51 protein-coding genes and 2 pseudogenes (2 of these 53 cut by a window edge) are annotated in these 56,217 nt (G+C 70.5%); 20 read left to right on the top strand and 33 right to left on the bottom strand.

From position 1 onward, the window contains the following. A protein-coding gene (locus tag V2J85_RS06955; RefSeq protein WP_330820932.1) for a hypothetical protein crosses the window boundary here: on the bottom strand, positions 1–1,306 show its 5' portion. It extends 2,084 nt beyond the left edge of the window; the window shows 1,306 of its 3,390 coding nt (coding positions 1–1,306); the start codon lies at positions 1,304–1,306; its stop codon lies off the left edge, out of view. A gap of 247 nt (positions 1,307–1,553) precedes the next feature. Between V2J85_RS06955 and V2J85_RS06950 the strand changes: the two genes are divergently transcribed. Beyond that, entirely contained in the window at positions 1,554–2,036 is a 483-nt protein-coding gene (locus V2J85_RS06950) for a hypothetical protein (protein ID WP_261957752.1), read from the top strand. Positions 2,037–2,136: 100 nt separating this feature from the next. Here the strand turns inward: V2J85_RS06950 and V2J85_RS06945 are convergent, their stop codons facing one another. Then, positions 2,137–2,589 carry a peptidoglycan-binding domain-containing protein gene (locus V2J85_RS06945; RefSeq protein ID WP_261957753.1) on the bottom strand — a complete coding sequence of 151 codons (453 nt, stop codon included), beginning with the start codon at positions 2,587–2,589 and terminating at the stop codon, positions 2,137–2,139. A gap of 167 nt (positions 2,590–2,756) precedes the next feature. Here V2J85_RS06945 and V2J85_RS06940 point away from each other — a divergent pair, with 167 nt between their 5' ends. After that, positions 2,757–3,743, top strand: coding sequence for an ArsR/SmtB family transcription factor (locus tag V2J85_RS06940; protein WP_330820930.1), 987 nt, complete (start codon positions 2,757–2,759; stop codon positions 3,741–3,743). Between the two features lie 44 nt (positions 3,744–3,787). Here V2J85_RS06940 and V2J85_RS06935 read toward each other — a convergent pair. The 4 genes and pseudogenes from V2J85_RS06935 to V2J85_RS06920 form a co-directional block, all read right to left on the bottom strand. After that, positions 3,788–3,931: pseudogene (locus V2J85_RS06935) on the bottom strand (IS630 family transposase); the annotation flags it as partial. Positions 3,932–3,977: 46 nt separating this feature from the next. Further along, positions 3,978–4,460: a hypothetical protein gene (locus V2J85_RS06930; RefSeq protein ID WP_261957755.1), complete on the bottom strand. Its 483-nt coding sequence runs from the start codon at positions 4,458–4,460 to the stop codon at positions 3,978–3,980. 114 nt (positions 4,461–4,574) lie between these two features. Then, complete coding sequence (locus V2J85_RS06925) at positions 4,575–5,084, bottom strand: hypothetical protein (protein WP_330820929.1); 510 nt, start codon at positions 5,082–5,084, stop codon at positions 4,575–4,577. Further along, positions 5,081–5,518, bottom strand: a complete 438-nt coding sequence (locus tag V2J85_RS06920; RefSeq protein ID WP_261958416.1) for an Lrp/AsnC family transcriptional regulator — start codon at positions 5,516–5,518, stop codon at positions 5,081–5,083. Before V2J85_RS06920 ends, V2J85_RS06925 begins: the two co-directional genes overlap by 4 nt. A gap of 100 nt (positions 5,519–5,618) precedes the next feature. On the opposite strand from V2J85_RS06920, the gene V2J85_RS06915 reads away from it, so the two are divergent. After that, on the top strand, positions 5,619–6,536 hold the full coding sequence (locus V2J85_RS06915) for an SMP-30/gluconolactonase/LRE family protein (RefSeq protein ID WP_261957757.1): 918 nt from the start codon (positions 5,619–5,621) through the stop codon (positions 6,534–6,536). Between the two features lie 5 nt (positions 6,537–6,541). Here V2J85_RS06915 and V2J85_RS06910 read toward each other — a convergent pair whose 3' ends face one another. Next, complete coding sequence (locus V2J85_RS06910) at positions 6,542–7,237, bottom strand: response regulator transcription factor (RefSeq protein WP_330820928.1); 696 nt, start codon at positions 7,235–7,237, stop codon at positions 6,542–6,544. After that, positions 7,234–8,493, bottom strand: coding sequence for a sensor histidine kinase (locus V2J85_RS06905; RefSeq protein ID WP_330820927.1), 1,260 nt, complete (start codon positions 8,491–8,493; stop codon positions 7,234–7,236). Before V2J85_RS06905 ends, V2J85_RS06910 begins: the two co-directional genes overlap by 4 nt. A gap of 292 nt (positions 8,494–8,785) precedes the next feature. On the opposite strand from V2J85_RS06905, the gene V2J85_RS06900 reads away from it, so the two are divergent. Beyond that, positions 8,786–9,412 (top strand): hypothetical protein, encoded by a 627-nt coding sequence (locus V2J85_RS06900; protein WP_330820926.1) that lies wholly within the window; start codon positions 8,786–8,788, stop codon positions 9,410–9,412. A gap of 60 nt (positions 9,413–9,472) precedes the next feature. Here V2J85_RS06900 and V2J85_RS06895 read toward each other — a convergent pair whose 3' ends face one another. From V2J85_RS06895 to katG, 8 genes are all read right to left on the bottom strand, one after another. Further along, positions 9,473–10,381, bottom strand: a complete 909-nt coding sequence (locus V2J85_RS06895) for a TauD/TfdA dioxygenase family protein (protein WP_330820925.1) — start codon at positions 10,379–10,381, stop codon at positions 9,473–9,475. Positions 10,382–10,442: 61 nt separating this feature from the next. Further along, positions 10,443–11,810 carry an LLM class flavin-dependent oxidoreductase gene (locus V2J85_RS06890; protein WP_330820924.1) on the bottom strand — a complete coding sequence of 456 codons (1,368 nt, stop codon included), beginning with the start codon at positions 11,808–11,810 and terminating at the stop codon, positions 10,443–10,445. 41 nt (positions 11,811–11,851) lie between these two features. Then, a complete protein-coding gene (locus V2J85_RS06885; protein WP_330820923.1) occupies positions 11,852–12,886 on the bottom strand; it encodes an ABC transporter permease in 1,035 nt (344 codons plus the stop codon). Beyond that, positions 12,883–13,749 (bottom strand): ABC transporter ATP-binding protein, encoded by an 867-nt coding sequence (locus tag V2J85_RS06880; RefSeq protein WP_261957763.1) that lies wholly within the window; start codon positions 13,747–13,749, stop codon positions 12,883–12,885. The genes V2J85_RS06885 and V2J85_RS06880 overlap by 4 nt, the downstream gene beginning before the upstream one ends. A gap of 3 nt (positions 13,750–13,752) precedes the next feature. Continuing rightward, entirely contained in the window at positions 13,753–14,826 is a 1,074-nt protein-coding gene (locus V2J85_RS06875; protein WP_330820922.1) for an ABC transporter substrate-binding protein, read from the bottom strand. A 303-nt stretch (positions 14,827–15,129) separates the two neighbouring features. Then, positions 15,130–15,213, bottom strand: a complete 84-nt coding sequence (locus V2J85_RS41235; protein ID WP_362139425.1) for a putative leader peptide — start codon at positions 15,211–15,213, stop codon at positions 15,130–15,132. A gap of 719 nt (positions 15,214–15,932) precedes the next feature. After that, the gene (locus tag V2J85_RS06870; protein ID WP_261957765.1) at positions 15,933–17,051 is read right to left on the bottom strand and encodes a trypsin-like serine peptidase; all 1,119 of its coding nucleotides are present in this window, start codon (positions 17,049–17,051) and stop codon (positions 15,933–15,935) included. Positions 17,052–17,361: 310 nt separating this feature from the next. Then, positions 17,362–19,578, bottom strand: coding sequence for a catalase/peroxidase HPI (gene katG / locus V2J85_RS06865; RefSeq protein ID WP_330820921.1), 2,217 nt, complete (start codon positions 19,576–19,578; stop codon positions 17,362–17,364). Between the two features lie 667 nt (positions 19,579–20,245). Between katG and V2J85_RS06860 the strand changes: the two genes are divergently transcribed. The 8 genes from V2J85_RS06860 to V2J85_RS06825 all read left to right on the top strand — a co-directional run bounded on the left by V2J85_RS06860 (position 20,246) and on the right by V2J85_RS06825 (position 26,564). Then, positions 20,246–20,662 (top strand): Fur family transcriptional regulator, encoded by a 417-nt coding sequence (locus tag V2J85_RS06860; protein WP_261957767.1) that lies wholly within the window; start codon positions 20,246–20,248, stop codon positions 20,660–20,662. A gap of 224 nt (positions 20,663–20,886) precedes the next feature. Continuing rightward, a complete protein-coding gene (locus V2J85_RS06855) occupies positions 20,887–21,234 on the top strand; it encodes a DUF1330 domain-containing protein (protein WP_261957768.1) in 348 nt (115 codons plus the stop codon). Positions 21,235–21,422: 188 nt separating this feature from the next. After that, the gene (locus V2J85_RS06850; protein WP_261957769.1) at positions 21,423–22,001 is read left to right on the top strand and encodes a carboxymuconolactone decarboxylase family protein; all 579 of its coding nucleotides are present in this window, start codon (positions 21,423–21,425) and stop codon (positions 21,999–22,001) included. Next, on the top strand, positions 21,998–22,849 hold the full coding sequence (locus V2J85_RS06845) for an RNA polymerase sigma-70 factor (protein WP_261957770.1): 852 nt from the start codon (positions 21,998–22,000) through the stop codon (positions 22,847–22,849). Before V2J85_RS06850 ends, V2J85_RS06845 begins: the two co-directional genes overlap by 4 nt. A gap of 119 nt (positions 22,850–22,968) precedes the next feature. Next, positions 22,969–23,856, top strand: a complete 888-nt coding sequence (locus V2J85_RS06840; RefSeq protein WP_330820920.1) for a GNAT family N-acetyltransferase — start codon at positions 22,969–22,971, stop codon at positions 23,854–23,856. A 43-nt stretch (positions 23,857–23,899) separates the two neighbouring features. Next, positions 23,900–24,682, top strand: coding sequence for an aminotransferase class IV family protein (locus V2J85_RS06835; protein ID WP_261957772.1), 783 nt, complete (start codon positions 23,900–23,902; stop codon positions 24,680–24,682). A gap of 103 nt (positions 24,683–24,785) precedes the next feature. Beyond that, a complete protein-coding gene (locus V2J85_RS06830) occupies positions 24,786–25,337 on the top strand; it encodes a nitrobindin family protein (RefSeq protein ID WP_261957773.1) in 552 nt (183 codons plus the stop codon). Positions 25,338–25,418: 81 nt separating this feature from the next. Continuing rightward, positions 25,419–26,564 carry a hypothetical protein gene (locus V2J85_RS06825; protein WP_330820919.1) on the top strand — a complete coding sequence of 382 codons (1,146 nt, stop codon included), beginning with the start codon at positions 25,419–25,421 and terminating at the stop codon, positions 26,562–26,564. A 51-nt stretch (positions 26,565–26,615) separates the two neighbouring features. Here V2J85_RS06825 and V2J85_RS06820 read toward each other — a convergent pair whose 3' ends face one another. The 3 genes from V2J85_RS06820 to argG form a co-directional block, all read right to left on the bottom strand. After that, positions 26,616–27,047, bottom strand: a complete 432-nt coding sequence (locus V2J85_RS06820; protein ID WP_261957775.1) for a GNAT family N-acetyltransferase — start codon at positions 27,045–27,047, stop codon at positions 26,616–26,618. 55 nt (positions 27,048–27,102) lie between these two features. Beyond that, positions 27,103–27,732 (bottom strand): dihydrofolate reductase family protein, encoded by a 630-nt coding sequence (locus tag V2J85_RS06815; protein WP_261957776.1) that lies wholly within the window; start codon positions 27,730–27,732, stop codon positions 27,103–27,105. Between the two features lie 205 nt (positions 27,733–27,937). Beyond that, a complete protein-coding gene (gene argG, locus V2J85_RS06810) occupies positions 27,938–29,383 on the bottom strand; it encodes an argininosuccinate synthase (protein ID WP_261957777.1) in 1,446 nt (481 codons plus the stop codon). A 324-nt stretch (positions 29,384–29,707) separates the two neighbouring features. Between argG and V2J85_RS06805 the strand changes: the two are divergent. Beyond that, positions 29,708–29,977, top strand: a pseudogene (locus V2J85_RS06805) (DUF899 family protein); the annotation flags it as partial. 72 nt (positions 29,978–30,049) lie between these two features. Here V2J85_RS06805 and V2J85_RS06800 read toward each other — a convergent pair. Genes V2J85_RS06800 through V2J85_RS06790 form a run of 3 tightly spaced genes read right to left on the bottom strand, consistent with a single transcriptional unit; the run spans position 30,050 to position 33,476 of the window. Next, positions 30,050–30,925 (bottom strand): geranyl diphosphate 2-C-methyltransferase, encoded by an 876-nt coding sequence (locus tag V2J85_RS06800; protein ID WP_261957778.1) that lies wholly within the window; start codon positions 30,923–30,925, stop codon positions 30,050–30,052. A gap of 31 nt (positions 30,926–30,956) precedes the next feature. Then, complete coding sequence (locus V2J85_RS06795; protein WP_330820917.1) at positions 30,957–32,015, bottom strand: family 2 encapsulin nanocompartment cargo protein terpene cyclase; 1,059 nt, start codon at positions 32,013–32,015, stop codon at positions 30,957–30,959. Between the two features lie 18 nt (positions 32,016–32,033). Beyond that, positions 32,034–33,476 carry a family 2B encapsulin nanocompartment shell protein gene (locus V2J85_RS06790; RefSeq protein ID WP_261957780.1) on the bottom strand — a complete coding sequence of 481 codons (1,443 nt, stop codon included), beginning with the start codon at positions 33,474–33,476 and terminating at the stop codon, positions 32,034–32,036. Between the two features lie 353 nt (positions 33,477–33,829). On the opposite strand from V2J85_RS06790, the gene V2J85_RS06785 reads away from it, so the two are divergent. Then, entirely contained in the window at positions 33,830–33,982 is a 153-nt protein-coding gene (locus V2J85_RS06785; RefSeq protein ID WP_261957781.1) for a hypothetical protein, read from the top strand. A 78-nt stretch (positions 33,983–34,060) separates the two neighbouring features. Here V2J85_RS06785 and V2J85_RS06780 read toward each other — a convergent pair whose 3' ends face one another. From V2J85_RS06780 to V2J85_RS06770, 3 genes are all read right to left on the bottom strand, one after another. Next, on the bottom strand, positions 34,061–35,257 hold the full coding sequence (locus V2J85_RS06780) for a hypothetical protein (protein ID WP_330820916.1): 1,197 nt from the start codon (positions 35,255–35,257) through the stop codon (positions 34,061–34,063). Between the two features lie 195 nt (positions 35,258–35,452). Next, on the bottom strand, positions 35,453–35,878 hold the full coding sequence (locus V2J85_RS06775; RefSeq protein WP_261957783.1) for a pyridoxamine 5'-phosphate oxidase family protein: 426 nt from the start codon (positions 35,876–35,878) through the stop codon (positions 35,453–35,455). 105 nt (positions 35,879–35,983) lie between these two features. Then, on the bottom strand, positions 35,984–37,222 hold the full coding sequence (locus V2J85_RS06770; RefSeq protein WP_419836748.1) for an MFS transporter: 1,239 nt from the start codon (positions 37,220–37,222) through the stop codon (positions 35,984–35,986). Positions 37,223–37,360: 138 nt separating this feature from the next. Between V2J85_RS06770 and V2J85_RS06765 the strand changes: the two genes are divergently transcribed. The 3 genes from V2J85_RS06765 to V2J85_RS06755 all read left to right on the top strand — a co-directional run bounded on the left by V2J85_RS06765 (position 37,361) and on the right by V2J85_RS06755 (position 42,403). After that, entirely contained in the window at positions 37,361–37,777 is a 417-nt protein-coding gene (locus V2J85_RS06765) for an acyl-CoA thioesterase (RefSeq protein ID WP_261957784.1), read from the top strand. Positions 37,778–37,992: 215 nt separating this feature from the next. After that, a complete protein-coding gene (locus tag V2J85_RS06760) occupies positions 37,993–41,601 on the top strand; it encodes a hypothetical protein (RefSeq protein WP_330820914.1) in 3,609 nt (1,202 codons plus the stop codon). Between the two features lie 490 nt (positions 41,602–42,091). After that, positions 42,092–42,403, top strand: coding sequence for a hypothetical protein (locus V2J85_RS06755; RefSeq protein WP_261957786.1), 312 nt, complete (start codon positions 42,092–42,094; stop codon positions 42,401–42,403). Positions 42,404–42,539: 136 nt separating this feature from the next. Here the strand turns inward: V2J85_RS06755 and V2J85_RS06750 are convergent, their stop codons facing one another. The 4 genes from V2J85_RS06750 to V2J85_RS06735 form a co-directional block, all read right to left on the bottom strand. Continuing rightward, positions 42,540–43,013, bottom strand: a complete 474-nt coding sequence (locus tag V2J85_RS06750; protein WP_261957787.1) for a carboxymuconolactone decarboxylase family protein — start codon at positions 43,011–43,013, stop codon at positions 42,540–42,542. Between the two features lie 118 nt (positions 43,014–43,131). Beyond that, positions 43,132–45,228, bottom strand: a complete 2,097-nt coding sequence (locus V2J85_RS06745) for a protein kinase domain-containing protein (RefSeq protein ID WP_261957788.1) — start codon at positions 45,226–45,228, stop codon at positions 43,132–43,134. 36 nt (positions 45,229–45,264) lie between these two features. Next, positions 45,265–47,445 (bottom strand): protein kinase domain-containing protein, encoded by a 2,181-nt coding sequence (locus V2J85_RS06740; protein ID WP_330820913.1) that lies wholly within the window; start codon positions 47,443–47,445, stop codon positions 45,265–45,267. Between the two features lie 4 nt (positions 47,446–47,449). Beyond that, positions 47,450–48,322, bottom strand: a complete 873-nt coding sequence (locus V2J85_RS06735; protein WP_261957790.1) for a protein kinase family protein — start codon at positions 48,320–48,322, stop codon at positions 47,450–47,452. A gap of 190 nt (positions 48,323–48,512) precedes the next feature. On the opposite strand from V2J85_RS06735, the gene V2J85_RS06730 reads away from it, so the two are divergent. Then, positions 48,513–49,358: an SDR family oxidoreductase gene (locus V2J85_RS06730; protein ID WP_330820912.1), complete on the top strand. Its 846-nt coding sequence runs from the start codon at positions 48,513–48,515 to the stop codon at positions 49,356–49,358. Positions 49,359–49,590: 232 nt separating this feature from the next. On the opposite strand, the gene V2J85_RS06725 is transcribed toward V2J85_RS06730, so the two are convergent. Both V2J85_RS06725 and V2J85_RS06720 read right to left on the bottom strand, forming a co-directional pair. Then, on the bottom strand, positions 49,591–50,025 hold the full coding sequence (locus tag V2J85_RS06725) for a DUF4267 domain-containing protein (RefSeq protein ID WP_261957792.1): 435 nt from the start codon (positions 50,023–50,025) through the stop codon (positions 49,591–49,593). 709 nt (positions 50,026–50,734) lie between these two features. After that, the gene (locus tag V2J85_RS06720; protein WP_261957793.1) at positions 50,735–51,085 is read right to left on the bottom strand and encodes an antibiotic biosynthesis monooxygenase family protein; all 351 of its coding nucleotides are present in this window, start codon (positions 51,083–51,085) and stop codon (positions 50,735–50,737) included. A gap of 147 nt (positions 51,086–51,232) precedes the next feature. Here V2J85_RS06720 and V2J85_RS06715 point away from each other — a divergent pair, with 147 nt between their 5' ends. Beyond that, entirely contained in the window at positions 51,233–51,814 is a 582-nt protein-coding gene (locus tag V2J85_RS06715) for a TetR/AcrR family transcriptional regulator (protein ID WP_261957794.1), read from the top strand. A gap of 329 nt (positions 51,815–52,143) precedes the next feature. Here the strand turns inward: V2J85_RS06715 and V2J85_RS06710 are convergent, their stop codons facing one another. Then, a complete protein-coding gene (locus V2J85_RS06710; RefSeq protein WP_261957795.1) occupies positions 52,144–52,545 on the bottom strand; it encodes a transposase in 402 nt (133 codons plus the stop codon). A 606-nt stretch (positions 52,546–53,151) separates the two neighbouring features. Between V2J85_RS06710 and V2J85_RS06705 the strand changes: the two genes are divergently transcribed. After that, positions 53,152–55,986, top strand: coding sequence for a M48 family metalloprotease (locus V2J85_RS06705; RefSeq protein WP_261957796.1), 2,835 nt, complete (start codon positions 53,152–53,154; stop codon positions 55,984–55,986). A gap of 94 nt (positions 55,987–56,080) precedes the next feature. On the opposite strand, the gene V2J85_RS06700 is transcribed toward V2J85_RS06705, so the two are convergent. Further along, positions 56,081–56,217: the end of a D-alanine--D-alanine ligase family protein gene (locus tag V2J85_RS06700; RefSeq protein WP_330820911.1), read on the bottom strand. It continues 925 nt past the right edge of the window; 137 of the gene's 1,062 nt are visible here — the last part of the coding sequence; its start codon lies beyond the right edge, outside the window; the stop codon is at positions 56,081–56,083.

Below are 56,217 nucleotides of genomic sequence, written 5' to 3'. Positions count from 1 at the left end.
GGGCGGGTACGGCCTCCAGCGCCTCCAGCGCCGCGGCGCGCACCGGATCCCGTTCATTGCGCAGGCGCCGCATCGCGGTCAGCAACTCGGTGAGCGCCTGGCGGCCCCCGTCCCGGGCGACGCATTCCACCAGGAGCGGCCAGGCGGCGGCCCGGTCCTCCGCACTGGACCGGCGGAGCCCGGCGAGCAGTGCGGGCCGCGCCTCGTCGAGCGGGCCGTGGGCGAGGGTGTCCAGGTTCTCCCACCAGTTGGTGCTGCCCGTGAACTCGGCTGCCGCCCGCCGCACCTCCGCCCAGCGCCGTTCGCGGGGCAGCAGATCGAGGACGGCCAGGGCAGGATCCCCGGGTGTGCCGCCGGCGGTGACGGCGTCGAGGAAGGCGGGGCGCCGTCCGGGGGCCATGGCCTTGACCAAGGCGGTGAAGTGCCCGCTGCGGCCCAGCCAGAGGCGGCCGAGTACGGGCAGCGACGCCGGCGCGGCCCGCACCAGCCTGCGCAGCACTCCCGGCGGCGGTACCGGCTCATGGCGCTGCGGATGCCGGTCGGGGGAGGTCAGCCAGCGGACCACCCGCTCGGCGTCGGCGTCGACCAGTGGGCCGAGGCCGGTGTGCAGTGCGCGCGGCAGGCTCTCGGGCCCGTACCGTTCCAGCAGCGTCAGCACCCGCTCGGGGCGGAGCGGCGCGAGCACGGCGACCGCCGCGGCGTGCAGACGCCACCAGTCCTCCCGCTGCCCTTCGCCGGCCCGTTCGGCCAGGGCGGCTTCGGCATGGTCCAGCACCGGGTCGGGATGCCGGCGCGCGAGTCCCGTCCAGCCGCCGACGGCGTGCGCGAGCTCGGGGAGGTGTCGCGCGACGAACGGGGTGGAACAGGCCGGCAGCAGCCGCGCGGCCTCGGCGTCGCCCCAGTCCGCGCGCAGCCGCACCGCCAGCCGTTCGGCGAGCGCGGTGCGTCCGCCGGCGGCGAGCAGGCGTGCCAGCCGGTGCCGCAGCACGGCCGGCGCCCCGTCGTACGCGGCCTCCACCGCCTCGTCCGGTACGGGCAGCAGACGGGCGGCGCGCAGGGCGTAACCGGCGACGACCGGGTCGGGATCGGCGAGCCGCCCGGCGAGGAAGTCGGCATCCTCCCCGGCGAGGGCGGCCAGCGCGGCGAGCCGCCGCTCGTACGGCCCCCGCGTGTCCAATTCGGCGAGCAGCGGGGCGAGTCGGCCCTCCTCCGCCAGCCGATGGGCCGTCCTCGCGGTGCGGGAGAGGCGGGCGGGGAACGGCAGCGGTTCGAGTGCGGAGAGCAACTGCTCCGCGGTGGTCGGCATGCGCGCATTGTGCCGGGAATGATTCGCGCGTGCGATCGAATATCCGGGTGCGCGCCCGTATCCGGGACAGGGCAGCCGCATCCCGGCCCGGGGCCCGTATCCGGGACAGGGTGGGCCGCCTCCCGGCCCGAGGCCCGTATCCGGGACAGGGCGGGCCGCATCCCGGACGACCGCCCTGCGCACCGGCCCCGCCCTGCGTAGCGTTCGTGCCGAGGAGAACCGACCGAACCGGGCCAGGTGGCGAGCGATGAACGACCGGGACAGCCAGGCGGACGGCCTGCGCGTACGCACGGGTGCCGAACACCCCGACGCCGTGGAGGCGGGGAGGACCGGTGCACGGGCAGCCGAGTTGCGCGTGGCGCTCGACGGCATCCGGAGCATCCGCCGGCTGACCAACTCCGGTCCCGAGCCAGAGGCGCGTCCGGCCGAGTGGGAGCGGCGCCGGCTGCTGCGCACGGTGAGTCTGCTCCTGGAGGCCGACGGGATCGCGCCGTCAGCCGTCGGCGAGGACGGCGAACCGGTGCGGACCGGCTACCGTGCGGGGGAAGGGGAGCGGGTGGGGCTGGTGGTGGTGCGGTGGGTCGGGCCGCGCGGCAGTGGTGCCCGCTACCAGGAGCGGGAGAGCCTCCTGCGGTGCCGGGCGGTACTGTGCGACTGGGGCTTCGAGGCCCTGGAAGTCCGCGGCCCGGGCGGCCGCCGCCACCTGGAGGTCGAGGCCGGCCCCGGGTGAGGCCGGACGCCGACCCGGGCGGGACCTCCCTGGGGAGACCCGCCCGGGCGGCACGGCTCAAGGGATCCGGACACCCGGCAGCGAGCGTCGGACCGGGACCTCAGAGGGAGTTGGCATACCGCGCGAACGCGGCCCGGGTCCCCGCTCCGACGACTCCGTCGATCCCACCGGCGTAGCCCCAGTTGCTCTTGAGCCAGCGCTGCAGGGCCTTGATCGTCTCGCGTCCCACCTTCCCGTCGATCGGGCCGGTGTAATGCCAGTACTTCTTGAGGAAGCGCTGCATCGCCTTCCAGCTGTCGGTGCCCAACTTCCCGTCGATCGCGCCGCTGTACCCCCAGTATTGCTTCAGCACGACCTGCAGCTTCTTGGCCTGGCCGGTGCTCAGGCCGAGGTTCACCACCGCGAGCGGGACGACTGCCGAGGCGCTCACCGCCGGCTGCGGAGCCGGCGCGGATGCCGCGAAGCCGACGTTCGCGCCGGCCAGGCTCCCGGCGCCGATCCCGACCACGGCAAGAGCGCTGACGAGTGTCCTCACCACCACATTCGGTCGCATGTGTTCCCCCTTCTCGACACCCCCGGGCCGCACGGCGCAGCCGCGGGGGTCTGTTGGTTGGCGGGTATGAGGCTCCCCGTTCCGCCGAACTGCCGCGATGCTTTCAGCGACGGCTGAATCGTTCGAGCGACGGCCGACGCGTTCACAGGCATCCACGGGGGGCTGTCGTGTTGCGAGTCCACTGCACGGTCGACGATCTGCTCAGGGTGACGGTCGCCGACCGGCCGGCGCCGCTGGTGGAGCTCGGCTTGGCCTTCGAGATGCTGCAACGTCGCGATCCGCACCCGGTGTTCAGGCCGTGGCGGCAACGGGTGGCCCGCACCCTCCCGCGGCCGGCGCGGCCCGTCCTGCAGTTGGTCTCCCCGCTCGGCGCCGGGCCGCTGTTCCTGGACCCGCCCAGCCCCGACCTCGAAGAGGGCATGGATCAGATCTTCTCCACGCCCGCTCCCCAGGTCGGCACCGAACTGCGCCGGATGTGCGCGATCGACCGCCCGCTCACCCCGTGGGTGCGGCAGCTCGCCGACCACGACCGGGAGGCCTGGCAGGTCCTCGGGACGGCCGTCCGCGCCGCCCACTCCAGCGTGATAGCCGAGGCATGGCCCCGCATCCTGGCCGGCTTCCACGCCGAGACGGCCTGGCGCTCCCGCATCCTCGCCCAGCAGGGACTGCGTGCCGCCCTGACCGGTCTGGCGCCGTCCACCCGCTGGCGCGGTACGACCCTGGAGGCGGAGTTCCCGCGCGACCTCGACCTCACCCTGTGCGGGCGCGGGATCATCCTGCGGCCGTCGCTGTTCTGGGCCGACCACCTCCTGGTCGCGCCCCAGCCCGACGGACGGCTCCTGTTGATCTACCCGGCCCTCACTCCGCTGCCGCTGCGGGACACCTCGCCGTCCGGTGACCCGCTCACCGCCCTCGTCGGCAGTACCCGGGCGCAGGCCCTACGACTACTCGTCCAGCAGCACACCACGACCGATCTCGCCCGCGAACTCGCCGTCAGCCCGGCCGCCGCATCGATGCAGACCAAGATCCTCCGCGAGGCCGGACTGATCGTCTCCCAACGGGACGGCAAGGCCGTGTGGCACTGGTGCACACCCCTGGGCCTGGACCTCCTCGCCCACGGCGGCACAGCAGCTCGCAGGGATGGGGCGTACTAGTGCCGCGTCAGGCAACGTTCGCCCTGACGACGACCTCGCGTAGCCGCCACGGGCATCACCTGCGCGGACAGCAGCACCATCTGGGCTCGCCACCAGGTCACCACTGCCCCGGTGCCGCTGCGGACGATCCGCAGCAGGCGCTGCCCCTCGTCGTCATCGATCTCACGGACGCGTACTCGTTCTGCCACCAGGGCAGCCTGCCGAGACCACGCCACCTGCGTGGCGGATGCCGCACTATCGGCGTGTCGCGTGCATCTCCTGAAACAACTCGAACTCGCCATCAGGGGCGGCGCTGAACCCTTGCCAGTGGAAAGAGGTCGGCGTGACGTCCGTGAACGTCCACCGCGAGCGCCTGCCCTGGGAGTCGGTGCCCTCCTGGATCATCCCACCGGCGCCGTCAGGCCGACCGACCTGGGAGAAGTACGAAGGAAGCTTCGGTGAGATCCACGTGATCTGCCACAGCCCGGTGGTGACGTCGTACATACGGATGGTGGTGCCGGGGTACCGGTCGTGGAACTCCGGGCAGAAGAGCACATCCTGCACCACCCTCCCACCCAGGGCCCAGCCGAAACGCCACTCGCCCCCTGCTGTGCGCCACTGACCATCACCGAACCGGTACCGGTTGTTGATCTTCCAACTTCCGACCAGCCGACCGTAGAGCATCATCGCCTCGGCGTGGTCCGGATCCGGACCTGCCGCCGACAACAGCTCCAGCATCGAGTCACCAAACGACACGGTCATCAGGCCTGCAACCTCCTGCTTATGTCACACGGTTGATCGGTCCGAGGGTAACCATCCCCACTGACAGGGCGAACGTTGCCTGACGCGGCACTAGATGTCGATCTCGCCGTCCGTCGCGAGCCGTACCCAGTCGGCGAACCGCCGGCCGAACTGCTTCTCGGCCGGCCCCGTGACCTCCCCGGCGTGTTGAGGGGCCGTGAGGCCGAAGTTCCGGCTCAGCCAGGCCACGTACTCCTGACGCCCGGGGCACTCGTCCTCCGGATCGTCCGGCTCGCACGCCAGCAAGCGGAACAACTCCCGTAGACCGCAGGCGACCACACCGAGGTCGCCCTCGTCACCGAAGAAGATCACGGGCAGGGTGGCGAGGTCGGCCCGGTCGTCGCACCGCCAGAGTGCGTAGTACGAACCGGAGGCGTTGGCGTAGGCGAAGTGGATCAACCGCTCCAGGTACTCCGGGCCCGCCATCCCGCAGAACCAGTCGCGGTCGTCATCGTCGTAGGCGAACAGCTCGAATCCCGGAGCGAAGTACTGCCCCGCGAGCCGATCTTCCAGTCCCTTGAGCGCGTTGAGCTCGGGAAGGGGTGAGTACGCGTTGCTCATTCGGTGTTGACCGGCCTCTCGAAGAAGGTTTCCAGCGCGACCGTCGCCTGGGTCCCGCTCACGCCCTCGATCGCGTAGAGCCGCCGCAGGACGTGCTGCAACTGCTCCGTGGTGGCCGTGCGCACCTTGACGAGGACGGAGGCGGCGCCCGCGATGATGTGCGCTTCCTGGATCTCGGGGATGGCGGCGAAGGCATCGGCCGCGTCCCCCATCCAGGCCGACGAGTCGACCATGACGAAGGCGAGCACGCCCTGCCCGAGGGCGGCCGGATCGACGTCCACGGTGGTCCGGCGGATGACGCCACGCTCGCGGAGCTTGCGCACGCGGTCATGAGCCGCGCCGGCCGACAGACCGACCGCCTTGCCGAGCGCGGCGTAGGCCTGGGTGGCATCGCGCTGAAGCTCCGCGATCAGCGCCCGGTCGGTGTCGTCCACGATCCCCTGATGAACTTTCCCCATGTCGCCACCATATCCGGTTCGGGCGCAGTAGTATCGCGGCGAATGAGGTTCGATTGATGCCGTCGAAGGGATGACCATGTCCGGCGATATGTTCACCACTCCGTACGAGGTTCTGGACGAGCGCTTCCGCGCCGGGAGGTGCGCCAACGGCGACGCACGGCTGGAGCGGCTGTACGCGGACTGCCGCTGGGCCGAGGGGCCGCTCTATCTGCCCGCCTGGCGGCAGTTGATCTGGAGCGACATTCCCAACGACCGGCTGCTGCGCTGGGACGAGTCGACCGGTGCGATCGGGGTCTTCCGCTCCCCGGCCGGGCACGTCAACGGCAACACCCTGGACCGCGAGGGCCGGCTGGTGAGCTGCGAGCAGGGCAACCGCCGGGTCACCCGCACCGAACCCGACGGCCGGGTCACCGTGCTCGCCGACCGCTTCGAGGGCAAGCGCCTCAACAGCCCGAACGACGCCGTCGTACGCTCCGACGGCTCCGTCTGGTTCACCGACCCGGACTTCGGGATCACCAGTGACTACGAGGGGCACCGCGCCGAGAGCGAGATCGGCACCTGCGACGTCTACCGGATCGACCCCTTCACGGGCCGGGTCCACCGCGTCGCGGACGGTTTCGGCGGACCGAACGGCCTGGTCTTCTCGCCGGACGAACGGCAGTTGTACGTCGCCGACACCCGGGCCCGGCACATCCGCGTCTTCGACGTGCGGGAGGACGGCACCCTCTCGGACGGCAAGGTCTTCGCGGAGCGCACCGACGGCGGCTTCGACAACATCCGCTTCGACGACCAGGGGCGACTGTGGGCCGCCGCGTTCGACGACGGCGTGCACTGCTACGACCCCGACGGCACCCTCATTGGAAGGCTCCGCGTGCCCGAGCCGGTCTCCAACATCGCCTTCGGCGGCCCCAAGAACAACCGGCTGTTCATCACGGCGACCACCTCGCTGTACTCGCTCGTGATGTCGGTGACGGGTCTGCCCCGGGTGCTGTGACGGCCCTACGACCTGGTGTGCGGGGGATTGCGCGTCTCCCAGGACCAGGCCGCGATGCCCACGCGGTTCCGTACCTTCAACTTGGCCTGGATGTTGGCGAGGTGGGTCTTCGCCGTGCCCGCGGAGATGAAGAGGCGCGCGGCGATCTCGGCGTTCGTCAGGCCCTCCGCCACCAGGCGGGCGATCTCCTCCTCGCGCGAGGTGAGGGGTGAGGGTTCGCGCGCCGGGGGAGGGGCGGGGGTCGCCAGGGACTGCAGGAGGCGGACGGTGAGTTGGGGGCTGATGAGGAGGTCACCGGCCATGGCGGCTCGCACGCCCTCGATCAGCAGGCCGGGGCCCGAGCGTTTGAGGAGGAAGCCGCAGGCGCCGTCGCGCAGAGCCGTACGGACGTAGTCGTCGTGGTCGAAGGTGGTGACCACCAGCACGCGGGGCGGGTCGGACGTGGCCGGGCCGGTCAGGCGGCGGGTCAGCTCCAAGCCGTCCAGGACCGGCATGCGGATGTCGGCGATGACCAGGTCGGGGCGGAGGTCGTGGGCCAGGTCCAGGGCCGTGGCGCCGTCCGCCGCCTCGCCGACGACGGTCATGTCCGGCTGCGAATCGAGGATCAGCCGGAAACCGCTGCGCACGTCGGCCTGGTCGTCGGCGAGGAGTATGCGGGTGATGTGGCTGGAGGCGGATGGGCCGGGGGCGGGGCTGGTCACTTCGGCTCTTCCGGCTCTTCCGGCTCTTCCGGCTCCTCCGGCTCTTCCGGCTCTTCCGGCTTCTCGGGCTGCTCCGCTGCTCTCGGCTCCCTGGACTCCCTGGACTGCTTGGACTCCCTGGGCTCCTTGGCGAGGGCGGCCGGCAGCGGCAGGACTGCCGTCAGGCACCAGCCGCCCTCGCCGTGCGGTCCGGCGGTGAGGCTGCCGCCCCGTGCCTGGACGTCTTGGGTGAGGGCGGCGATCCCGCGCCCGCCGCGCCGGCGCAGGGCGGTGGGGCGGTGACGGTGGCTGGTGGGCGTGCGTGGCGGTTCGTTGATCACGCGGAGTTCCACGCCCGCGGCGACGGGCGAGAAGTGGACTTCCACGCGGGGTGTTCGGGGGGCGTGCCGATGGATGTTGGTGAGCGCCTCGGCCACGATGCGGTAGGCGAGCGCCCCCGCCTCCGGCGCGGCGAGAGCGAAGGCGTCCGCCGCGCCCGGCGGCAGATGGAGGCGGACTTCCGTACCGCTGGTACCGCTCACCGCGGAGAAGTCGTCCAGCAGAGTGGGGAGTTGGGCGACTCCGGGTGGGTGGTGCGAGGTGCTCGCCGGTTCCTGGTCGCCGTCCAGCATGTGCATCGTGCGGTCCATCGCCTCCAGGGCGTTCAGGCCCGCCTTCTCGATCCGCTCCAGGGCCCGCACCGCCTGGCCGGGATCGGTCGGGGCCAGGAAGCGGGCCGCCTGGGCCTGTACGACGATGCCGCTGACGTCGTGCGCCACGAAGTCGTGAAGATCACGGGAGAGCTGTAGCCGCTGGGCGCGCCGGGCCTCTGTGACCGCGGTACGCCGGCGTTGCTCCACACGGCGCGGAGAGGCGCCGAGGGCCGCCGCGGCGAGCGCCGGGAGCAGCCAGAACGACGCCGCGCCCGCACGTTCCAGGAAACCGCCGTTGACCAGCGGCACGGGCCAGGCGGCCACCGCGAGGGCTGCGAGGGGGACCGCGATCCGCGCATCCCGCCGGGGCGACCAGCGGGCGACCGCCGCGATGAGGGGCAGCAGCAGGGCCGCTCCCGCGAGCTTCAGGTACGAGCCGGGATGCGTGGTGACGGCCACGGTGCTCGCCAGGGACAGCAGTGCGCAGGCCGCCGTGGGGCGGGCCAGTCGGGTGTGCGCGGCGGTGCGGCGGCGGGCCAGGGCCCAGGCCATGGTGGCTGCCGCCGTGAACGCCGGCAGACAGCCAAGTATGAGCTGCGGCACGGCTGGTGTCGTCTCCCCCATGGTGATCAGCGTACGAGGCGTGATCATCCGGCCCGCGTTCGGCATGTGTTCCCGCCGCGTTCTGTGCGCGTACGGCCTGTCGTCTCTGCCGAACGGCAGAGAACGCGCCGCGGACGGTCTGCAGTTATCTGCCGGTCGGCCGATGGGCGGGGACGGTGGGTGCGGGCGAGGCTGTCTCTCGTTCGGCAGAGGCCGACCGGGTCACCCAGGCCGACCGGGCCGACCAGGCCAACCAGGCCGGCCGGTCCGACCACCAGTCATTCAACTTGTCCTCCATGAACGGGAGTTCACCATGCGCTTCGTCTCTCTCGGTGCCGTTGGTGCCGCCGCCGTGCTCGCCGGGATCATCGCGGCGGGGACCGCGCCAGGCGACGCGCACGCTGCCCGGACGCCCGTGAAGAAGCCAGGCAAGGTCGCGAGCGTCCACGGGGCAGGACGCATCGCGTACCTCTACTCGCCCCACGACGACATCCGCTTCACCGTCGATGCCCAGGCAGCGCCCTTCACCCACCACATGCCGGGGTTGCCGCTGCCCGGGCTGCCCACCGACGCCAAGGGCACCGTGACCATCAAGCACTACTCACCGGCCCACCACGTCACCGGCTGGTCGAAGGCGAGGGTCGACTGCCTGGTCACCGGGGGCGGCACGGCGACGCTCACCGCGGTCGTGGAGGAGTCGAACGTCGAGAAGCGCGGCAAGCGGTTCGGTCTCAGCATCCAGCAGGGGCGCGGCGCCGCACCGGACCGCGTCGGCTTCGGCTGGGACATCGTGAACTTCGAACCCCGCGCCAAGGACCAGAAGGACCTGGAGTCGCCCACCGGCACCTGCATGGCTCCCGCTCCCTTCGCGCCGGTCATCAAGGGCGCCTTCACCGTCCGGCACCAGGAACTGCCGCCATTGCCTTCGACGCGGGGGTGACTCCGGTGCGGACACCGGGGCGCACACCGCATGTCGCGGTGTGCGCCCCGGCGGAGGGGCTCAGGCCGCGGCGGGTGTGTAGTGGGTGGCGTCGTCGCCTTCGATGGTGTGGCTGAGCCTGCCGTCGATGCCGGCCGGGACATCACCGGCGACGGTCACCCGGTGCAGCAGGCGCGGCAGGTCGCCGTAGTCGTCGGGGGCGTAGTGCTGGGTGATGCGGTTGTCGAACAGGACGAGGTCGCCGGGCGTCCAGGCCACGCGCACGATGTTCTCGGGTCGGGTGACGTAGGACTGGAACAGGCGCAGCAGGTCGCGGGAATCGGAGGGTCCGAGGCCCACGATGCTCTGCGCGAAGCCGCCGATGAACAGTCCCCGCTCCCCGGACTCGGGGTGGACGCGCACCAGGGGGTGTGCGGTGCGGTACTTCCGGGAGACGAACTGCCGGCGGTGCTCGGCGGCCTTGTCGCTCTTCGGGGCCGCGTAGTCGTAGTCGTTGGTGTGGACCGCCCACAGCTTGTCGGCCAGCTCGCGCAGGGGCTCGGGCAGGTCCTGGTACGCGGCGGCCGTGTTGGCGATGAGCGTGTTGCCACCGTAGGGCGGGACCACGATGCTGCGCAGCGTGGACGCCTTCGGGGGCGTACGGACGAAGGTGACATCGGTGTGCCACCGGTTGGCGCGGATGCCCTCGTCGCCGTTGACGGGCAGGATGTTCGGCTGCCCGTCAACGGACGGGACGGTGGGGTGCGCGGTGGTGAGCTCACCGAAGAGGGAGGCGAAGCGGAGCTGGCCGGCGTCGTCGAGCTGCTGGTTGCGGAAGACCAACGCCTTGTGTTCCAGGAGCGCGGAGTTGATCTCGGTGATGAGGGCGGGATCGAGGTCGGTGGCGAGGTCCACGCCGGTGATCTCGGCGCCGATGCGTCCCCCGATCCTGCGGATGTCGAAGCCGGTGGCGTTGCTGTTGGTGGTCATGTTCGCGGTTCTCCGTTCAGGTGGTGATGGGTGGGGAATCCGGTGGTGAGGCCGGGTCCGCTCATGCCGCCCCGGTCGTTCCTGAGGCGGTCGCGGTCAGCCGGTTGGCGGGGCGGGGCAGGCCGTAGTGCTCGCGCAGGGTGCGTCCGGTGTACTCGGTACGGAACAGACCGCGTCGCTGGAGGACGGGCACGACGTGATCGACGAAGTCCTCCAGGCCGCCCGGCAGATGGGGTGGCATGATGTTGAAGCCGTCGGCGGCGCCTTGGGTGAACCACTCCTGGAGCTGGTCGGCGATCTGCTCCGGCGTGCCGACGACGACCCGGTGGCCGCGTCCGCCGCCGAGGCGGGCGATGAGTTGGCGCAGGGTGAGGCCGTCGCGGCGGGCGAGTTCGGCGACGAGCGTGAAGCGGCTCTTGTTGCCGTTGATGTCCCGTTCCTCGGGCAGTTCGGGCAGCGGCCCGTCCAGCGGCAGCCCGGTCAGATCGGTGCCGAGCATCCCGGACAGCTGGGCGAGTCCGTACTCGGGCACCTGAAGCTCCGTCAGCTCGTGGTCCAGCGCCCGCGCCTCGGCCTCGGTCGAGCCGATGACCGGGCAGATGCCGGGCAGGACCTTCAGGTCCTCCTCGGACCGGCCGTGCTGTGCCAGCCGTGACTTGAGGTCCTTGTAGAACGACTGGGCGTCGGCGAGGGTCTGCTGGGCCGTGAACACGGCCTCGGCGTACTCGGCCGCGAACTCCCGCCCGTCCTCCGACGAACCGGCCTGCACCAGCAACGGGTGACCCTGGGGACTGCGCGGTACGTTCAGCGGGCCCTGCACCCCGAAGTACGCCCCGCGGTGGCCGATCTCCCGCACCCGGTCGGTGTCGGCGTAGACGCCGCGCTCACGGTCGAGCAGGATCGCGTCGTCCTCCCAGCTGTCCCACAGCTTGGTCGCGACCTCGACGAACTCCCGCGCCCGCTCGTAGCGCAGCCGGTGTTCCAGGTGCTGGTCCTGCCCGAAGTTGCGGGCCTCGTTCACGGTGCCCGAGGTGACGATGTTCCAGCCGGCCCGGCCGCCGCTGATGTGGTCCAGGGAGGCGAACTTCCGGGCGGTGTGGAACGGCTCGTTGAAGGTGGTCGACACCGTGGCGATCAGCCCGATGTGCTCGGTGACCGTGGCCAGGGCGGACAGCAGGGTGAGCGGTTCGAAGCCGCCGAGGGCGTTGTGACGGACCTTCCCCCACAGGGCCAGGCCGTCGGCGAAGAAGATCGAGTCGAGCCGGCCGCGCTCGGCGGTCTGCGCGAGCTGCTGGAAGTAGCGCAGGTCCGTGACGCGTTCCGGCTGCGTACGCGGGTGCCGCCAGGCGGCGTCGTGGTGGCCGGCGTTCATCAGGAAGGCGTTGAGATGCAGCCGGCGGTGGGTGGTGGGACGGGTGGCGGGAGACATGAGGGCTCCTCGGTGCGGGTGGGTGCCGGAAGGGGGCCGGGTCAGCCGGCGGCGGGGACGCGCCAGGAGCTGAGCCGACGTTCCACGGTCACCAGGACCTGGTTGAAGGCCACGCCGATGGCGGAGATGGTGAGGATTCCCGCGTACATCTGCGGGATCGCGAAGTTGTACTGCGAGGAGTTGATCAGATAGCCCAGACCGGCCTTGGCGCCGATCATCTCGGCGGCGACCAGCACCAGGATCGACGCCGCTCCGGCCAGCCGGATACCGGTGAACATGACCGGTACCGAGGACGGCAGGATGACCTTCTGGAACAGTCGTGGCGCGGACAGATCCATCGACCTGGCCAGCCGGAGCAGGGTCGGGTCGACGTTGCGCACGGCGCTGATGGTGTTGAGCAGGATCGGCCAGGTGCACGCGTAGACCACGATGGAGATCTTCGAGGTCTCGCCGATCCCCAGCAGCAGGACGAACACCGGCAGCAGGGCCAGCGCGGCCGTGTTGCGGAACACCTCCAGCAGCGGACCGAGCAGGTCGGCGACCGGCCGGTACCAGCCGATCAGCAGACCGAGGGGCACGGCGACCGCCACGGCCAGCCCGAATCCGCTGAACGAGCGTGCCAGGCTGGCGCCCGTGTGGTCGGCCAGCCGGCCGTCGGCCGCCAGATCCCACCAGGCCCCGACGACCTCGCTGAACGGGGGCAGGAACGTCCGGTCGACCAGATTGAGCCGAGGTGCGGACTCCCACAGGAGCAGCAGGGCGACGACCGCCGCGGATTTGACGGCGCCCCTCAGCAGGAGGGACGGCAGTCGGCGCACCGCCCGGCGGAAGCTCGCCGGCGAGCGGGGGCGGCGTGGTGCGCCCGGTGGTGGTTCAGGGGAGCGTACGGGCGCGGGGAGGGAGGGGGCCCGGGTGCTCGTACCGGTCGTGGTGGTCCTACCGGTCGTGGTGGTCGTGGTGGTCGTGCGGGTCGTGCCGGTGGGGGCAGCCGTGCCGGCTGTCGTGCCGCCGAGGGTACGGGCGACGCCGTTGGTGCTGGTGCTGGTTGCGGCGTTCGTGCCGAGTGCGGGGCTCATACCGAGACCTCCTCCTTCTCCAACTGCTGGGCCCTGGCCACCTCGTCGTGCAGCAGCGACCAGATCTCGTGCCGGTACCGCGCGAACTCGGGACTCGACCGCAGGTCGTCCGTCTCGGTGCGCGCCTCCAAGGCGATCGGGACGACCTGCTTGATCCGGCCGGGCCGTGAGGTCATCACGGCGACCCGCTGCCCCAGATAGACCGCCTCCTCGATCCCGTGCGTGATGAAGACGACCGTCTTTCCGGTGCGCTCCCAGATCCGCAGCAGTTCGTCCTGCAGCGACTCCCTGGTCTGGGCGTCCAGCGCGGCGAACGGCTCGTCCATCAGCAGCACATCGGGGTCGTAGGCGAGACTGCGGGCGATCGCGACGCGCTGCCGCATGCCGCCCGACAACTCGTGCGGATGACGATGCTCGAAGCCGGACAGACCGACCAGGTCCAGGAACTCCCGCGCCCGTGCGGCGCGTTCGCGCCGTGGCACCCCGGTGGCCTCCAGGCCGAACTCGACATTGCCTTGCGCCGTGCGCCAGGGCAGCAGGGCGTACTGCTGGAAGACGATGCCGCGGTCCAGGCCCGGACCGGTGACGGGCCGACCGTCCAGCAGGATCCGCCCGCCGGTGGGACTGCCCAGACCGCCGAGCAGATCCAGCAAGGTCGACTTCCCGCAGCCACTCGGCCCGACCAGGACGACGAACTCACCCGCCGCTATCTCCAGATCGATCCCGTCGAGGGCGGTGAACCGGGTCGCCTGCCGGGCGCCTGCGCGCTCCTCGCCCGCCCGGCCCTTCCTCGTCCGGTCCTTGACGGTGAAATCCTTCCGTACGCCCTCAAAGGCGATCTTGGGTGTGAGCGATTCCGCCATCGGTCAACTCCCGCTCTTCGAAGGGGAAGGAGACGGCGAAGGAGTCCCGGCGCCGCCCGCCTTATAGGCGTTGAACTCATTCGTGTAGAGCTCGGACACCGACACCTGGCCCTTCTGGATGTCGCCGCGCTTGGCCAGCCAATCGACCCAGAGCTGGAGTTCCTTGCCGGTGATACGGCCGGCCGTCTCGGCGACGCCCCACGACTTCCAGTACCGCAGAGGAGCGACGTCCTCATTGCGCCCGCGCTTCTTCACGATGTCCGTCATGCGGGCGACGACTTCCTTGTGCGGAGTGGAGCGGGACCACTCGATGGCACGCGCCACCCCGGTGACGAAGATCCGGGCCGTGTCCGGGTTCTCCTTGAGAAAGCGGTCCGTCATCACATACGTGCCGGCACTGAAAGCGCCGAGCAGTCCGTAGTCACTGAACAACTGGCGAATTCCGCCCTTCGCCAGGGCCTTGTCCCGCAGAATGCCGCCGAGCACGGCCACCTCGATCTGGTGCTGACGCAGGCTCTGCTCGGTGTTGACGGGCGGCACCACCAGCGGTTCGACCTTGTTTGCCTGCCCTCGGGACAGGCCGCCCCGCTCCAGGTAGATGTCGAGCAACGCCTCGGCATGGGCGCCGAGGGTGTTCATCCCGACCTTCTTGCCGATCAGATCACGGGCCGAACGGATCGGGCTGTCGTCGAGCACGTAGTACCCGTTGTACGCCTCCTTGTCGGAGCCGTAATAGCTGATGACGGCCTTGATGGGAGCGTTGTTCGCGGCCAGTTTGACGACCGCGCCGTTGAACGCCCCGCCGAAGTCGATCTGACCGGTGGCCGCGGACTGGATGTCCTGCGGGCCGCTGGTGGTGTTGCCGATCCACTTCAGCTTGACGTCCTGCAGATACCCGAGGTCCGCGGCCAGTTCCGGCAGGGTGACCTGGCCGGCCCAGCCCTGATAGCGGAGCGTCTTGGTCTGTCCCCGACCGGAGGACGCACCGGTCGCCGCCGTGCCGCAACTCACCGCGGCCGCCGATATTCCGAGCAGCGTGAGGAACTGTCGTCTGGTCGATGCGTTCAGCGTGGTCATGGGAAATTCCTGTTCGGGAGGAGAAAACGCCTTGAGTGCGTGGCGATGTGCGCGAGCGCGCAGCACAAACACCGGTCAGGTGGGAAAGAAACCTCGTCACGAATTCCGTGCGGTCAACCCGCCGTGCAGGGCGCAAAATCGGCCATGCGCGGAGACACGCGAGTGACAGGGCGTGTCATGGCATTGCGTTGCACGGCACGGCACGGCACGGCACGGCACGGCACGGCACGGCACGGGCAGGGCACGGCAAGGCACGCCCTGGGATGCGTGGCACGAGTCAGGAGAGAGCCCCGGTCGACGGGGCTAGCGACCAGCGGCACAGATGGCGCTGGCCTGACGTCGCAGATCGACGTGCAGGCGCGCGGCGAATTCCTCGGACTGGCTCACACCCGAGAGGTTGACAGCGAAATCCAGCCACGTCAACGACTCCTTCGAAGGCGTCTCACATACCGAATTCGCTGTCACGTGCGCGAAGCACGGCGTTCATAACGGCGCCCGTTCATAGCGACGCTCGTTCACGAAGACGCCCGTTCACGCGGGTTCCGGGAAGGGGCCCGCGTACCGGGGCCGCGCCATCGGCCGCGGCCGGGCCCTCTGAGAGTCAGCGCCCGCCACCCTGGTCTCCGCTTCCTCGAACGCTTCCTCGAAGGGGTCGACGCGTGTGGCGGCTGACGGCACGATGGAGGGCGGCAGAGGTGACCGACAGGCGGTGCGCCATGCGAGGAGGGGGCAGTGTGATGCGCGCCCGAGTGATCAGGAGTGTCCAGTTATCAGCGGTCGTCGTGGTGGCGGTGGCCGCGGTGCCGTTCGCGCTCCAGACACTGGGAGAGAGCGGCCCAGAGGTGACGGTGCATCAGGTGCAGCCGCCGAAGCCGCAGGACGCGGCGCGGTTTCACGACGCCTTGCGACACCATGAGAAGACGGGGAAGTGGCCTTGCCCAGAAGGGGGAGTGCCGCCCCGAGGCGGCGGCTCTGCGGCTGAGGCGGGTGCGCAATCCCTTGTTCACGAGGCCGGCCCCGAAGACTACGACTGCCCGAAGCGCTAGACCCGGGCAAGGGAAGGGCCCCGGCTGGCCGAAGCCCGCCGGGGCCCTCTCACGTGCGGTTCACAGGGACTTGTACACGCTCACGGCGTAGGCACCGTGCTCGGACGAATACAGGTGGTTGTCCACCCACCTGCCGTGACTGTCCCCGTTGCGGTGACTGTTCACGCCGACGATTCGGGCGCCGTGGGTGAGGTTTTTGACCATGGGCCCTCCGCTGGCCCCGTGGCCCATCTCGCAGTCCATCTCCAGCCGCTGGTCCAGCGGGTTCCCGTTCGATGCGTCCACGGTGTTGCCGTAGCAGTACCGCATGTAAGCACCGCCGGAGTAGAAGGAATCGGGACGACGATATCCATCGGCGGGGTATCCCAGGGAAGCGACATTGTCGTTCTCGGGAGAGTTGGACCGGAACTCATACCCGTACGCCCCGACGGTGTTCTGTATGGAGCGGCCCTTGCGGGGCTGGAGGACTGCGCCACCCATGTCGGAGTAGCGGAAGTCACCTTTGCTGATGTAGACGGACGGGACGACGACGCGTTTGACGTCCCAGTAGCCGTAGGGCGCAGTTTTGGCGAATCCGGGCGCGAAGGCGAAGTTCTTGTGCCAGCGCTTCTTGGCCCAGTCATAGAGGCAATGCGCTGCCGTCCAGAGGGAGGACTTGTTGGAGTGCGTGATGACGGAGGCGGTGCACTGGCCGTAGCGGCCGTTGCCCGTTTCGAAGAGCAGCACCCCGGTGGCGGCCCACGGCCACTTCTTGGGTTCGGGTGCGCGCAGCGAACGCGTGACCTCTTGCCCCTGCGCGCCGTTGATTCTCGCCTCGCCGGGGGCGGAAGCCAAGAAGCGCTGCGGCGGTACGGCGTTTGCGGAGAGTGCGACGTCAGGCAGGTTTGGCTGTTTCCCCGGGCGGCTCATGGGAGTGGCGCCGCGCCGTTCGGGGCCCACCGGGTTGGCAAGGGCACGCTTGACGCGCTCGGGTGTCCAGAATTTCTCGGCGCTGCCGGGCGCCGAGCGCTGCTCCTTGACGGAACTGGCCGGCAGGCCGGACTGCGGCTGGGATCCGGAATGCGCGCTTCGGGAGAGGGTCGACGTCGTCATCGCCGGTAACGCAGGTGAGTGATTGTTGGCGTACGCCGTGCCGGCCAGGGCGCTGAGCCCCAGAGCGGCGGTGGCGGTGATGGCCATTGCGGTGTGCCGGAACTGCAAGGTACCCCCCGTATTTGACTGCCGTTTGCTTACGTGACTGCGCCGTTGGGCACGTCACAGCCACCGGGGAGTTAAGTCGGGCCTGATAAACGCGCGGTCAATGTTGCGCTTTAAACAGAGGAGCCCGCCCTCCACCGAGCCGTCACCGGATCACCGGGAACTTCCGCCCGGCGGAAGACGCTTGCGCCCGGCGCTCGATCACCACCCCTCGAAATCCCCCGAAATGCAGGACGTCCGGGCCGGCCCCGCAGGCCGACCCGGACGTCACCTCAGGTCACTCGATGCGCGATCAGGCCAGATCGAACCGGTCCAGGTTCGAGACCTTGACCCACGCCGCGACGAAGTCGTTCACGAACTTCTCCTTCGCGTCGTCGCTCGCGTAGACCTCGGCGAGCGCGCGGAGCTCGGAGTTCGAGCCGAAGACGAGGTCGGCACGGGTGCCGGTCCACTTGACCTCGCCGGTCGCGTCGTCGCGGCCCTCGAAGGTGTTCTGGTCCTCCGAGGTCGCCTTCCACGTCGTGCCCAGGTCGAGCAGGTTGACGAAGAAGTCGTTCGTCAGCTTGCCCGGGGCGTCCGTGAAGACGCCGTGCGAGGTCTGCTGGTGGTTCGCGCCCAGGACGCGCAGACCGCCGACGAGGACGGTCAGCTCGGGGGCGCTCAGGCCCAGCAGGTTCGCCTTGTCGAGCAGGAGGTACTCGGCCGGCAGGCGGTTGCCCTTGCCCTGGTAGTTGCGGAAGCCGTCGGCGGTGGGCTCCAGCGCGGCGAAGGACTCCGCGTCGGTGTGCTCCTCCGTCGCGTCCACACGGCCCGGCGCGAAGGGCACCTCGATGTCGTAACCGGCGTCCTTGGCGGCCTTCTCCACGGCGGCGGCACCACCGAGGACGATCAGGTCGGCCAGCGAGACCTTTTTGGCGCCGGAGTTGAACTCCTGCTGGATCCCCTCGACGGTGCGCAGCACCAGTGCCAGCTGGTCGGGGTCGTTGGCCTCCCAGCTGCGCTGCGGCTCCAGGCGGATGCGACCACCGTTGGCGCCGCCGCGCTTGTCGCTGGTGCGGAAGGTCGAGGCCGACGCCCACGCGGTGGACACCAGCTGCGCCACGGTCAGCCCCGAGTCGAGGAGCTTGGCCTTGAGGGCCGCGATGTCCCCGGCGTCGATGACCTCGCCCTCGGCCTCCGGCAGCGGGTCCTGCCACAGCAGGGTCTCCTCCGGGACCTCCGGACCGAGGTACAGCGACTTCGGGCCCAGGTCGCGGTGGGTCAGCTTGTACCAGGCACGGGCGAACGCGTCCGCGAACTCGTCCGGGTTCTCGTAGAAGCGCCGCGAGATCTGCTCGTAGACCGGGTCGAAGCGCAGCGACAGGTCGGTGGTGAGCATCGTCGGGAGCTTCTTCTTCGACGGGTCGTGCGCGTCGGGGATGATCGCCTCGGCGTTCTTCGCCACCCACTGGTGGGCACCGGCCGGGCTCTTGGTCAGCTCGTACTCGTACTCGAAGAGGTTCTTGAAGAAGCCGTTGCCCCACTGGGTCGGCGTGGCGGTCCAGGTGACCTCCAGGCCACTGGTGATCGCGTCGCCGCCCTTGCCGGTGCCGTAGGTGCTCGCCCAGCCCAGGCCCTGTGCCTCGATCGGGGCGGCCTCGGGGTCGGGGCCGACGTTCTCCGCGGGGCCGGCGCCGTGGGTCTTGCCGAAGGTGTGACCGCCGGCGATCAGCGCGACGGTCTCCTCGTCGTTCATCGCCATCCGGCGGAACGTCTCACGGATGTCGCGGGCCGCGGCGATCGGGTCCGGGGTGCCGTTCGGCCCCTCCGGGTTGACGTAGATCAGACCCATCTGGACCGCGCCGAGCGGGTTCTCCAGCTCACGGTCGCCGGTGTAGCGCTGGTCGTCGAGCCAGACCTTCTCGGGACCCCAGTACACGTCCTCCTCGGACTCCCAGACGTCCGCGCGGCCGCCGGCGAAGCCGAAGGTCGTAAAGCCCATGGACTCCAGGGCGACGTTGCCGGCGAGGATCATGAGGTCGGCCCAGGACAGGCTCTTGCCGTACTTCTTCTTGACCGGCCACAGCAGACGGCGGGCCTTGTCGAGGTTGCCGTTGTCCGGCCAGCTGTTGAGCGGCGCGAAGCGCTGCTGACCGGCGCCGGCGCCGCCGCGGCCGTCGCTGATGCGGTAGGTGCCCGCGCTGTGCCAGGCCATCCGGATCATGAACGGGCCGTAGTGACCGAAGTCGGCCGGCCACCAGTCCTTGGAGTCCGTCAGCAACTCGGCGATGTCCTGTTTCACGGCCGGGAGGTCGAGGCCCTGGAACGCCTCGGCGTAGTCGAAGTCCTCACCGAGCGGATTGGCCACGGCGGGATTCTTGGCGAGGATCTTCAGATTGAGCCGCTCCGGCCACCACTGGGCGTTGCCACCGCCCTGGGTCGGGTGCAGGGCGCGCCCGTGCGCAACCGGGCAGCCGCCTGCCTCCTCGGACTTCGGGTCCGTGACGATTGCGTCGTGGTTCTCAGACATGGGAATCCTTCCGAACTGGGCAGATCACGGTGCTCAGGAACTACGGACGGGAAAACAGCCGGGGCCGCGGGCCCCGGAAGGCGACCCGGCCTCAACGAAGGAGAGGCCGTGGTCGTCGGACACGGTCGGTCACCACACCACATCGACCGTGTGGTGGAGATCATCGACGACACCGCTGGACCGGAAACCGCCGTGGTGGCGGCCGTCGCGCACAGATGCCCCGCACCGGACCGGCCGGCCGACCGGCCCGACGCCGGGACGGCCTCTGCCCGGGCACGGAACCCGCACCGGCACCGGCCTCGCGCACGGCGCACTCCCGCTTGAAGGAGGCGACCTGCTCCGGCAGGACCTGTACCTCCACCAGCACCGGGCCGCCGGCACCCGCCGGCCCGCTGTCCTGGCTGTCCGCGGCCAGGGCACCGGAGGCGGTGGTGAGCGGACCCGTCCCATCAACCGTCACGGGCTTTCCCTGCTGTTGTCCTGTCCCTTGGCTGTCGCCGGAACCGATCCTACGATGGACCAAGTCCAAGTCAATACAACAGCCAGACCCGTACGGATTCATTCGCCGGAAGACGCACAGGCCAAGACGCGCAGTCCAAGACGCACAGTCCAAGACGCACGGTCCGAAGAGACGCAGTCCGGAAGACGCACAGTAAGGCTGGTGGTCATGAGCGACCTGCTGGACCGGCTCCGCCAACGAGGCTGGCGGATGACTGCCCAGCGCCGGGTGGTCGCCGAGGTACTCGACGGCGAACACGTCCACCTCACCGCGGACGAGGTGCTCGCCCGCGCCACGGTCCGGCTGCCGGAGATCTCCCGCGCAACCGTCTACAACACCCTCGGCGAGCTCGTCTCGCTCGGCGAGGTGACCGAGGTGGCCACCGACGGCCGCGCCAAGCGCTACGACCCCAACGCCCACCGCCCCCACCAGCACCTGATCTGCTCCCACTGCGGCGCCATCAGGGACGTCCACCCCGCCGGCGACCCGCTGGCCGACCTGCCCGACTCCGAACGCTTCGGCTTCACCGTCTCCGAGGTCGAGATGACCTACCGCGGGCTGTGCCCGGACTGCAACCACGCGTGAGCGTTGGGAACGGTCGGCGGACGTCACGCCTTCGCACCCACGGCGGCGAGCCGGACCGCGCGTACCTCACCGAACCGGGCCCATGCAGCGGGGAGTTGTCGCCGCGGTCATGGCCGCGGCGCTCGACCTTCCTGGCCAGGCAGCTTCCCGAAAACGTCGTCGACGTCGGCCGGCTGCGTGTCATGATCGCGACCTGTGTCAGTCGTATCAACTGGAAGGTTCCCATGCCTGCTTACGTCATAGGTCATCTCCGGGAGGCCGTACCGCACCCGGAGATCGCTGAGTACATCGAGCGGATCACCGCGACCTTCGAACCGCACGGCGGTCGCTTCCTCGTGCACGCGTCGCAGCACGAGGTGGCGGAGGGCAGCTGGCCCGGGCACGTCGTGGTGATCGGCTTTCCCGGCATGGCCGAGGCGCGGGCCTGGTGGGACTCGCCCGCCTACCAGGAGATCGCACCGCTGCGTTCGCGGCACATCGAGGGCGACATCATCCTGGTCGAGGGCGTACCCGAGGGTTACGACCCCCGCGCCACCGCGAAGGCCCTACGGGAGTCCATTCCGGCTGAGTAGCCGATGAGTTGAACCGTGCCGCGGGCCGCCGGGTGGCCACAGCTCCCGCGCGTGCGCGCCGCCGCCGTCCCGTGGACGGCCCGCGCACCGGAAACCGGATCACCGCTCAACCACCGTTGTCACATCCGAAGGCGCGGCGGTGTCTTCATGGCGTAACGGCAGACATACACATCTACAGGGAGAACACCATGTCGCCACGCGTTCCGAAGGCTGAGCTTCCCACCGAGCTCCGCGAGAACATGATCAAGCAACTCGGTGCCGTGCCCGAGCCCGTCGAGGTGGTGTGGCACAGCCCCAAGGTCGCCACGTCCAACTTGGAGTTCTCGGCCAAGCTGGCTGAGTGGGATGCGGCCGATGAGGGCCTCAAGTCGTTCGCGCACATGGCCGTCGCGGCGCAGGTCGGCTGCAGCTGGTGCCTCGACGTCGGCTACTTCCAGGCGCAGAACCAGAACCTGGACCTGGCCAAGGCGAGCCAGGTACCGCGCTGGCGGGAATCGGACGTGTTCACGCCGCTGGAGCGGGACGTCCTTGAGTACGCCGAGGCCATGACGCACACGCCGCCGACCGTCACCGACGAGATGTACGCGAGTCTGCTGGACCGGCTCGGCCCGGCGGCGATGGTCGAGCTCACCGCCTACATCGCCTTCGTCAACATGGCGACCAGGAACAACAATGCCAACGGGGTCGCCTCGCAGGGCTTCTCCGAGGCCTGCGAGGTTCCGCTGGCCCGTCGTCCGGAGCGCTCCGGCGCGGCAACGACGGCATGACCGAGGACCCGTTCGTCACCCATCGCACCCTCCTCTTCACGGTCGCCTACGAGATGCTCGGGTCGGCGGCCGATGCGGAGGACGTGCTGCAGGACTCCTGGCTGCGGTGGGCCGACGTCGACCGGACACAGGTGAACGATCCGCGGGGGTACCTCGTCCGGATCGTCACCCGGCAGTCGCTCAACCGCCTGCGGACGCTGTCCCGCCGCCGCGAGGAATACGTCGGCGAGTGGCTGCCGGAACCGCTGCTGACCAGCCCTGATGTCGCCGAGGACGTCGAACTCGCGGAGAGCGTCTCGATCGCGATGCTGACCGTGCTGGAAACGCTCGGGCCGGCGGAGCGGGCGGTGTTCGTGCTCCGGGAGGTCTTCGACCTGCCGTACGGCGAGATCGCCGAGGCCGTCGGGAAGTCCGCGGCCGCGGTGCGGCAGATCGCACGGCGGGCCCGCGAGCATGTGGCGGCCCGGCGGCCGCGGGTGCGGGTGAGCCGGTCGGAACAGCAGGCCGTGGTGGAGCGGTTCCTGGCCGCGTTGCGTACCGGACGGGTCCAGGAGCTGATGGAGGTCATGGCGCCCGACGTGGTCCTGATCGCCGACGGTGGCGGGCTCGCCGCCGCCGCTCGGGCTCCGCTCCACGGGGCCGAACTGGTGGCGTCGCTGCTCGCGCGTCCCGGCCGGGCGGTGTCGCCGGTGTGGCTCAACGGCGCGCCCGCGGGCCGGATCGAGATCGACGGCCGGCTGGCCGCGGTGAGCCTCGTGGTGGAGGACGGGCGGGTCACCCGGATCCACGCGGTCGCCAACCCGCAGAAACTGACGCGGTTGGACGAGCCGGCCGAACTCGCCAGGTAAAAGCGGCTGTTGACCCGACTCGTGGGTGTTCCGGGCGGTGCGAACCGCCCGGAACACCCATGAGCGGGCCACGTTGTGCCGCTACGTTATGCCTCCCACCCCCTCACGACGGAGACACCTTGTCGCTTCGCATCACCCCACTGACCGACCCCGAAGACGGGCAGTACAGCCGGCGTCTTGCATGGCTGGCGTCCGACGCCGACGCCATACCCGTCGGGACGGCCTTTCTCCGCCTGTTCACCGCCGCCGGACAGGACCACGTGGCCGAACTGGCCGTCCAGGTCCATCCGGCGGAGCGACGCGGCAACGTCGGTTCCCGGCTGCTCGACGTCGCCGTGGCAGCCGCTCGGGACCACGCCCGACGCAGCGTCACCGCACAGGCCGACGCCGGATCGCCCGGCGACGCCTTCCTGTCGGCCCGAGGCTTCCGCAAGGTCCTCACCCTGCGGTTCACCCGCTTGCCCCTGGCCGACGTGGATCCCGCTGCCCTGGACGAGATCGTCGCGCGCCCGCACCCCGGCTACCGGCTGGCATCCTGGCGGGGAACCGTTCCCGACGACCTCGCCCAGACCTTCGCCGCCTCGCGCCGTGCGATGGACGACATGCCCATGGACGACACCGACTACGGCACGGTGGTCTGGGACGTGGACCGGGTCCGAGCCGCCGCCCGGACCGTCGCGGAGCGCGGCGACCTGCTGCACACCGTTGCCGCCATCGACGAGTCCGACGGCTCGATCGCCGGCTTCACGGAACTGGTCGTCCCCGGGAGCGGTGAGGGTGACGGCCAGCACTACGGAACCGGCGTACTGCCCGAGCACCGCGGACACGGCCTCGGCCGGTGGATGAAGGCGGAGTCGATCAGACATGCCCACGGCCACTACCCGAAGTTGGGCGCCCTGTTGACCGACACCGCAGACAGCAACACGCACATGCGACACATCAACGAAGCCCTCGGTTATGTGCCCACGCACGAGGTCCTCCAGTACCAGCTCGATCTGGAAGGCTGAACGCGCGGGCCGGGCCGCAGCCCGTCCTGACATGCTGTGGGGCATGGCGCATCTCGACGGAAAGCCCGTGACCACCGATGACGTGCTCCCTCTGGCGTTGACGAGCTACGGACACTTCACGACCATGCGTGCCGACGCCGACCACCGGATCCGTGGTCTGTCCCTGCACATGGACCGCCTCGTACGGGACTGCCGGACCGTCTGGGGCGCCGGCCTGGACACCGGGCGCGTCCGGCAGTTCGTCCGCCAGGCACTGGAGGGACAGCGCGGTCCGTGCATGATCCGGGTGACGGTCTACGACCCCGCGGTGGAGGTCGGTCACCCCGCGGACGCCGATCAGCCCCAGGCGCTGGTCACCGTACGCCCGGCCGGGGCGATGCCCCCGCCGCCGCTGCGCGCGATGAGCGTCCCGTACGAGCGCGACCTGCCCCAGGTCAAGCACTGCGGACTGTTCGGCGCCCTGCACATCCGTCGCGCGGCACAGTTCGCCGGCTTCGACGATGCCCTGTTCATCGGGCCCGACGGTTACGTCAGCGAAGGCGCGACCTGGAACGTCGGCTTCATCGACGACGACGGCACCGTGGTCTGGCCGCAGGCCCCGGTGCTGCCCGGCATCACCATGAGGCTTCTGCAACAACAGGTCGCGCACCGGATCGCCCCCGTCACCCTGGCCCAGGCCAAGGGCATGCGGGCGGCATTCGCCACCAACACGGGCATCGGCGTCCGGGCGTTGACGGCTGTCGACGATGCCCCGCTGGCCGTCGAGGACCCGGTGCTGAGCACGCTGCGCGAGGCGTACCTGTCGATCCCCGGTGAGGAGCCCTAGGGGCACGGACACGAGGGCGAGCGCCGGCGTCCGGCGCGCGTCCGGCGCACCGGCTCTAGGCTTCCACCGGCACCGACCTCCCCACTCATCAGGAGCGCACCTCATGTCCGACCCCGCCGCCCCGAAGCACCCGTACCCCGACGCGTTCGGGCCGGACGAAGCGCCCGCCCCGCACGCACTGCTCGCGCCGCTGATCGGACTCCTGGGCACGTGGGTCGGCCGGGGGCGAGGCGGGTATCCGACGCTCGCCGAGGAGTTCGGGTACGCGCAGGAGGTCACCTTCAGCCACGACGGACGTCCCTTCCTCCGCTACGAGGCACGCGCCTGGCTCCTCGACACGGACGACGCCCCGCTGCGGCCGGCCGCCCGCGAGAGCGGCTGGTGGCGGCTGCAGCCGGAGGGACGCGTGGAGGCGTTGATCACCCAGCCCACCGGGATCGCGGAGGTCCTGGTCGGCCGGGCGGGCGACGGCACGGTCGACCTGACCACCCATCAGGTGGCGCTCGCACCCACCGCGAAGGAGGTCACCGCCACCCGCCGCCGCTACGACCTGACGGACCAGGACACCCTGAGCTTCGTCCACGACCTCGCGGCGGTCGGCCGGCCGCTGCAACACCACCTCGCAGCCGAGCTTCGACGCGTCGGTCGGAGCTAGGCTACTGATCTGCCGTTCAACAGCGGGTTTCCCGCTCGTTGCCCGCAGGCAACCAACATCGGCAGGCGGACATCTCTCCGTGTGACCGACCGACTGGGGGAGACGATGAACTGGTCCAGGCTGATGGGCGTGATGGCAGCCGGCCTTGTGCTGGGCGGGTGCGCCACGTCGGCGAGCACGACCGAGGCGGCGCGGAGCCCCAAGGCGTCCGCGCACGACGCGCACCCGACCGGCGCACACCGGACCGCGGGCCACGGCAAGGGCGGGAGCACGTCCGACGCCAAAGCCCACCACCCCTTGTTCACCGTGGTCGGCAATCTTGACGCCCGCCCCGGCCAACTGGTCGTGACACAGCTCGACGGCGTCGCCTGCGGCCCGGGGGACGCCCCGGTGGTCGCCACGTCACCGGCCTTCCGCGGGCCCGTACGGCTGCACTGGCAGAACGGCTCCTGCGGGTCCACGTCCGCCCTGGCGATGACGGCCAAGCCCGGCTCGTACCCCCTGTCGATCACCGTCGCAGGCCGCACCGTCGCCCGCGACAAGATCAAGGTCGTACGGTCCCGGCGCCCGTCGCTCAGCCTCACGCCGGTCTCGGAAGTGGCCCGCCCCGGGGCGCCGGTGTGGCTGTACTTCGACGATCTGTACCCCGGTGAGCGGGGCACCCACTTCACCGTACGGTCGGCAGCCCTGTCGCGGACCGTGCGTCTCGCCCACGACCGGCAGCTCGACTTCTACAACCCCCGGACGTTCCAGGCCCGGCCGCAGCTCAGGCCCGGCCTGGCGGACGGCACGTACACCTTCGAACTGCGCGGCCCGCACGGCCGGCACATCATGGAGAAGCGCCTGACCGTCCGCGCGTCCCGCCCCGGCGACCCCGACTACCTCGGCAAGGCCCACGGCCCCGATCTGTACCAGCCGGGCACCTATGCCGACAGCCCGCACCGGCACAGCTTCCGGGTCGCCCGCGGGGGAAAGGTCGAGGTCATGTGGCACGACGTGAACCCGGACCCGGGCGAGGAGATGCGTCTGACCGCCACCTCCCCGGCGTTCACCCACGTACTCCACCTCCGCGCCGACGACAGCAAGTCCGCCGACGGCGACGACCCGCGCTTCCTCAACACGGCGACCATCCGCGCCGACCTCGAGCCGGGCCGCTATCCGGTGACGGTCGTCGCCCACCACGGCCGCGTCAAGAAGGTCGGCTATGTGATCGTGACGGCTCGGTAGGCGGGGTGGTCGTGGTGGCCCGACCGTGCTTCCGGCCGGGCCACCTGCCGGTCAACTCCCGTTCATGAAGCGGTACATGCCCACCGAATCGTGTGCGGCGGTGTCGGCGAAACCGAACTTCTCGTAGAGGTGGCGCGCGGGGCCGTCCGCGATCAGAGAGACGTACGCGGTGGCGGGCGCCCGGCTTTCCAGCTCCTCGGTGAGCGCGGCCATGATGCGCTTGCCGAGACCTTGCCCCTGGTGTGCGGGGTGCACGCAGATGTCGACGATCTGGAACGCGGTGCCCCCGTCCCCGATGATCCGCCCCATGCCGATGGGCTCGCCCTCGTGGTGGAGGACGACGCCGTACCAGGTATGGGGCAGGGCGAGCGCGACTGCGTCGGGGGCCCGGTCGGAGAGGCCGGCATCCGTCCGCAGGCGGCGGAAGACCTCGACGGAGGGCACACCCGCACGCAGCTCGTAAGGGCCACTTATGCTGTCCATGCCTTACATGGTAGAGGTCGCCGGGTGCGGTGGGGAGTGGGGGTGACGAGGATCCTCACCCCTCTTCGTCCAGCGCGAAGGATCCGTACTCGGGTGTGCCCGCTCGTTCGTAGGCGCAGTACTGCACTCCCGCACCCGTGGTGCGGGATTCCGTGAGCGTCCAGGCGACGGGCGTGGCGCCCTCGCCGAAGAGCCGCTTGCCGGTGCCGATGATCACGGGGTTGACGAGCAGCCGGTACTCGTCGACGAGGTCGTGCTGCTGCAGGGTGTGGATCAGGTCGCTGCTGCCCTGCGTCATGAGCACGCCGTCGAGTTGTTCCTTGAGTTGCGCGACGGACTGAGCGGCCTCGCCCTTCAGCAGGTGGGAGTTGTGCCACTCCAGGCTGTCGCGGGTGCGCGAGGCGACGTACTTGGGCATGGAGTTGAGCTTTACGGCGATCGGGTTGTTCTCGTCGGTGACCCGGGGCCAGTGGGCGGCGAAGATGTCGTAGGTCTTCCGGCCCAGCAGGAGATGGTCGGCGGTCCGCTCGAAGATCCCCGTCATGAGGTCCATGAAGTCCTCGTCGACGTACGGGACCTGCCAGCCGCCGTGCGGGAACCCTCTGTCGACGTCCTCGTTCGGGCCGCCGGGGGCCTGCATCACGCCGTCCAGGGTGACGAACGCGGTGACGATCAGTCTGCCCATGGTGCTGCCTTTCGGGTACGGAATCCGCGTGCACCCGGAATGACTCCCGGGGCGGCGAGCACTCCCGCCACGTACCACCTTGGCGCATGCAACAGCGGCCGGCTCGGCGCCATGAGCGCTGAGCCGGCCGCTTCGGTGCTGCGTCACCCGGAGGACGGCGAGCGTGCTGCTCGCCGTCCGGGCTGGTCAGTCCGTTTCCGTCCGTTCAGTCCGTGCCGGACTCCATGGCGGCGCGGTCCAGCCACTCGTCGTCGCCGGAGACCTCGCCGCGGGAGGCGATGGCCTCGGCGCCACCCTCCGGCAGGGAGCCGATCAGCCCGGTCGCGGCCGCCTGCGCGGCGCCGACGGCGGGGTTGGCGGTGCCGATCAGGCCGAGCCCGGCGTACTGCTCCAGCTTGGCGCGGGAGTCGGCGATGTCGAGGTTGCGCATGGTGAGCTGGCCGATCCGGTCCACCGGGCCGAACGCCGAGTCCTCGGTGCGCTCCATGGACAGCTTGTCCGGGTGGTAGCTGAACGCCGGGCCGGTCGTGTCGAGGATCGAGTAGTCCTCACCGCGCCGCAGCCGCAGCGTCACCTCGCCGGTGACGGCCGCGCCGACCCAGCGCTGCAGGGACTCGCGCACCATCAGCGCCTGCGGGTCCAGCCACCGGCCCTCGTACATGAGGCGACCGAGCCGCCGTCCCTCGTTGTGGTACTGGGCGAGGGTGTCCTCGTTGTGGATCGCGTTGACCAGACGCTCGTATGCGGCGTGCAGCAGGGCCATGCCGGGCGCCTCGTAGATGCCGCGGCTCTTGGCCTCGATGATCCGGTTCTCGATCTGGTCGGACATGCCCATGCCGTGGCGGCCGCCGATGGCGTTGGCCTCCATCACCAGGTCGACGGCGGTGGCGAACTCCTTGCCGTTGATCGTCACCGGGCGGCCCTGGTCGAAGCCGATCGTCACGTCCTCGGTGAGGATCTCGACCGACGGGTCCCAGAAGCGGGCGCCCATGATGGGCTCGACCGTCTCCACGCCCGTGTCGAGGTGCTCCAGGGTCTTGGCCTCGTGGGTGGCGCCCCAGATGTTGGCGTCGGTGGAGTACGCCTTCTCGGTGCTGTCGCGGTACGGCAGGTCGTGGGCGAGCAGCCACTCCGACATTTCCTTGCGGCCGCCGAGCTCGGTCACGAAGTTCGCGTCCAGCCAGGGCTTGTAGATCCGCAGGTGGGGGTTGGCGAGCAGACCGTACCGGTAGAACCGCTCGATGTCGTTGCCCTTGAAGGTCGAGCCGTCGCCCCAGATCTGAACGTCGTCCTCGAGCATCGCCCGGACCAGGAGGGTGCCGGTGACGGCGCGGCCGAGCGGCGTGGTGTTGAAGTACGCCCGTCCGCCCGAGCGGATGTGGAACGCGCCGCAGGTCAGCGCGGCCAGACCCTCCTCGACCAGCGCCGCGCGGCAGTCGACCAGGCGCGCGATCTCGGCACCGTAGGTCTTCGCGCGGCCCGGCACCGAGGCGATGTCGGGCTCGTCGTACTGGCCGATGTCGGCGGTGTAGGTGCACGGGACGGCGCCCTTGTCACGCATCCACGCGACTGCGACGGAGGTGTCGAGGCCGCCCGAGAAGGCGATGCCGACGCGCTCGCCGGCGGGGAGGGAGGTGAGGACCTTGGACATGGAAAGAGTATGCAGCATCTCGCATGATCATGCAAAGGGGATGTGGCGTGCCGCGCGAAGCGGTCACTCAAAGTGAAGATGCTGGTACGGAAGCGTGCCGACAGTGAGCCCGGGTGCGGCCGGCACCGCCTCGCGCGCCCCCGTGCCGGAGCGGAGAATGGTGCCCTGGGCCGGTAGCTCCCTGCCGGTCGCGGAGGAGGTAGCCGATGCGCCACACCCATCTGACCGGGGAGTCGGAGACCTACACCGACGCGCGTGAGGAGCTGCGGCAGGCCGAGATCGAGCTGATGCGCCACCCCCACCTTCCGCGCGCACGCCCGCGACCGGCAGTGGACGAACCTGCGGCTGCTGAGCGCCGGTTCCAGCACCTTCAAGTACGACCTCGGCAGCGAGGACGCCGAGGGCAACCAGGACTCGACGGTGTCGGTCTTCACCCGGGACGGCAACGGGGACGTGCGCCACTTCTATTCGGCGCACCCCCGGATGGCCGAGGACATCGACCAGCGCGGGATCGACCTGCTCTGCCCGGTGTGGCACTTCCTCGACCTCACCCGGCACGGCCGGGGCGACTGGTTCGCCGCACTCGGCTACTAGACGAACGAGACGGCCGAGAAGAGCGCCTTCCCGCACGGGGGCTGCACCGCGTGCGGCGCAGCCCCCGGAGAGTCACACCCGGTCGGCCGCGATCAGCAGGTACTGGAAGCTGCCGTTGCGGTAGGCGTTCAGGAAGGTGTCCTCGATGCCGGTGACCAAGTGGTCGGCCTGGCGGCGCAGTTCCCAGTAGGGGAGTGCGGCCGCCGTGAGGTCCTGGACGTGCACGGGGACGAGCCTGTTGCGGGCCATGGCGCGGAAGTACGCCGAACGGGGGTGGATGTCGCAGATGTAGTGGGCGTTGATGAGGGACACCTCGCGGGAGGCGCGACCATACGCGTCGTTGTAGCAGCCGGTGATCACGACGTAGCGGCCACCGCGCCGCAGCAGTCGTGCGTGCTCCGCGAACAGCAGGTCCAGTTCGACGTACATGCTCGACTCGTTGTTCCAGGACGCCGCGTACGCGCCGGAGGTGAAGCCGGTGTCGAGCATGTTGCGGTGGTGGTAGCGCACCTTCGCGTCGATACCGCGCTTGCGGGCCTGCTCGTTGGCGAAGTCGGCCTGTTTGGCGGAGATGGTGGCCCCGTCGGTGTGGCACCCGTAGCGCAGGTGCGCGACCACGCTGCCGCCGCCGCGACCGCAGCCGGCGTCGAAGACACGGTCGGTGGGGGAGAGGCCGCCGAGGTGGGAGGCGAGGAGTTCGGCCTGGGCGTGTTCCAGCCGGTGCAGTTCGCCGGTGATCCGCTCGCGGCGGCGGTCGGGGTCCGGTTCCTCCAGTACGGACCGGTCGGCGTCCCCGATGCCGTAGTGGTGGTGGTACAGGTCGTCGATCTTGCCGAGTTCGAGGTTGACCGGGTTTTCCTCGGCGTTCCAGTAGTCCGCGACACGGGACTGGTACGTGGACTGGGTCGGCACCGGTGTGCGTGCGGTGTCGGCGTGAGCGATGGTCAACGGAGCTCCTTGCGGTGGTGCGCGGATCGGTCTACCAGTAATTCGGCAGGTGGTAGCGGTCGGTGTTCGTGGCGTGCCACTCGTGGTTGCCGGAGACCCAGTCGGCCAGGCTCCGGACGTACCTTTCGAGGAGAGGGGAGAGGGCGGCCAGCGGGGCCGACTCGGTCTCGAACGCCTCCATGATCTGGTTGTGGATCCCGACGCTCTTGAGGTAGGCGGCCTTGAGACCGCGTTTGTCGTTGGCGGCCACGACCTGCGGCAGGTTCAGATGGGTCGGGTCACTGGCCAGTTCCTTGGTGAAGGAGTACAGGTCGTTGACGATGGTCGTGGCGTTGCAGGCCAGAGCGGTGACCCGCTGGACCTCGGGGCGGGCGTAGAGCGGTTCGGGGAGTTCGTAGCCGTCCACGGCGTCCACGATGGACAGGCAGGGGCGGAAGTTGTTGAACTGCCGCATCACCAGGTACTCCCAGACCTCCGGTACGTGCCGCGTCTCGGCCCAGGACGCCTCGGCGAGATAGCCGAGGTGCAACCGCGCCATGTCATGGACGAACCGGCCGGTCTGACTGGGGGTGGCGAAGGCCGCGTAGTCCTTGAGGGCGCAGTGGTACGAGCGCAGCGGGCCGTCGGCCTGCACGCCGCCGCGCCACTCCTCCTCCGTTTCGGCGGTGCCGTGGAACGGGTCGAGGGCCGACTGGGCCATGATCAGTCGGCCGCCCAGGCCGCGGCGTGCGCCGCCCCGGCCTTCGTCCTCCTCGCAGTAGCAGCTGTCGACGAGGTTCTCGGCCAGCAGCAACTCGCCTGCGGCGGTGAGGCGTTCGAGATCGGCCGCACCGGGATGCTGCAGGACGACGGCCCGCCCGAACTGGAACTGCGTGAAGTCCCCCGTCCACTGCGCGGGGAAGAGGTCCAGCCGGCGGGCCCATGCCTCCAGTCTGCGGTCGACCTCCTTGACCTTGTCCGGGTCGGCGGGGACGGCGGGCCGGTACCGCAGCCCGGGGACGGCTCCGCCGCGTCGGGCCTGCGAGGAGCGGGCGAGGCTCGGCGGACCGGGCAACGCGAACCCGGCGGAGGTGTTGGGGGACGTGCTCATGGTTCGTACTCCACCTGGTCAGTCGGTGCTCCGGCCGATCTGGACGTTCTCCAGGACTCCGGCTGCGTCGGGCACGAGGATGGCCACCGAGTAGTAGGCGGTGATGAGGTAACGGATGACCGCGGCCTGGTCGATGCCCATGAAACGCACGTTGAGGCCGGGCTGGAACTCCTCGGGGATGCCGGTCTGGTACAGGCCGACGACGCCCTGGTCCGCCTCTCCGGTGCGCAGCGCGATGATGCTGCTGGTGTTCGTATCGCTGATCGGGATCTTGCCGCACGGAAAGATCGGGACGCCGCGCCAGGCGGGAACCTGATGCCCGTTGACATCCGCCGTACCCGGTACCAGACCGCGCCTGTTGCACTGCCGGAAGAAGGCGGCGATCGCCTTCGGATGGGCCAGGAACAGCCGGGTCTTGCGACGCATGGCCAACAGGTCGTCCATGTCGTCGGGGGTGGGCGGGCCGGTGTGGGTGCTGATGCGCTGGCCGTAGTCGGTGTTGTGCAGCAGTCCGAACTCCCGGTTGTTGACCAGCTCCCACTCCTGGCGCTCGCGGATCTCCTCCACGGTGAGCCGGATCTGCTGCTGCGTCTGGTCCATCGGGTCGTTGTAGAGATCGGCGACCCGGCTGTGCACCCGGAGGACGGTCTGGGTCAGGGAGAGTTCGTACTCGCGCGGGGCGAGGTCGTAGTCGACGAAACCGCCGGACAGCGTCGGCTCCCCGACGTGCCCCGCCTGCACCGGCACATCCGCCTCTCCCTTGCGGTTCGCGGGGAGCTGCTGCCGCTCCGCGTACGCCGCCAGATGTGCGGCGAGCGACGGCACCCGGTCGGTGAACTCCCGGATCACGTCCCAGGGAAGCGCCAGCAGCACGCCCGCGGTTTCGGCCCGGACCGAGCTCTGCCACCGAGGGTCGGGCCGGCCGATCGCCTCGTCGCCCATCTGGTCACCGTCCGTGACGACGCCGAGGACTTCCTCCTCGCCGTACTTGCCGGCGGTGTAGCGGGAGAACCGGCCGTGCACGACGAGGTACGCCTCGGTGGCCGGCTGTCCTGCCTCGAAGAGGGTCTGGCCGGCCCGGACCTCCCGGACGCGGAAACGGCCGGCGATCTCCTTGAGGACCTCGATGTCGTCGTAACCGCGCAGGACGGGCAGCTCGGTGAGGGTCTGGGGGATCACCCTGATGTCGTCGGCGCCGTTCTGCTCGAACTGGACACGGCCCCGGCCGACCCGGAGTTGCAGACGCCGGTTGACCCGGTAGGTGCCGCCCTTGACGTCCACCCACGGCAGCATCTTCACCAGCCACCGCGAGGTGATGGCCTGCATCTGGGGCTCGGACTTGGTGGTGGTCGCCAACTGGCGCGCGGCCTGTGTGCTGAGGCTGGTGAGCGCACTGTCTGCGGGTGGTTCGAGATCGGGCTCTTCGGCAGCGGGACCGGTGACGCTGTCCGGTACGGACACTTTCCCTCCCGGGACGTGAACAGAAGTGAGCAGAACGGCCGGTGGTGAGCAGGGTGGCCGTGCGCAGGAACAACCCAAACAGGAGGAAGATCGGGTGGGTACGGCGCGAAAGGGGGCGACGTTCGCATTCAGGAGTCACAAACCCCAAAACGAGGCAAACGGACCTCGTCCATGCTTCCGCACGCCCTCCGGCTGCCGCATGATCCAGGAATACGGGCACCGGGAACCCGTGGGCCCGCACGCACTCCGGCCGCCCGCAGCCGTCGCGGTACGGTGCCCGCGATGGCTGCGGGCGGCCCCGGGACGCGGCGGCGCCGCTCGTACGGGCCGCGCAGCGCGGCGACGCCCTCGTCATGGACGACCTGCTCAAGCTGGTGACGCCGTACGTCACGCGGCTGTGCGGCCCGATCGCCCCGCGCGACACCGCGGACGCCGTACCGGAATCCCTTCTCGCGGTGTTCCGGGGGGCTGCGCGGGCTGCGGGATCCACATATTCGGGATCATGAGGGAGTCCCTTCGTCGGATGCGAGAAGCCGCCTCATCCGCCAGGAGGCGGCCGCCCCCGCGAAAGTTCCCTCCTGGTGCTAGGCCTCGGCGATGTCCTGGTCGGGGTCTTGGCCGGGGGCCTGGGCGGGGGCCGTGGCGTCGGTGGTCTTCGGCCGGCCACCGGCGAGCCGTAGCGTCACGGCAGCCGCGATGCCCGCCAGCAGGCCCCAGGTCAGTGCGGCCGGGATGCCCTCGCCGAGGCCGGCGGCCAGGTGCAGCAGCCCCCATTGCAGACCCGTCCCGTCCGTCGCCATCCGCAGCAGCTGGCTCGCCAGCAGGCCGAGCACGGTCGCGCACACCGCGCCGACCGCCATCGCCGGGACGGTGGCGCGGGTGAGCAGTGCGGGCAGCCGCCGCAGGGCCCACCACACCACGACGAGCAGCAGTACGTCGGCGGCGCGATACAGGAGCCAGTCGCCGAGCGGCGTCCCCGCCGGGTCCGTCCAGGCACCGAACAGCAGCCACTGCCGCAGGAGGTCGCCCGGTTCGGAGAGCAGCCCGATGTTCGGGGACACCGTCTGGAGGGCGGCGGCGACCGACTGGTACGAGAGGACCATCAGGGACACGGCGATCACCGCGGTCCCGACGGTGGCGGCCAGGCGGGCCGCGCGGGCCGGGACTTCCGCCGGCGGCAGCGGAGCGGTTTCCTTGGCCGTGACCCGCGCTGCGACCACGGTCACCACCGCCGCGACCAGCGCGGCCAGCACCAGGATCTGCCGCCCGGAGCCGATCACGCCTGCGAGCCGGGGCAGGAAGCGGAAACTGCCGTGCCCGCCCGCGGCAATCATCCAGGGCGCGGAGACGGCCACCGCCAGGGTCCCGGCCACCACGCCCCACGCCCACGTCGCGAGCAGTGCGGCCGCCGTCCGGCCGCGGCCGCCGCGCACCGGCGGCAGCCTGCGGACCAGGAGCAGCGCCCCGAGCAGGAAGAAGGCGAAGACCGCGCCGAACCGGATCTGCAGCGCGGTCGTGTAGAGCGAGAGGTAGCGGGCACTGTCGACCAGGGCTTCGCCCCCCATCCCGCCGGACGCCTCGCCGCTGAGCTGGGTCGAGGACGGGGGGTCGTACGACCAGGGGGCGAGCCAGTGCTCCAGATCGGCGGTGGCCGGGCCGCCGATGACGTTGGTGGCGCCCGGCAGGTGCAGCGCGTGCGCGCTCGTCCCCGCCCACCAGAGAAGCGCCGTGAGCACCACCCCGCCGGCCAGTGCCGGTATCGCCGCGTGCCGATATGTCATGTGTTCCCCCGCCTTGGTCACGCATCCTGTGAATCCCCTGTGCACGTGGAGATTACGGGGCATTGATCACACCCGGATCACGGCCGTCTCCGCGGATCAGGGGCGTATCCGATGGCGGGAGGTGAGCACACGCGCACAGCGTTGCGGTACTTGTTGCCGTTGCCGTTGCCGTTGCCGTTGCCGTTGCCGTTGTGGTTAGAAGGACCCCAGGTCGGCGGACACCCAGTGTTCCGGCTGCAGATAGATGACGACGTGCGCACCGAGCTGGGCCTGGTCGAATTCCACGAAGTCGGCGACCTTGTCCTGGGGGAGGTACCGCGCGGCCATCTCCCAGGACCGCTCGCGGCTGTCCGGTTCCGTCCTGATCACCGGCCCCTCCACCGACACGTAGCGCACCGTCGGCTCGGTCCGCTGCACCATGAGGCTGAAACGCCCCGCAGCCCGAATCGCTCGTGCCTTCCGGGAATCAGGCCCGGTGCGCACCCACAGCTCGCCGCCCGGCGTGTACTGGTACCAGATGGGGACCGTCAGCGGTGCGCGGTCCGGCCGCTCGACCACTGACAGCGCACCGATGTGAGGTTCCGCCAGAAACTGTTCGCGTTCTCCTATCGACAAGGTCATGGGGCCGACCATAGTCCGGCCGACGACTCCCGGCCGTTCTTTTCGGGGCGTGGGTCGAACCGGTTGCTGCCCCGGCGTTCCCCTTGCCGTCGGGGCGCTGTGCCGTCAGCTGCTGCCGGCGCGCCGGGCGGGGAACCCGTGTGCCCGGGCGGCCAGTACGACGACGAGGACGGGGACGAGCAGGGTCAGGACGGTCCAGGGGAAGGCGTCGGCCCCGACGGCCTGCAGGAGGAGGCCGCCGATGATGCCGCCGGCGGCCATGGCGGCGTTCCACAGGGTCACCAGCATGGCCTGGGCCGCGTCGGCCGCCTCTCCACCGGCTTGGCCCGCGGCAGTCTGCAACAGGGTGGGAATGCCGCCCCAGCCCAGGCCCCACAGGGCGGCGGCGACGTACACCAGTGCGTGGCTGCCGGAGAAGGCGCCCAGGACCGCGGCGGCGACGCCGACCAGCACGGCGCCGGCGAGGGTCAAGGTGCGCAAGTGGCCGTGGATGAAGGTGCCGACGATCCAGATGCTCGCCAGCGAGGCGATGCCGAAGACCAGCAGAGCCGCGTCGGTCTGGTCGCCGAGGCCGATGTGGCGGAGGAAGGTGGCGATGTAGGCGTAGAGAATGGTGTGCGCCAGGACGAAGACGAGGGTGACGAACAGCACCGGGGCCACACCCGGGACGCGCAGGGTCCGGCGCATCGGGAGCTTGCCGCCGGCCTTCTGGCCCGGGTAGTCGGGCACCGCGACGGCGATCCAGACCAGCAACACCAGGGTCAGGGCGGTCATGGCGAGGAAGGCGGCCTGCCAGGAGACCACTTGGCCCAGGAAGGTGCCGGCCGGGACGCCCAGGGACAGCGCGACGGGGATGCCCGCCATGGCGATCGCGATGGCGCGGCCCTCCTGGTGGGGGGCGACCATCCGGCGGGCGTAGCCGGCCAGCAGGGCCCAGGCCAGCCCGGCGGCGACACCGGCGACGAACCGGGCGACGAGGGTCAGTGGGTAGTTCGCCGACCATGCGGTGACGGTGTTGGCGACGGCGAAGCCGGCCATGGCCGTCAGCAGCAGGCGCTTGCGCCGCCAGCCGGCGGTGGCCGCGGACAGCGGGATGGCCGTGAGCACCGTGCCCAGCGCGTAGATGGTCACCGTCTGGCCGGTGGCCGACTCGCTCGTGTGCAGGCCGGCGCTCATCGCGGGCAGCAGCCCGGCCGGCAGGGTCTCGGTGAGGCTGGTGATGAACACCGCGATGGCCAGCGCGAGCAGCGCCCCCATCGGCAGTTTTTTGTGGAGAGTTGATGTCCCGTCAGGAAGGTGGGCCGAGGATATGGCGGTGTCTGTGGGCAGCTCAGTGCTTCGCATGAGGGGATGCTGAAACCTTCCCATAAGTGTGAAGGTCAAGTCCGGCTTGCCTGTGGGTGGATCCCGTGCCTCTGGGGCTGCCTCTCCTTCGCATCCGCATCTCGATCAACCGTGCGAGAGGTGGCTACGATCTCGCCCATGACCAAGCTCTTCACGCACCGGCTGCGGGTGCGCTACAGCGAATGCGACCAGCAGAACGTGGTGTTCAACGGCCACTACCTCTTCTATTACGACGTCGCCGTCACGGAGTTGTGGCGCGAAGCCGCGGGGGGCTATGCGTCCATGCTGGCGGGGGGTGCCGATCTGGTGGTGGCAGAAGCGCGGATTCGCTATCGCCAGGGGGCACGTTTCGATGAGGTGCTCGACATCGAGATGCCCGTCACCCATCTCGGAACGACGAGCATGATCGTGTGCCCGAGATTCAAGGTCGGCGAACGGCTCATCGCGGACGGCGAGGTGCGGCATGTGTTCACCGACGCCGTGGCCGGCGGCAAGAGGGAGATGCCCGGCGTCATCCGGGAAGCCTTCCAGCCCTACCTCTCGGCAGGCGAATAGCGCCCGCCCGGGCGCCAGTTGGCGTTACCCGGACATTGCCCGCTCCTCAGCCTTGCCCGTGCGCAGTCCGGTCACGGCCTGCACGCTCTGTCCGAATACTCCACAAAAGGTGCGAGATTTGATCGAGCCTCCGCGGGTTAGCTTCCTCTCGTCGCCTGACCGCCCGCCGTTGCGGCCGCGGCTCTTTTTCAGGCGCGAAGTCGATGGGGGGAACCATGGACATCGCACTTCCGACCGACGACACCGGTGGCCCTGACCGCTGCTGTGTGTTTCTCTCCGACAACAGGACCGGCGGCCCCGTTTCCGGGGCGCTGGCCTTCCTCGAAGCCCAGTTGACCGTTTCCGAGGAGGGCTCCGGCGGTGAGGTGGGGGCTGCCGCCCGCGCAGGGCAATCGGTCCGCATCCCGCTGGGGCTGCTCGGCAGTGACCACGCCGGGTACCTCTCGTGGGACCTGGCGCCGCTGTGGCGGCAGGTCCTGCAACTGGAGGAGCGACCCGACGGCTCCACCGCCGAGGTGCGGGTCGCCCACGTGTGGCTGTACCTCGGCGGTCCGCTGCAGAGCGCGGTGGACGTCCTGGCCGAGGCCGACGAGCGGGCGCAGGCCCTGGTCCTGCGGCTCGGCGTGGATCGCGGCGGCGTCTTCACCGGCTCGACCAGCGGCTTTCCCGCGATGCAGTCGCCCTCGCTCCTCGACTGGTACCTCTCGCCGGGCTCGTTCGCGTACGTACCGGCCGAACTCATCGGTCAGGACGGCTGCGAGACCCTGCTGCCGTCCAATGTGGCCACCCAGCAGTACCAGGTGCACCAGATCGTGACCGTCCCGGATCTCATGGCGAGCCTGGATTACGGCGCTCAGTACACGGCCCCGGCCGGGGACGGAAGCGGAACGTCGGACCACTCCGCCCCCTCCGACCGATCCGACGGCTCCCACCCTTCCCACAGCTCCCATCACCTCGCCGGCTTTCCGGTGCCCGTCGCCCTCGTCATCAGTTACGACGTCACCTGGCTCCCGGTGGGGCATGGGCTCGGGCAGGTCACCTACAGCCTCCCGCTGGCGCCGGGCGAGCAGGTGCAGCTCGCGGTCGTGGACTGGTCGCGCACCTCGACGGACAGTCGGCTGGAGGACATCGCCCTCACGGACGACCTTGAGCATGCCCTCACCCGTGACCGGACCGTCGACGAGGTGGTCAAGGGCGCCGTCAACGAGTGGCAGCGCGGCGGCTCGGTGATGACCGGTGCGGCGGGCGCGGCGTCGATGGGCATGTTCGGCGGCTCCGCCGCGATCGGCGGCGGGTACGCCACGACATCCGGGGACCGGAGCGTGTCGACGGACACCGTGCAGAACCTGCACGACCAGATCCGCCAGCACTCCACCTCCGTACGCGACATGCGCAGCACGGTGGTGGTGCAGTCGCGCCAGGCGGAGAACTCCACCGCGCAGACCCGGACCGTACGCAACCACAATCACGCGCATGCCATGACCCTGCTCTACTACGAGGTGTTGCGGCACTTCCGGGTGCTCGTCGAGCGCGGCAGGGTGCGCCCGGCCGTCCTGCTGCCGGCCGCATCCCCGGACCTCGATGACGAGCTGGTCATCGTCCGCTACCGCCGCCTGCTGCAGGCCGGGCTGCTCGATCCGCAACTGGCCGGCGGATTCGACGCGGTGGAGAAGTACGCCGCCTGGCGGGAACTCCAGCCCGAGGTGCCGGTGCCGCCCGATCCGGGCAGCGTGGAATTCATCCTCTTCCAGTTCCGCTTCACCATCGGTGACCTGTCCAGTTTCCAGGACCGGGTGCCCACGACCGTCACCCTGACCCAGCGAGCGCCGGACGGCGGCCAGAAAGTCACCGGTCTGATCCGTCCGCAGCACAGTGACTGGGACCCCGATCCAACCCATCTGCAGAACCCCGGCGACTTCCAGCACACCCACGCCGTGGTGGATCTCGCCGGTGTGCCCAGGGCCGACGAGCGCGTCAACTGGCGTGATCTGCGGACGATTTCGGTGACCCTCATCCCGCCCCACACCGAAGGCCGGAACGACGACGTCGCCGTGGAGCACCTGGTCGTCACGGCCGTGGACACCGCGGGCAACACCCACCTCCTGGTCGACGAGCCCAGCGGCAAGCTGTTCCAGAAGCCGTCCACGACCTGGGCGCTGGCGGCCCGGCAGGCACCGGAACCCGTGCCCGCGCCGACCCCGTTCCAACGGCTCAGCGATGACGAGAACCTGCTGCGGATCCGGCTGCGCAGACACCTGGTGCAGAACCGCGAGCACTACTACCGACTGATCCGGCTCGGCGAGGACCCCAACGCCCGCTGGACCGAACTGGCGGGCAGCACCCTCACCGTCGGCGGCACCACGCGCCCGCTGTTCCAGGCCGTCGAGAACCGCGCACTGGAAGTGCTCGGGGACGCCACGGCCTTCCCGCTCGACCCCGCGCTGTTCGACGGCGCGGGGGAGGGGCAGGTACGGCTTCCGGAGGTGGACCCCGCCCGCAGCGAGCAGTTGGTCAGCCTGCCCACCCGCGGAGTCTTCGCCGAGGCCAAACTCGGCCACTGCAATTCCGCGGAGGTCATCGACAACACCCGGTTCTGGGACTGGCAGAAGTCACCCGATCCGGACAGTGCCCCGCAGATCGCTCCGGTGTCCACGGCGAGCCGGGAGGTGGTCGTCGCCACGACGCCCTCGGGGCTGCCCACCTCGGCGGTCACCATCGTCCAGCCGCCGCAGGCCCCCGATCCCGTGGGCTTGGCGGCAGCCCTCCAACTCCTCGGCAAGGGTGACATCTTCCGCGACGAGTCGATGCAGAAGGAGATCGCCGCCCTGCTGACCTCACTGGCGAGCGACGCGGCCGGTCTCGCCGGCAAGACCCCCGGCACGCCCGGCACACCGGGTACGCCCGGCACCGGCTCGACACCGGGTACGGGAACGGGCGGCGGCCCGGGAACAGGCACTCCCGGCACGGGAACCGGCCCCGGCGCCCCGACCGGCGGCGGCACCGGGACCCCGGGCGGCGGTACGCCGGGCGGAGGCAACGGCACCGGAGGCCGCACACCCCCAGGGAGTGGCGGGACGCCCGCCAATCCCGGCGGCACCCCCGGGACGACGGGACCCGGCACACAACCCGGCTCCGGCGACGGCGGCCCAGGCACACCGAAGCCCCCCGCTCCGGCGCCGCACCCCACACCACGGCCGCCCGTGCCCATCGGCTCGGACAACCGGTCGTTCGTCTTCAGCTTCGCCCCGGTCAGTTTCGGCCCCAGCGAGGCGGACTGGGAGCGCGGCAGGTTCGCCATCGCGATCTTCCAGGACGGCAAGCCGGTGCTCAGCCAGGACAACGTCGAGCCCGCGGCGCCCAGCGTCATCCTCAACGGCAGGGTCGCCCCGGACAAACCGCTGGACATCGTGGTCGACGGCTCGTCCACCCACTGGGTGACCTACCCCTCGATCTACTCCTCCGCCATGGCGGGTAACCCGTCCACCCTCGGAACGCCGCCCGGCATCCTGATCACCACGCATCTGGTCGGCAAGCTGACGCTCGCCGGGCTGGATCCGAAGCAGCGCAGTCATGTCTTCTCGATCCAACGCGACGTCAAGTTCACCTCGGTGACGCTGAGCGAGCAGCAGATTCGGCAACAGGGCCTGGAGAAGGTGGTGTCGGGCCAGATCAACGCCAGCTTCGACAAGGTCATTTCGTTCGGCGCGGGACTCAGCTCGTCCGAGACCTCCTCGACCAGCACGGGGACGACCACCAACAAGACCGACACCGTGCCCGTCACGTTCTTCACCGGACTGATGTCCATCAGCCCCGTCAAGAACTGAGCCCACCAGGCGGAGATCTGACGAGGCGCTACGTACCAGGTCGGGGGTCGAGGGGCGCATCCCCCGGCCCTCGACCCGGACCGGCCCCCGATCCTGAACGGGGAACCGTGCAGCCGTGCCCGTCTCGCCCAAGCTCGGCACGTCGCCCAGGCGGCGGACCAGTCAGTTCTCCATGGCATGTGACAGGAACAAGTACCCATCACTGACCGGTTGTTGGAGTGCTCGGGCCGGGCATCCGGAGCGCTTGTGAAGATCGGGCGCGGTGACGATTTCTGCTCCCGTTTACGGCTTGCCCAGGCGGGACAGCCCCTATGCTGTGACCTCGCAATGACTCTACGTGTTGAGTTTTGGGGGAACTGTGAAGAGGGCAGCGTTAGCACTGCTTGCCTGTGGGCTCGGCTCGGTGCTCTTGGTGGGGTGTGGAGGTGACACGGAGGTCGATCAGTCATCGACCGATATCGCCGATGCGGTCAGGGACTTGCAAGGCGCCATGCAGAAGGAGGCGGCGGCCAAAGGGGGCGAGGCACGTGAGGAGACCGAGAACGTGCAGCGCGTCGCGCAGGCCGATCATGACCGGCTCGCGACCCTGGCGGAACGAGCGCCGGCGGACACGCAGAACTTCGCCGACGCCGCCGAGACGTGGGCCAAGGCTGTGTTGGCGGACCGTAGTGCCGTGATCGCGGGGGCGCGGGCGGAATCCGGCAAGGCGGCGATGCTCAATATCCGTCTGGCCGCCCAGAAACTGGACTCCGAAGCGGCACGGCTCGACATCACGCCGTGGCACAAGCTCGACCAATCCTGACCGGGGTCCCAGCCCACAGTCAAAGGCGGCAGACCACCGTCTTTGACTGTGGGGCGGGCGAGCGGCTCGCCACTCCGGGGCGTGTGCTGTTGCCGTGGCAGGGACTCCGGAGGTTCCGGCGGCCAGGCAACGTTGACTAGGCGAACTGGCCGGGCCGGTAGTCGCCGGCGGGCTGCTGGACGATGACGTTCAGGCGGTTGAAGGCGTTGATGAGGGCGATGGCGCACACCAGCGCGGCGAGCTCCTCCTCGTCGTAGTGCTTGGCGGCACGCGCCCAGACCTCGTCCGTGACACCGCCGGCCGCGTCGGCGATGCGGGTGCCCTGCTCCGTCAGCTCCAGGGCAGCGCGCTCGGCGTCGGTGAACACCGTGGCCTCACGCCAGGCCGCGACCAGGTTGAGGCGCGTCGCGGTCTCCCCGGCGTGCGCGGCGTCCTTGGTGTGCATGTCGGTGCAGAAGCCGCAGCCGTTGATCTGACTGGCGCGGAGCTTCACCAGTTCCTGCGTCGCGGCCGGCAGGGTGGAGTCCGCGAGCACCTTGCCCGCGGCGACGATGTGCTTCCCGAACTTGGCCGCGATCGGGCTGGCGAAGAGGTTCAACCGAGCTTCCATGGTGCACTCCTGGGTCGTTGTTGCCGGTGACACCTCTTGGACGGGACAGCTCCCGCAGGTGTGACACGAATGGATGTGACGCGCGTCTCCTGTCGCATGCATGGTGGAGTCGGCGGGCCTAGTACACCGGCAGCGCCAGCAGTGTCGTGCGGTTGAGGACGAACAGGCGGTTTCCGCTGGCGGCGGTGGAGCGGGCCTGGCTGGAGGCGAGGGCGTACGTCTGGGTCGGCCCGTCTCCGGAGCGGGGCAGGCCGCTGACCCCGGTTTCGTCGCTCTCCACGATCCAGACGCTGTTCCCCTGGACGACCGGTGGCCGCCACGGCGGGACGACGCCGGCGATCATCACCGGGGCGGCGGCCTGGCTGCCGTCGGCGTGCAGTGAGGACAGCGCATCGCAGTTCAGTGCGTAGACCACTCCGCCGGCCACGGTGGGCGGGCCCCACCCGTAGACGCCCCGTCTGGGCGGCCGCAGCGGGTTCAGGGCCCAGAGCTGACGACCGTGAGCCACCTCCACCGCCGCCAGGCTGCGGCCGCCGAGATAGACGGTGGATCCGTCGATGGCGGGCCGCAGCGCTGCCTCTGCCTGGCCCTTGCGGACCCAGGCGCGGGCCCCGTCCCCGGTACGGACCGCGGCCACGTCCCCCGTCTCCGTGCAGAGCACCAGATGGCCGGCGCCGAGTGCCGCGGCGGGGTGGCTGCCGGACAGCGGCAGCGGTGGCTGCCGGGTCCACCGCACCTTCCCGTCGCCGGTCCCCACGCAGCGCAGCCGGCCGTCGGAGGTGAGCAGGTAGACGGCGTGGGCGTCCGCGGCCAGCAGGGCACTCACCTCCGCGTCCACCGTCCAACGGGGGGACCCGGTGGCGGCGACCCAGGTGCGCAGTGTCCCCTTGCCGTCGGCGGTGGCCACCAGCCGGTCGCCGATCGACAGGTAGCCGGCGTTCGCCTTGGCGTCGCCGATCCGCCACCGTTCCCGGCCGTCGGTGACCTGGCGCGCCGCGATCCCGCCCCCGGCGGCCGCGAACACCACCACATCGCGTACCGGCAGCGGAGCCGGCGATCCGGTGGCGGCCACGTCCTGGAGGGGCCCCCACAGCAGTTTCGGGGTGCCTTCGGCGGAGCCGAGCGGCGCGGCCCGCACCTTGGCGGCGGGAGGGATGTCGAAGGGGTCGGACGGGGTGTCCTCACCGTCATCGCGGCCGAGCCACCAGGCGGTGCCGCCGCCCGCTGCCAGCAGCGCCCCACCGCCGACGGCCGCGGCGAGCAGCCGCCGCCGGGGGAGACCGGTGGTGCCGCCGGTGGCACCACCGGAAGTGGGGGAGGGGGCGAGCGAACGAGCCGTCAGGCGGCGTGCGGCGACCTCCCGTTGCCGGATCTCGTCGCCCAACCGGCCCGATTTCCACAGGCGTTCGGGCTGGCGCGGCGCCGCTGCGGCTTCCGCGACCTGGGTGGGCAGTGGGCGAGCCGCCGGGTCCTTCGAGAAGCAGGGCGTGATCAGGTACCGCAGGCCCGCCGGAACGGCCTCCAGGTCGGGGCTGCCGTGCACGACCTCGTACAGGACGGCCGTGACCTCGGCGCCCGTGTACGCCGGCCGGCCGCCCGCGGCGAAGGCGAGGACGGCGCCGAGGGAGAAGACGTCGGCCGCCGGTCCGACGCGCTGCCCGAGGACCTGCTCCGGCGCCCCGTACCCGGGGGTGACCGGGATCTGTCCGGTGCGGGTGAGGGTCAGGCCGTGCTCCGGGCGGGCGATGCCGAAGTCGATCAGACGGGGGCCGCGCGAGGTGAGGACGACGTTGGGGGGTTTGACGTCCCGGTGGACCAGCCCCGTGGCGTGCACGTCCTGGAGCGTGCGGGCCAGTGACCGCGCCAGCTCCCGTACGGCGGCGTCGTCGAGCGGCCCGAAGCGGTCGACGGCGTCGTCCAGCGTCGGGCCGGCCAGGAACTCCGTGGCGATCCACGGCCTGCCGCCCTCCAGTTCGGCGGCCAGTACGCGCGCCACGCCCTCACTGGTCACCGCCTGCGCGGTCCGCGCCTCCCGGAGGAAACGGTCGGCCAGGTGCCCGTCGTGGGCGAGCTCCGGCAGCAGGACCTTCACTGCGGCGGGGCGTCCGGAGGCGTCCACTCCGAAGTACACCTTGCCCATGCCGCCCTCGCCGAGGACGCCGTGCAGGCGGTAGGGGCCCAGGCGCAGCGGATCTCCCTGGCCGAGGGGTTTCACAGGCGGTCGTCTCCAGAATCGGGAACGGGCGGGACGTCAGGCGAGGGGGAGGGCGAGGGTCCGCTTCTCCTGGCGGACGTACAGGTGGCCGCCCTTGGCGTCGGCGGTCAGGACGAGGGGTTCGGCCTCGTACGTCCAGACGGCCCTACGGGCGCGCAGGTCGATGGCGCGGAGGCCCTTGTCGTCGACGCAGTACGCGTACCGCTTGCCGATCGCCGGGGCCACGTCCCGGTTGTTCTTCCTGCCGGACAGCCCCTTCTCCTGCCAGTTCAGCGTGCCGGAGAGGGCGTCGACGGCGATCAGTCCCTCGTCCGCCTTGGCGCAGTAGAGGACTCCGTCGTGGAGGGTCGGCGCGCCGTACCGCCGTTCCTCGCCCGCGCCGTCATCGGGCTTGTTGTCCAAGAGCCATTCGAGTCCGCCGTCGGACAGTCGGCGGGCGGTGAGGTTCTCGGCGCCCAGGTAGAGGTTCCGGTCGTCGAGGACCAGCTGGGACGGCGGGTTGGTGCCCGCGAACGTCTCGGACATCTCCCACAGTTTGCGGCCGTGATCCTTGTCGTGCGCGGAGAGGCCGATGAACTTCGAGCCCTCGCTCGGGGCCCCGCACAGCACCACCTGGGAACCCGCCACGGCACCGGACAGCACCGGCGGGAATCCCTGGGACTGTGGGCCCTCCACCGGGCTGCGCCAGCGCTCCTTGCCCGATTTCAGATCGGCCGCGACCAGGTACCAGCGTCCACCGGAGGCAGCGCGGGCCACCAGGTACGCGATGCCGTCGGCCACGCACAGCAGCTGGTTGTACTGGGACTTGCCGGTGAACGCGGAGAGTTCCACCAGGGGCTTGCCCAGTTCGCCGTTGGCCTGCGAGACCTCGCAGACCGCCAGCGCCGCCGCGTCCTCGGTGTACCCCCGCAGGGCGTACACCCGGGTCCCATCCGTGGCCGACCGCCAGGTCTCGGCGATGTTCGCCTGCCAAGTACCCTTGCCCGACTCGGCGTTGATGCCGCACAGCACGATCCCCGCGCGCACGACCAGATTCCGGCCCGCCCGCATGACCTCGCCCCCGGCGTCGGGGCACCGAATGGTGGTGCTCCACAGCTGGGCCGGAGGCTTCGGCCGGTCGACGGCGTCCTTCTTCGTGCCGCCGCCCCCGTCGTCTCCGGTGCCCGCGAACAGGGCCCAGCCCCCGCCGCCGAGGAGGCCGCCGCCCAGGAGGGCGCCCCCGGCCACGGTCAGCAGCCGCCGCCGCGAGACGCCCGGCGCGGCGGCGGTCTCGGACCGCGGCGCCTCGGTGGGCACCGGCGGCGGCAGGCGGTGCGGCGGCTGGTGCCACACCTGGTCGCTGCGGCGGGCGATCTCCCGCAGTACCGCGTCGGGCAGCAGGTCCGCGAAGCCGCCGCGGTCCCCCGGGGTGACCCCGGCACCGCCCAGCGCGGTCCGCAGCTCGGTGGTGGACGGGCGGTGCGCGGGATCCTTGGCCAGGCAGCGGACGAGCAGGGGGCGCAGCGACTCGGGAACCCCGCCGAGGTCCGGCTCGCCGAACCGGACCCGGTACAGCAGGTCGGTGGGGGCCCCACCGCCGAACGGGCCGACGCCGGTGGCGGCGAAGACCAGCACCCCGGCCAGCGCGAACACATCGCCCGCCGCCGCGTGTTCCAGCCCCGCCGCCTGCTCGGGCGACATGAACGCCGGCGTTCCCACGGCGCTGCCGACGCTCGTCAGGTGCTCGTCGCCGAAGGCCCGGGCGATGCCGAAGTCGATGATCCGCGGGCCCTGCGCCGTCACCAGGATGTTGGACGGCTTCAGATCGCGGTGCACCACCTCCGACCGGTGGAGCTGCTCCAGCCCGGCGGCGAGGGCCGCCCCGAGGGCGCGTACGGCCGGCTCCGGCAGCGGCCCGCTCGCCTCGACGGCCGCGTCCAGCGGTGGGCCGAGGACGTACTCCGTCGCCAGCCACGGGGTCGGTGCCTGGGGGTCGGCGTCGACGACCACCGCACCGTGATCGGAGCCGATGACGCGGGCCGCGTCGGTCTCCAGCCGGAAGCGGGTCCGCAGCGTGGTGTCCGCGGCGAGACGGGTGTGCAGCGTCTTCACCGCGACCGTGCGTCCGCCCGCGGAACGGGCCAGGTAGACGGTGCCCATGCCGCCTCCGCCGAGGCGGGCGAGGATCCGGAACGGTCCGACGGTGTGCGGGTCGTCGTGCAGAAGGGGGGAGATCATGACTTCAGTGCCCTTGGGTGGGGAGTGCGGCGGCGAGGACCTCCGCCGACTGACGGGACAACGCCTCGACGACCCGGCCGGGCAGCGGCACCGGCTCGGTGGAGCCGGTCAGCGCGCCGTACGCCGCGCCCGGCAGCAACTCCGCCAGCACCCTTGCCGGTTCGGGGCGGCCTTGCGGATCGCGCGAGCGGCACACCGTGATGACGTCCCGCAGGCCGGCGGGGATCTCCTGCCGCTCGGGCACGGTGTGCCCGGTCGCCGCGTACGCCAGCACGGCACCCAGGGCGTAGACGTCCGCGGCCCGGTCCACCGGCCCGCCCGCCGCCAGTTCGGGGGCGAGGCAGCCGGTCTCCAGCCCGGTCGCCTGCGCGGGGGAGGCGCCTGCCGGCGGGGTCGCGCGGGTCGCCCCGAAGCAGCTCAGCAGCGGCCCGCAGGCGGTCAGCAGCACGCCCGCCGGGCAGACCCCGCCGTGCACGATGCCCAGGACATGGGCCGAGGCCAGCGCTTCGGCCAGTGTGCCGCCGAGCGTACGGACCAGTGCTTCCGGCAGCGGACCGCCGTACGCGGCGAGGACGGCGGGCAGCGGCAGCGCGGGCCGGTACGGGGAGGAGTGCCACGGAAAGGCCGGCGTCCCCCCGAGCTGGCCGACCGGCCAGAAGCCGGGCTGGGTCAGCCGGGCCGCCTGCTGCGCCTCGGCCGCCCACCGCGCCGGGTCCCCGCCGGGCGACGGCAGGAAGGCCAGCACGGTGTGCCCGCCGTCGGCGCTACGGGCCAGATAGCGACGCTCGGGAACGCCCCGACTGCCGTCGGCGTCGAGACGCGCCAACGTCGTGAATTCCCCGATCCGCGCAGGATCGTCCTGCCGCAGCCTCTCCACTCGTTTTCTCCCCCGTCAGGCTCGATACGGACGTGAGCCTATATACGGCGGGGACTGGGGTCGGACGGGGGTCCGCATCGGGGACGACGGATGCCATGTCGCGCCCGAAGTGCGCATTTTTGCCCGGGAGGGCGAGCGGGGTGTGTTCCACTCTTGGCGTACGCACGGCTACCGCTTTGAGGGGGCAACGATGATTCTGGTGACTGGTGCGAGCGGGAATGTGGGAACGGCGCTTCTCGCTCGTCTCTCTGCCGACGGTGTGGCCGTGCGTGCGGCTTACCGTGATCCGGACACCACGGCCCGGGTGATCGCGTCGGGCGGCGAGGCGGTGACGCTCGACCTGGCCGAGCCGGACACGCTGGGGCCGGCACTCAAGGGCATCGAGACCGTCTTCCTGCTCGGCGCGATGAGCCCGGCCCAGACGACGCACGAACTCAACATGGTGGAAGCCGCTCGTGCGGCGGGAGTTCGGGTGGTCAAGCTGTCGGTCTGGCGGGCCGACGAAGGGCTCTCGCCGATCGCCCGGCTGCATCGACCCGTCGAACAGGCACTGGTCGCGTCCGGGCTCCCCTGGACGATGCTGCGCCCCAACTTCTATCTGCAGAACTTCCTGAACCAGCCGTCCCTCCGCGAGGCCGGGGAATTCAGCCTGCCGCTGATCACCGCCCCCATAAGCTTCATCGACGTCGGCGATATCGCCGCTGTCGCTGCCCGGGTTCTCACCACGGACGGTCACGACGGCCGCGTCTATGACCTCACCGGGCCCCAGGCACTGACCTACGCCGAAGCCGCGGAGGTGTTCTCCGATGTCCTGGGCAAACCGGTGCGCTATGTCGGCCTGCCCGACGACGCGGCGCGTACGGCCATGCTGAGCCGTGGGATGCCGGAGTTCTACGCCGACGCCCTGATCGAAGTCGCCCGCGCTTTTCGCGACGGCGGTGCCGAGACCGTCACGTCAACCGTCGCCGACCTCACCGGCCGCGAACCCCTCGGGTTTGCCGATTTCGTGCGCCGGAACCGCCACTTCTTCGCTTGATGGCTCCGGGCATGAGTCTCCTCGTTCCGTCAGGCAAGCCGGGCGGCTTCCCGGCGGGTGCTCGGCGAGCGCCCGGTAGATGCTGGCCAGGCCGGGGTTCTGGCCCTTGCGTTTGCCCTTGGGGATGATCAACTGGAAGGAGATCGTCTGCCTGGTGTTTCCCGGCGGTCGCGGACAAGTTGGGGGGTGGCCCGGCCACATGGCCGGGCCACCCCTTCGGGGCATGCAGCTGTCAGGCAGGCTGCGCGGCAGGTGCCGGGGCGGGGGCCTTGTGGGCCTTGCCGGTCTCGCGGAGGATCAGCAGGCCGTTGATCGCGATCAGCGCCGAGGTCAGGCCGTGGATGCCGAACGCGGCGGCGATGGAGCCGTGGTGGGCCAAGACGTTGATCATGTCGCCGAACGGGGCGACGGCCTCCATCAGCAGGACCCAGCCCAGGGCGCGGCGGTGGCCCGTCACCAGCAGGATGCCGATGACCAGGCCCATCGCGAGTTCGCGGGTGCCCTTCATGATGAGGAAGCCGTCGCCGTCGCCGTTGCCGGCGGGCCAGTTCGGCAGGCCAACGCCTTGAGTGGACGTCTCGGGGGTCAGGATGAAGGACAGTCCGAGGTAGAGGACGAAGAGGGCGCAGGCGGTGGCCAGGACGGTGTTGACTTTCTTCAGCGACATGGTGCTTCTCCTTTGACGTTCAGACCGGGGTGGGGCAGGGCTCAGCGGCGGGCGTAGCTGGGGCGGCTGATGACGTGCCAGATGACGCGGACCGGTGCGGGTGGGGCGGACAAGATCGCTTCACTCGGGGCATCTCTGACCGCGTCGGCCTGCCGGTCCGTCTTCGCCGATGCCGGTCGTGCCCAGGGTCTGGTCGACCGGGCCGCCCAGACCCTGGGCACGACCGTCAGCGTCATCCGTAAACCCTCAACCAGAAGTGCTTCGCAGTGCTGCCCTGCAGCTGGAGGGCGGAACGGACACTGACGTGGCTGACCGCGCGTCGCCGCCCCGCCCGCGACTACGAACGCGATCCCGCCACCACCGGCCCTGCTCGCTGACCATGAACGCGTAGTGGCGTGGCTCGAAGTCGTCCAGCTGGTCGTAGTCCAGGCTGACCTGGTTGGCCAGCGTGACCGGCGTGAAGTGCGCCACCGGCGGATCGACACTCAGGCCGAGGATGTCGGCCAGGAACTGCGCCGAGGCCTGCGGTCACGGGCGGGGACAATGGTGTGATGCAGTTCCACGGCCATAGGGGCTCCTCGTCAGGGATGGGGCTACGCGTGGTGGGTTGGTCGGCGGCCCTGGCGGCCCGCGGCCTGGCGGGGATGCCTGATCGCCCAGGAGAGGACAGGGCTTCTCCGGCTGCCCTCTCCTGGTTGCAGCCGCCGTGTCATACGTCGATCTGCTCGAAGATGTGCGGGTACGACACGATGTCGTCAGGGAAGTCGGCTGCCATGCGCTGGAACTCCGGGCTGCCGAGCGCGGTGGCGAGAGCCTCGGTCGACTCCCAGACCGCGACGTTCATCAGTAGCTGACTGCCCGCCGTTCCCCTGTGCATCTGCAGGGAGACGAAACCCGGCTGCGCCTTCATGAACTCGGCCTGCCGTCGGAAGAGGGCCAGGAACGCCTCGGACCTTTCCTTCGGTACGACGAAGGTGTTGGCCAGGACGATGGGCCCGGTCTTCTCCTGGAACTGCGCGAACATCGGCGTGTGCGGGTCGAGACTCTGGAGCTTGGCCATTTCGGTACGTCCTCTCGCTATCGGTTGTCCGCTCAGGGGTGTCGCGATCTACCAACATGTGTTGGCAACAAACGTTGGCAACGCGTGTTGGCAAACGTAAGGGCGCGGTCCTGGACTGTCAACAGTCGTTGGCCTACAGTCGTAGGCATGACCGGCACCACGGAGAACCAACAGGCCGTACGGCGTTCCGACGCAACCCGCGCCGCGATCCTCAGCGCGGCCCGTGAGCGGTTCGCGTCGGACGGCTACGAGAGGGCGACCATCCGGGCCATCGCGCGCGATGCGAAGATCGACCCGTCGATGGTGATGCGCTACTACGACAGCAAGGCGGGCCTGTTCGCAGCTGCCGTCGCGATCGACCCCGGACTGCCCGACCTGCCCGTCGAACCGCGCGAGGCGATCGGCCGCACGCTGGTAAGCCACTTCCTCACCTTGTGGGAGGAGAACGGGGAGCTCACCGCACTGATGCGGGTCGCCGCCACCGATCCGGCCGCCGCCGAACGCATGCAGAGCGTGCTACGCGAGCAGTTGATCCCGTTGGCCCGCCAGGTGGGCCCCGAGCCGGAGCAGGCGCAGGCGCGGGCGGCACTGTGCGCCTCGACCGTGCTGGGGCTCGCGCTGACGCGCTACGTCCTGCGGTTCCCGGCGAGCATGGCGCTCGGCCGCGAGGAGATCGTGGACTGGCTCGGACCCACGATCCAGCGGTATCTGACCGCACCCACGCCCTGAAGAGCGTGTCGAGGACACCCACCGCGACCTCGGTCCGCGGGTTCCCTCAAAGGGAAAGCTGAAAGGATCAGCCCTGCTACTGCGGCTTGCGGGACTTGTCGCCGAGCATCATGAGGCCGCCGGGCACGCAGCCGGAGGCCCACACGCCCCGGCTCTCCTTACCGCCCGGCCGTGACCAGGGAATTCGGGGACCGAAGCCACAGCAGACGGCTTCGGCGCCGAATCGCTGTCCTACCGCTGCCCGGCGCTCTCGCCGGCGGGCGCCGGCTGCGGTTCGTCCGTTCGCTGGCACGGGAGGACCACGGCCGGGTGGAGGCCGAGCCGGTTGCTCATGTCCAGCTCGAACCGGCCGTAGGGGGCAGGGTGTTGACGTGGACCAGGACGGCCTGCAGCAGGTGCAGGGCGAGCATCGAGATCTCCTGGCTCTCGCGGTCGGCGCCGGTGAGGTCGCCGTCCTTGCCGTAGAACAGGGCCGCCCGGAGCCTCTTCTGCAAGGCGTCGATGAACTCGTCCGGGTCCAGCGGCTGGCGGATCGCGCCGTAGTGCACGTCCCGGTTGTCCTTGCCGCGGTCGCCCACCACCGCCGCCTGCCACTGCTCGGGCACCACCCCCTCCAGCGGGATGCGCTCGGCCTCGTCGAAGAACGCGCCCTCCTTGGCGATCGGCTGGTCCAGGTACCGCTGAGCAGGTCGATCGCGTCCATCACCGGCCGGTAGGCGGTGTTGTCGCACTTCAGGTCCAGCACCGACAGCAGCGGCGAGAGCATCCGCCGCCAGTGGTTGGAGTGCGACGACCGCAACACCGTGCGGATGCGCGCCTTGTACCGGGCCTCGTTCGCCGCAGCCTCCGCCGCCAGCGCCTTCAACGTGCTCCGCACCGGCCCGGCCGCCACGATCAGGTCGGACGGGTACTCCTTGGCGGCCCGCGCCCGCCAGGCAGACAGCAGCTTCTCCGACACGTCCCCGAACAACTCGGGCGGCAGCTCCAGCTTCCGCACCCGCTGCAGCTTGTTCACCTCGCCCAGCAGGCTCTCCAGCCCGAGCGCGCCCGGGTCGGCCTTCAGCTTGGTGCCGCGCGTCACTGCGGGTGGCCTGGTCCCCGGCACCTTCCAGGACGGCAGACGAGCACCGCGCCCGCCAACTACATTGCTTTTGTACGTAGTTGCTGCAGGGAACGCGACGTGCGGAGGTGGCGCCGGTGAGTGGGGACGTGCAGGGTGTGGTGTCCGACGTTGGGGAGGCGTCCTGAGCGCCGGCAGCGCACCGCCCGTACCAGGCGGCGCCCCACCGGACCCGGGTGACGCCCGGCACGGCAGGATCGACCCCCGGGTCCTGCCGATGGGTACCACCCTGCGTTTCGCCCTTTTGGTGTTCGTGATGGTGGTCGCGACCCTCCAGATGGTCAACGGGATGTTCGCGCTGGCGCCTTGGGAGGACAAGGCGATCCTGTGCAAGTTCGCGGCGGGCTTCGATCCGAACGGCCGGATGGTCGACGCGATGCGGCTCGACCTCCGAGGGGTGGAGGAACTCAAGGACTGTGTGCCCGCCAGTGCCGCGCTCACCGACCTGCCCGGTGTTGCCGGCGCCGTACTGGTGCTTCTGTCGGCCGCCGTGCTCTACCTGTGGCTGCCACGCTGGAAAGCCAGGCGCGGACGCGTGATCACCGTCGATGAGGCGGATCCCAGCGGGGAGTTGCGGGCCGAGCTGATGCGTCTGGTGGCCACGGCGCGGCTGCGTACCGTACCGGCCTTCGTGGTGGCCCCGGCCTCCTTGGACGCCGGTGCCGAAGCGTTCGGCCGGGCCGGGCGGCACACGGTCTGTCTGCACGGCGGACTGCTGCCCGCGCGGCGCGGCGGCGCCGACAGCCGGGCCGGATTCCACGCCGTCGTGCTGCACGAACTGGCCCACCTCCGCAACCGGGACGTGGACGTCGCCTATGCCGTCACGGCGCTGTGGCGGGTCTTTGTGGCACTGGTCGTCGTGCCGTACACGGTGCTGTACGGGGGCAGCTTCGTCGCCGCGCAGTTCTTCGGTGCGTTCTACGGGGCGGACGCGGTGTTCTGGCCCGCCGGGCGAGCCGGGCTGCTGCGAGCCGTGGCCAGCGCTTTGTTCATGGTGTTCCTCGTGGTGCTGGCCCGTGCCGACACCCTTCGCCACCGTGAGCTGTACGCCGACGCGGACGCCGTCGCCCTGGGAGCCGACCACCAGGTGTGGCACCGCGCCCGGGACCGCCGCCCTTCTCGTATGCTTCCCCACTACCTCTTGGGGGCGTGGAGTTGGCTGACCGCGCTGTGGAGCACCCATCCCTCCTGGTCCGTGCGCAGGCGGTCGCTGGCCGATCCGGCGGCGCTGTTCTCCCTGGGCACGGAGCAGATGTTCCTGACCGGCTGGTCCGCCCTCGTCTCCGCCCACACCCTGTCCGCCCTGTGGGGCACCACGACAGCGACCTGGGCAACCGCCGTGCCCACCGCGGTACTCGTCACCGTCGCCGCGTGGCGGTCGCTCGCCTATGCCGAGCACCGTGGTCTACGCGGGCCCGACGGTCTGCGTTCCGGCCTCGCACTGGGGCTCGGCCTGGCCTGCGGTGAGCTGATGACCGGTATCACCAGCGGCGCCGGGTGGCTGCCCGAGCATCCCGAGGTCCTGCTGGTACTCCTGGCCAGTGCGGTGCTGTTCACGCTGTGGACCGTCGCCTGCGCACGGCTGCGGCTGCGGACGCTGGGCGGTGCCTCGTTGCGTACCGCGATCTGGCTGCCCCTGCTGGCCTCCTGCCTGCTGGCCGCGGCCGGCTTGAACTGGTGGCTGCGGTTCGGCTTTCTGTATCTGGCCGGAGACATCCTCACGCACGGCGGCCTGCAGCAGCAGGTGATCCAGGCGTTTCCCGGGCCGTGGAGCGAGCACACGGCGGAGCTCGACTGGTTCACCGCGACCATGCCGCAGGCGGCGATGCTGGGCACGAACGCACTGTTCCTCGGCGCGACGGCGGTCCTGTGGGGGTATCCCCTGGCTCTCTGGCGCTGGCGGGCCCGGGTGTACGGCCCGGCCGGCGGCCTGCGGTCGGCGGTGACGGCCGGGCTCCTCGGCGGCGTCGCCTGTCTGGCGGGGGTGGCCGTCGTCATGGCTCGTATGCACACCTGGCAGCCGCCGCTCGGAGCACCCAACGGCGCCTTCTCGCTGCTGTACCTGTGGTGGGCGGCCACCGCGATCTGGGCGGGGGTGGTGCTGACCGGTGCGGTGGTGGCGGTGGGTGCCCGGCACCGACGGCTGCTTCGTGCACTCGTCGCGGCGGGAGTGGCCCAATCCGTCGCGGTGGTAGGGCAGTTCGCGCTCGGCTCCGTGGACGGTTGTCTGGGGCCGCTGCGGACCATGGGCCACAGTTGCCACTGGCTGCCCTCCGCGAGCTGGTTGTTCTCCCAGTCCCTGGCCGGTCTGGTGCTGTCCTCCGTCGTCGGCGCGGCGCTGTTGGCCGCGGTCGTCAGAGGCGCGGTCGGCGCAGTGCGCCTGTGGACCTCGGCGGGGCAACCCCGGCCGGCCACGGCGACGCCCTCGACGCCCGTGCCCCCTTCCCGTACCCGCTCCCTCGCCGTCCTGAGCGGCCTGGTCCTGCTGATCGCGGTCGCCGCCTTCGGCCCGACGGCGGTTGCCAGTCAACAGTCCGCGGCCGCACAGACACCGTCCGCCATGTCCCCACCACCGCTGCCCCGGGCATCCGAACGGATCCGGACGTTCCAACTGCTGGCCTGGTTCAAGGTGAGCGGGCAACGCAGCATCCTTCAACTGACCAAGGACTACGGCGGTTTCCGCAAGCAACTCGACGAAATGGTGCAGGCGGCGAACTCCCGCCCGCGCGACATGGTCCGCTTCGACTCGAAACGGCTCCGCAGGACCTGTGCCGCGCTCACCAAGGACGCGACCGCCGCGCGCCGTCTGGCGATCCCGGACCACGACCTGCAGGGCCCCTGGTCGTCCTGGCTCGATGCGACCGTCGACGCAGGGCGGCGCTGCGTGGACCTGGTGGACAGCGACCGCAACAATCCGACCGAGAACGACGCCATGCTCAACGGGCTCTTCCAGGGCTACAGCCAGTCGACCAAGGCCGTCGGCCCGGTCGTCCGAGAGGTCCAGGCTGCGGCCCGCTTCTGGCCCCGGTGGATACACCTGAACAAGGGCTGACCATCGTGTACGGCGGGTCCATGAGGTCCCGGCTGCGACCGCGGTCGCCGGTGCAGGCCAGGCGTGCGGCGGCCCGGTGCGGAGGCGTCCCTGCTCAGCGCGTCGAGAGCGTCGACAGCGCGGAGAGATCCATGATGCGCTGGATCAGGTCCGGGTAGGTCCAGCCCGCCCCTGTCGCCGCGAGGGGCAGCAGGCTCGTCGATGTCAGGCCCGGGAGCGCGTTCACCTCGA

The organism is Streptomyces bugieae (assembly GCF_036352915.1).
In the GTDB taxonomy this organism is placed as follows: Bacteria; Actinomycetota; Actinomycetes; order Streptomycetales; family Streptomycetaceae; genus Streptomyces; species Streptomyces endophytica.
The sequence above is the reverse complement of the archived record's forward strand: the minus strand, read 5'-3'. Positions and strand labels throughout refer to the sequence as shown.

Excerpts from the sequence above, each read along its gene's own strand:
- V2J85_RS06950 (WP_261957752.1), top strand. The coding sequence starts at position 1,554 with ATGAACGACCGGGACAGCCAGGCGGACGGCCTGCGCGTACGCACGGGT.
- V2J85_RS06945 (WP_261957753.1), bottom strand. The coding sequence starts at position 2,589 with ATGCGACCGAATGTGGTGGTGAGGACACTCGTCAGCGCTCTTGCCGTG.
- V2J85_RS06930 (WP_261957755.1), bottom strand. The coding sequence starts at position 4,460 with ATGCTGGAGCTGTTGTCGGCGGCAGGTCCGGATCCGGACCACGCCGAG.
- V2J85_RS06925 (WP_330820929.1), bottom strand. The coding sequence starts at position 5,084 with ATGAGCAACGCGTACTCACCCCTTCCCGAGCTCAACGCGCTCAAGGGA.
- V2J85_RS06915 (WP_261957757.1), top strand. The coding sequence starts at position 5,619 with ATGTCCGGCGATATGTTCACCACTCCGTACGAGGTTCTGGACGAGCGC.
- V2J85_RS06905 (WP_330820927.1), bottom strand. The coding sequence starts at position 8,493 with ATGGGGGAGACGACACCAGCCGTGCCGCAGCTCATACTTGGCTGTCTG.
- V2J85_RS06900 (WP_330820926.1), top strand. The coding sequence starts at position 8,786 with ATGCGCTTCGTCTCTCTCGGTGCCGTTGGTGCCGCCGCCGTGCTCGCC.
- V2J85_RS06895 (WP_330820925.1), bottom strand. The coding sequence starts at position 10,381 with ATGACCACCAACAGCAACGCCACCGGCTTCGACATCCGCAGGATCGGG.
- V2J85_RS06890 (WP_330820924.1), bottom strand. The coding sequence starts at position 11,810 with ATGTCTCCCGCCACCCGTCCCACCACCCACCGCCGGCTGCATCTCAAC.
- V2J85_RS06885 (WP_330820923.1), bottom strand. The coding sequence starts at position 12,886 with ATGAGCCCCGCACTCGGCACGAACGCCGCAACCAGCACCAGCACCAAC.
- V2J85_RS06880 (WP_261957763.1), bottom strand. The coding sequence starts at position 13,749 with ATGGCGGAATCGCTCACACCCAAGATCGCCTTTGAGGGCGTACGGAAG.
- V2J85_RS06875 (WP_330820922.1), bottom strand. The coding sequence starts at position 14,826 with ATGACCACGCTGAACGCATCGACCAGACGACAGTTCCTCACGCTGCTC.
- V2J85_RS06870 (WP_261957765.1), bottom strand. The coding sequence starts at position 17,051 with ATGGCCATCACCGCCACCGCCGCTCTGGGGCTCAGCGCCCTGGCCGGC.
- katG (WP_330820921.1), bottom strand. The coding sequence starts at position 19,578 with ATGTCTGAGAACCACGACGCAATCGTCACGGACCCGAAGTCCGAGGAG.
- V2J85_RS06860 (WP_261957767.1), top strand. The coding sequence starts at position 20,246 with ATGAGCGACCTGCTGGACCGGCTCCGCCAACGAGGCTGGCGGATGACT.
- V2J85_RS06855 (WP_261957768.1), top strand. The coding sequence starts at position 20,887 with ATGCCTGCTTACGTCATAGGTCATCTCCGGGAGGCCGTACCGCACCCG.
- V2J85_RS06850 (WP_261957769.1), top strand. The coding sequence starts at position 21,423 with ATGTCGCCACGCGTTCCGAAGGCTGAGCTTCCCACCGAGCTCCGCGAG.
- V2J85_RS06845 (WP_261957770.1), top strand. The coding sequence starts at position 21,998 with ATGACCGAGGACCCGTTCGTCACCCATCGCACCCTCCTCTTCACGGTC.
- V2J85_RS06835 (WP_261957772.1), top strand. The coding sequence starts at position 23,900 with ATGGCGCATCTCGACGGAAAGCCCGTGACCACCGATGACGTGCTCCCT.
- V2J85_RS06830 (WP_261957773.1), top strand. The coding sequence starts at position 24,786 with ATGTCCGACCCCGCCGCCCCGAAGCACCCGTACCCCGACGCGTTCGGG.
- V2J85_RS06820 (WP_261957775.1), bottom strand. The coding sequence starts at position 27,047 with ATGGACAGCATAAGTGGCCCTTACGAGCTGCGTGCGGGTGTGCCCTCC.
- V2J85_RS06815 (WP_261957776.1), bottom strand. The coding sequence starts at position 27,732 with ATGGGCAGACTGATCGTCACCGCGTTCGTCACCCTGGACGGCGTGATG.
- argG (WP_261957777.1), bottom strand. The coding sequence starts at position 29,383 with ATGTCCAAGGTCCTCACCTCCCTCCCCGCCGGCGAGCGCGTCGGCATC.
- V2J85_RS06795 (WP_330820917.1), bottom strand. The coding sequence starts at position 32,015 with ATGAGCACGTCCCCCAACACCTCCGCCGGGTTCGCGTTGCCCGGTCCG.
- V2J85_RS06785 (WP_261957781.1), top strand. The coding sequence starts at position 33,830 with ATGGACGACCTGCTCAAGCTGGTGACGCCGTACGTCACGCGGCTGTGC.
- V2J85_RS06780 (WP_330820916.1), bottom strand. The coding sequence starts at position 35,257 with ATGACATATCGGCACGCGGCGATACCGGCACTGGCCGGCGGGGTGGTG.
- V2J85_RS06775 (WP_261957783.1), bottom strand. The coding sequence starts at position 35,878 with ATGACCTTGTCGATAGGAGAACGCGAACAGTTTCTGGCGGAACCTCAC.
- V2J85_RS06770 (WP_419836748.1), bottom strand. The coding sequence starts at position 37,222 with ATGCGAAGCACTGAGCTGCCCACAGACACCGCCATATCCTCGGCCCAC.
- V2J85_RS06765 (WP_261957784.1), top strand. The coding sequence starts at position 37,361 with ATGACCAAGCTCTTCACGCACCGGCTGCGGGTGCGCTACAGCGAATGC.
- V2J85_RS06760 (WP_330820914.1), top strand. The coding sequence starts at position 37,993 with ATGGACATCGCACTTCCGACCGACGACACCGGTGGCCCTGACCGCTGC.
- V2J85_RS06755 (WP_261957786.1), top strand. The coding sequence starts at position 42,092 with ATGCAGAAGGAGGCGGCGGCCAAAGGGGGCGAGGCACGTGAGGAGACC.
- V2J85_RS06750 (WP_261957787.1), bottom strand. The coding sequence starts at position 43,013 with ATGGAAGCTCGGTTGAACCTCTTCGCCAGCCCGATCGCGGCCAAGTTC.
- V2J85_RS06740 (WP_330820913.1), bottom strand. The coding sequence starts at position 47,445 with ATGATCTCCCCCCTTCTGCACGACGACCCGCACACCGTCGGACCGTTC.
- V2J85_RS06730 (WP_330820912.1), top strand. The coding sequence starts at position 48,513 with ATGATTCTGGTGACTGGTGCGAGCGGGAATGTGGGAACGGCGCTTCTC.
- V2J85_RS06725 (WP_261957792.1), bottom strand. The coding sequence starts at position 50,025 with ATGTCGCTGAAGAAAGTCAACACCGTCCTGGCCACCGCCTGCGCCCTC.
- V2J85_RS06720 (WP_261957793.1), bottom strand. The coding sequence starts at position 51,085 with ATGGCCAAGCTCCAGAGTCTCGACCCGCACACGCCGATGTTCGCGCAG.
- V2J85_RS06715 (WP_261957794.1), top strand. The coding sequence starts at position 51,233 with ATGACCGGCACCACGGAGAACCAACAGGCCGTACGGCGTTCCGACGCA.
- V2J85_RS06705 (WP_261957796.1), top strand. The coding sequence starts at position 53,152 with ATGGGTACCACCCTGCGTTTCGCCCTTTTGGTGTTCGTGATGGTGGTC.